This window comes from Aminobacter niigataensis (assembly GCF_014200015.1).
Lineage (GTDB): Bacteria > Pseudomonadota > Alphaproteobacteria > Rhizobiales > Rhizobiaceae > Aminobacter > Aminobacter niigataensis.
The window spans coordinates 1,113,909-1,168,120 of the sequence record NZ_JACHOT010000001.1; the positions used below are offsets into that span (position 1 = coordinate 1,113,909).

At 62.0% G+C, this 54,212-nt stretch carries 61 protein-coding genes and 4 tRNA genes (2 of these 65 cut by a window edge); 8 read left to right on the forward strand and 57 right to left on the reverse strand.

All coding sequences use genetic code 11. The features are described 5' to 3' along the window. The 33 genes from GGQ99_RS05525 to rpsL form a co-directional block, all read right to left on the reverse strand. Positions 1–1,227 carry the 5' portion of a replication-associated recombination protein A gene (locus tag GGQ99_RS05525; RefSeq protein ID WP_183261247.1) on the reverse strand. The gene continues 75 nt to the left of window position 1, outside the view, so only the first 1,227 of its 1,302 coding nucleotides appear in the window; its start codon is at positions 1,225–1,227; the stop codon falls past the left edge of the window. Positions 1,228–1,260: 33 nt separating this feature from the next. Then, positions 1,261–2,742 (reverse strand): DegQ family serine endoprotease, encoded by a 1,482-nt coding sequence (locus GGQ99_RS05530; RefSeq protein WP_183261249.1) that lies wholly within the window; start codon positions 2,740–2,742, stop codon positions 1,261–1,263. A 245-nt stretch (positions 2,743–2,987) separates the two neighbouring features. Next, a complete protein-coding gene (gene rplQ, locus GGQ99_RS05535; protein ID WP_108608172.1) occupies positions 2,988–3,416 on the reverse strand; it encodes a 50S ribosomal protein L17 in 429 nt (142 codons plus the stop codon). 108 nt (positions 3,417–3,524) lie between these two features. Then, positions 3,525–4,535 carry a DNA-directed RNA polymerase subunit alpha gene (locus tag GGQ99_RS05540; protein WP_108608173.1) on the reverse strand — a complete coding sequence of 337 codons (1,011 nt, stop codon included), beginning with the start codon at positions 4,533–4,535 and terminating at the stop codon, positions 3,525–3,527. A 96-nt stretch (positions 4,536–4,631) separates the two neighbouring features. Next, a complete protein-coding gene (rpsK, locus tag GGQ99_RS05545; RefSeq protein ID WP_108608174.1) occupies positions 4,632–5,021 on the reverse strand; it encodes a 30S ribosomal protein S11 in 390 nt (129 codons plus the stop codon). Between the two features lie 132 nt (positions 5,022–5,153). Continuing rightward, entirely contained in the window at positions 5,154–5,522 is a 369-nt protein-coding gene (gene rpsM, locus GGQ99_RS05550) for a 30S ribosomal protein S13 (protein ID WP_108608175.1), read from the reverse strand. Between the two features lie 188 nt (positions 5,523–5,710). Next, positions 5,711–6,301 carry an adenylate kinase gene (locus GGQ99_RS05555; protein ID WP_108608176.1) on the reverse strand — a complete coding sequence of 197 codons (591 nt, stop codon included), beginning with the start codon at positions 6,299–6,301 and terminating at the stop codon, positions 5,711–5,713. After that, positions 6,298–7,638 carry a preprotein translocase subunit SecY gene (secY, locus tag GGQ99_RS05560; protein ID WP_108608177.1) on the reverse strand — a complete coding sequence of 447 codons (1,341 nt, stop codon included), beginning with the start codon at positions 7,636–7,638 and terminating at the stop codon, positions 6,298–6,300. Before secY ends, GGQ99_RS05555 begins: the two co-directional genes overlap by 4 nt. 134 nt (positions 7,639–7,772) lie before the next feature. Next, positions 7,773–8,246 (reverse strand): 50S ribosomal protein L15, encoded by a 474-nt coding sequence (rplO, locus tag GGQ99_RS05565; protein WP_108608178.1) that lies wholly within the window; start codon positions 8,244–8,246, stop codon positions 7,773–7,775. 21 nt (positions 8,247–8,267) lie between these two features. After that, entirely contained in the window at positions 8,268–8,465 is a 198-nt protein-coding gene (gene rpmD, locus GGQ99_RS05570; RefSeq protein ID WP_067961904.1) for a 50S ribosomal protein L30, read from the reverse strand. Positions 8,466–8,493: 28 nt separating this feature from the next. Further along, positions 8,494–9,063: a 30S ribosomal protein S5 gene (rpsE, locus tag GGQ99_RS05575; RefSeq protein WP_108608179.1), complete on the reverse strand. Its 570-nt coding sequence runs from the start codon at positions 9,061–9,063 to the stop codon at positions 8,494–8,496. Between the two features lie 128 nt (positions 9,064–9,191). Then, entirely contained in the window at positions 9,192–9,551 is a 360-nt protein-coding gene (rplR, locus tag GGQ99_RS05580; RefSeq protein WP_183261251.1) for a 50S ribosomal protein L18, read from the reverse strand. Positions 9,552–9,638: 87 nt separating this feature from the next. Beyond that, complete coding sequence (gene rplF / locus GGQ99_RS05585) at positions 9,639–10,172, reverse strand: 50S ribosomal protein L6 (protein ID WP_108608181.1); 534 nt, start codon at positions 10,170–10,172, stop codon at positions 9,639–9,641. Between the two features lie 38 nt (positions 10,173–10,210). Further along, positions 10,211–10,609: a 30S ribosomal protein S8 gene (gene rpsH / locus GGQ99_RS05590; protein ID WP_055976439.1), complete on the reverse strand. Its 399-nt coding sequence runs from the start codon at positions 10,607–10,609 to the stop codon at positions 10,211–10,213. 12 nt (positions 10,610–10,621) lie between these two features. Next, complete coding sequence (gene rpsN / locus GGQ99_RS05595; protein ID WP_055976436.1) at positions 10,622–10,927, reverse strand: 30S ribosomal protein S14; 306 nt, start codon at positions 10,925–10,927, stop codon at positions 10,622–10,624. 27 nt (positions 10,928–10,954) lie between these two features. Next, on the reverse strand, positions 10,955–11,512 hold the full coding sequence (gene rplE, locus GGQ99_RS05600; RefSeq protein WP_108608182.1) for a 50S ribosomal protein L5: 558 nt from the start codon (positions 11,510–11,512) through the stop codon (positions 10,955–10,957). After that, positions 11,505–11,819 (reverse strand): 50S ribosomal protein L24, encoded by a 315-nt coding sequence (rplX, locus tag GGQ99_RS05605; RefSeq protein ID WP_108608183.1) that lies wholly within the window; start codon positions 11,817–11,819, stop codon positions 11,505–11,507. Before rplX ends, rplE begins: the two co-directional genes overlap by 8 nt. Before the next feature lie 12 nt (positions 11,820–11,831). Next, positions 11,832–12,200: a 50S ribosomal protein L14 gene (rplN, locus tag GGQ99_RS05610; RefSeq protein WP_006205457.1), complete on the reverse strand. Its 369-nt coding sequence runs from the start codon at positions 12,198–12,200 to the stop codon at positions 11,832–11,834. Positions 12,201–12,268: 68 nt separating this feature from the next. Further along, on the reverse strand, positions 12,269–12,508 hold the full coding sequence (rpsQ, locus tag GGQ99_RS05615; protein ID WP_108608184.1) for a 30S ribosomal protein S17: 240 nt from the start codon (positions 12,506–12,508) through the stop codon (positions 12,269–12,271). A gap of 11 nt (positions 12,509–12,519) precedes the next feature. Then, complete coding sequence (gene rpmC / locus GGQ99_RS05620; RefSeq protein WP_108608185.1) at positions 12,520–12,720, reverse strand: 50S ribosomal protein L29; 201 nt, start codon at positions 12,718–12,720, stop codon at positions 12,520–12,522. Between the two features lie 14 nt (positions 12,721–12,734). Continuing rightward, entirely contained in the window at positions 12,735–13,148 is a 414-nt protein-coding gene (gene rplP / locus GGQ99_RS05625) for a 50S ribosomal protein L16 (RefSeq protein WP_055976423.1), read from the reverse strand. Between the two features lie 27 nt (positions 13,149–13,175). Then, a complete protein-coding gene (rpsC, locus tag GGQ99_RS05630) occupies positions 13,176–13,895 on the reverse strand; it encodes a 30S ribosomal protein S3 (protein WP_108608186.1) in 720 nt (239 codons plus the stop codon). Next, positions 13,895–14,284 carry a 50S ribosomal protein L22 gene (gene rplV, locus GGQ99_RS05635; protein ID WP_055976417.1) on the reverse strand — a complete coding sequence of 130 codons (390 nt, stop codon included), beginning with the start codon at positions 14,282–14,284 and terminating at the stop codon, positions 13,895–13,897. The genes rpsC and rplV overlap by 1 nt, the downstream gene beginning before the upstream one ends. A gap of 1 nt (position 14,285) precedes the next feature. After that, entirely contained in the window at positions 14,286–14,564 is a 279-nt protein-coding gene (gene rpsS / locus GGQ99_RS05640) for a 30S ribosomal protein S19 (protein ID WP_055976414.1), read from the reverse strand. A gap of 15 nt (positions 14,565–14,579) precedes the next feature. Further along, positions 14,580–15,413 carry a 50S ribosomal protein L2 gene (gene rplB / locus GGQ99_RS05645; protein ID WP_108608187.1) on the reverse strand — a complete coding sequence of 278 codons (834 nt, stop codon included), beginning with the start codon at positions 15,411–15,413 and terminating at the stop codon, positions 14,580–14,582. A 22-nt stretch (positions 15,414–15,435) separates the two neighbouring features. Beyond that, positions 15,436–15,729 carry a 50S ribosomal protein L23 gene (locus GGQ99_RS05650; RefSeq protein ID WP_108608188.1) on the reverse strand — a complete coding sequence of 98 codons (294 nt, stop codon included), beginning with the start codon at positions 15,727–15,729 and terminating at the stop codon, positions 15,436–15,438. After that, positions 15,726–16,346, reverse strand: a complete 621-nt coding sequence (rplD, locus tag GGQ99_RS05655) for a 50S ribosomal protein L4 (protein WP_108608189.1) — start codon at positions 16,344–16,346, stop codon at positions 15,726–15,728. Before rplD ends, GGQ99_RS05650 begins: the two co-directional genes overlap by 4 nt. Beyond that, positions 16,346–17,056 (reverse strand): 50S ribosomal protein L3, encoded by a 711-nt coding sequence (rplC, locus tag GGQ99_RS05660; protein ID WP_108608190.1) that lies wholly within the window; start codon positions 17,054–17,056, stop codon positions 16,346–16,348. The genes rplD and rplC overlap by 1 nt, the downstream gene beginning before the upstream one ends. Positions 17,057–17,114: 58 nt before the next feature. After that, complete coding sequence (gene rpsJ / locus GGQ99_RS05665) at positions 17,115–17,423, reverse strand: 30S ribosomal protein S10 (protein WP_006205468.1); 309 nt, start codon at positions 17,421–17,423, stop codon at positions 17,115–17,117. A 63-nt stretch (positions 17,424–17,486) separates the two neighbouring features. After that, the gene (gene tuf / locus GGQ99_RS05670) at positions 17,487–18,662 is read right to left on the reverse strand and encodes an elongation factor Tu (protein WP_108608191.1); all 1,176 of its coding nucleotides are present in this window, start codon (positions 18,660–18,662) and stop codon (positions 17,487–17,489) included. 67 nt (positions 18,663–18,729) lie between these two features. Beyond that, entirely contained in the window at positions 18,730–20,820 is a 2,091-nt protein-coding gene (fusA, locus tag GGQ99_RS05675) for an elongation factor G (protein WP_183261253.1), read from the reverse strand. Positions 20,821–20,852: 32 nt separating this feature from the next. Beyond that, positions 20,853–21,323 (reverse strand): 30S ribosomal protein S7, encoded by a 471-nt coding sequence (gene rpsG / locus GGQ99_RS05680; RefSeq protein WP_055973800.1) that lies wholly within the window; start codon positions 21,321–21,323, stop codon positions 20,853–20,855. A gap of 62 nt (positions 21,324–21,385) precedes the next feature. Continuing rightward, on the reverse strand, positions 21,386–21,757 hold the full coding sequence (gene rpsL / locus GGQ99_RS05685) for a 30S ribosomal protein S12 (protein ID WP_008837709.1): 372 nt from the start codon (positions 21,755–21,757) through the stop codon (positions 21,386–21,388). A 474-nt stretch (positions 21,758–22,231) separates the two neighbouring features. Between rpsL and GGQ99_RS05690 the strand changes: the two genes are divergently transcribed. Continuing rightward, complete coding sequence (locus GGQ99_RS05690) at positions 22,232–22,513, forward strand: transcriptional regulator (protein WP_108608193.1); 282 nt, start codon at positions 22,232–22,234, stop codon at positions 22,511–22,513. 30 nt (positions 22,514–22,543) lie between these two features. On the opposite strand, the gene GGQ99_RS05695 is transcribed toward GGQ99_RS05690, so the two are convergent. The 15 genes from GGQ99_RS05695 to GGQ99_RS05765 all read right to left on the reverse strand — a co-directional run bounded on the left by GGQ99_RS05695 (position 22,544) and on the right by GGQ99_RS05765 (position 40,830). Further along, positions 22,544–23,965 carry an APC family permease gene (locus GGQ99_RS05695; protein WP_183261255.1) on the reverse strand — a complete coding sequence of 474 codons (1,422 nt, stop codon included), beginning with the start codon at positions 23,963–23,965 and terminating at the stop codon, positions 22,544–22,546. Between the two features lie 203 nt (positions 23,966–24,168). Further along, on the reverse strand, positions 24,169–28,365 hold the full coding sequence (rpoC, locus tag GGQ99_RS05700; RefSeq protein WP_108608195.1) for a DNA-directed RNA polymerase subunit beta': 4,197 nt from the start codon (positions 28,363–28,365) through the stop codon (positions 24,169–24,171). 194 nt (positions 28,366–28,559) lie between these two features. Beyond that, the gene (rpoB, locus tag GGQ99_RS05705; RefSeq protein ID WP_183261256.1) at positions 28,560–32,696 is read right to left on the reverse strand and encodes a DNA-directed RNA polymerase subunit beta; all 4,137 of its coding nucleotides are present in this window, start codon (positions 32,694–32,696) and stop codon (positions 28,560–28,562) included. Positions 32,697–32,896: 200 nt separating this feature from the next. Next, positions 32,897–33,268, reverse strand: coding sequence for a 50S ribosomal protein L7/L12 (rplL, locus tag GGQ99_RS05710; RefSeq protein WP_055973815.1), 372 nt, complete (start codon positions 33,266–33,268; stop codon positions 32,897–32,899). A 54-nt stretch (positions 33,269–33,322) separates the two neighbouring features. Then, on the reverse strand, positions 33,323–33,841 hold the full coding sequence (gene rplJ, locus GGQ99_RS05715) for a 50S ribosomal protein L10 (protein ID WP_055973817.1): 519 nt from the start codon (positions 33,839–33,841) through the stop codon (positions 33,323–33,325). 389 nt (positions 33,842–34,230) lie between these two features. After that, positions 34,231–34,929: a 50S ribosomal protein L1 gene (gene rplA, locus GGQ99_RS05720; RefSeq protein WP_108608197.1), complete on the reverse strand. Its 699-nt coding sequence runs from the start codon at positions 34,927–34,929 to the stop codon at positions 34,231–34,233. A 4-nt stretch (positions 34,930–34,933) separates the two neighbouring features. After that, positions 34,934–35,362, reverse strand: a complete 429-nt coding sequence (gene rplK, locus GGQ99_RS05725) for a 50S ribosomal protein L11 (RefSeq protein ID WP_055973823.1) — start codon at positions 35,360–35,362, stop codon at positions 34,934–34,936. A 155-nt stretch (positions 35,363–35,517) separates the two neighbouring features. After that, entirely contained in the window at positions 35,518–36,045 is a 528-nt protein-coding gene (nusG, locus tag GGQ99_RS05730) for a transcription termination/antitermination protein NusG (protein ID WP_108608198.1), read from the reverse strand. Between the two features lie 27 nt (positions 36,046–36,072). Beyond that, the gene (gene secE / locus GGQ99_RS05735) at positions 36,073–36,273 is read right to left on the reverse strand and encodes a preprotein translocase subunit SecE (RefSeq protein ID WP_055973830.1); all 201 of its coding nucleotides are present in this window, start codon (positions 36,271–36,273) and stop codon (positions 36,073–36,075) included. Positions 36,274–36,577: 304 nt separating this feature from the next. Beyond that, positions 36,578–36,653 (reverse strand) — tRNA-Trp (locus tag GGQ99_RS05740). Positions 36,654–36,816: 163 nt separating this feature from the next. Then, the gene (locus GGQ99_RS05745) at positions 36,817–37,296 is read right to left on the reverse strand and encodes a group II truncated hemoglobin (RefSeq protein ID WP_183261258.1); all 480 of its coding nucleotides are present in this window, start codon (positions 37,294–37,296) and stop codon (positions 36,817–36,819) included. Between the two features lie 128 nt (positions 37,297–37,424). Next, the gene (locus GGQ99_RS05750) at positions 37,425–39,044 is read right to left on the reverse strand and encodes a hypothetical protein (protein ID WP_183261260.1); all 1,620 of its coding nucleotides are present in this window, start codon (positions 39,042–39,044) and stop codon (positions 37,425–37,427) included. 129 nt (positions 39,045–39,173) lie between these two features. Further along, positions 39,174–40,349 carry an elongation factor Tu gene (gene tuf, locus GGQ99_RS05755; RefSeq protein WP_108608191.1) on the reverse strand — a complete coding sequence of 392 codons (1,176 nt, stop codon included), beginning with the start codon at positions 40,347–40,349 and terminating at the stop codon, positions 39,174–39,176. 196 nt (positions 40,350–40,545) lie between these two features. After that, positions 40,546–40,619, reverse strand: a tRNA-Gly gene (locus tag GGQ99_RS05760). Positions 40,620–40,745: 126 nt separating this feature from the next. Further along, positions 40,746–40,830, reverse strand: a tRNA-Tyr gene (locus tag GGQ99_RS05765). 197 nt (positions 40,831–41,027) lie between these two features. On the opposite strand from GGQ99_RS05765, the gene rlmB reads away from it, so the two are divergent. Beyond that, positions 41,028–41,873: a 23S rRNA (guanosine(2251)-2'-O)-methyltransferase RlmB gene (gene rlmB, locus GGQ99_RS05770; RefSeq protein ID WP_108608200.1), complete on the forward strand. Its 846-nt coding sequence runs from the start codon at positions 41,028–41,030 to the stop codon at positions 41,871–41,873. A gap of 116 nt (positions 41,874–41,989) precedes the next feature. Continuing rightward, complete coding sequence (locus GGQ99_RS05775; RefSeq protein ID WP_183261262.1) at positions 41,990–42,856, forward strand: WD40/YVTN/BNR-like repeat-containing protein; 867 nt, start codon at positions 41,990–41,992, stop codon at positions 42,854–42,856. Positions 42,857–42,972: 116 nt separating this feature from the next. Here the strand turns inward: GGQ99_RS05775 and GGQ99_RS05780 are convergent, their stop codons facing one another. From GGQ99_RS05780 to gcl, 3 genes are read right to left on the reverse strand one after another with little or no spacing between them, the layout of a single operon-like run. After that, entirely contained in the window at positions 42,973–43,890 is a 918-nt protein-coding gene (locus GGQ99_RS05780; RefSeq protein WP_183261264.1) for a 2-hydroxy-3-oxopropionate reductase, read from the reverse strand. Between the two features lie 36 nt (positions 43,891–43,926). Next, positions 43,927–44,724 carry a 2-oxo-tetronate isomerase gene (otnI, locus tag GGQ99_RS05785; RefSeq protein ID WP_108608202.1) on the reverse strand — a complete coding sequence of 266 codons (798 nt, stop codon included), beginning with the start codon at positions 44,722–44,724 and terminating at the stop codon, positions 43,927–43,929. Positions 44,725–44,742: 18 nt separating this feature from the next. Then, complete coding sequence (gene gcl / locus GGQ99_RS05790) at positions 44,743–46,524, reverse strand: glyoxylate carboligase (RefSeq protein WP_183261266.1); 1,782 nt, start codon at positions 46,522–46,524, stop codon at positions 44,743–44,745. A 198-nt stretch (positions 46,525–46,722) separates the two neighbouring features. Here gcl and bhcR point away from each other — a divergent pair, with 198 nt between their 5' ends. Continuing rightward, positions 46,723–47,559, forward strand: coding sequence for an HTH-type transcriptional regulator BhcR (bhcR, locus tag GGQ99_RS05795; protein WP_183261267.1), 837 nt, complete (start codon positions 46,723–46,725; stop codon positions 47,557–47,559). 53 nt (positions 47,560–47,612) lie between these two features. Here bhcR and GGQ99_RS05800 read toward each other — a convergent pair whose 3' ends face one another. Next, entirely contained in the window at positions 47,613–47,936 is a 324-nt protein-coding gene (locus tag GGQ99_RS05800; RefSeq protein ID WP_183261269.1) for a BA14K family protein, read from the reverse strand. A gap of 212 nt (positions 47,937–48,148) precedes the next feature. Between GGQ99_RS05800 and GGQ99_RS05805 the strand changes: the two genes are divergently transcribed. Next, positions 48,149–48,643: a YbaK/EbsC family protein gene (locus GGQ99_RS05805; protein ID WP_183261271.1), complete on the forward strand. Its 495-nt coding sequence runs from the start codon at positions 48,149–48,151 to the stop codon at positions 48,641–48,643. Positions 48,644–48,648: 5 nt separating this feature from the next. On the opposite strand, the gene GGQ99_RS05810 is transcribed toward GGQ99_RS05805, so the two are convergent. Further along, positions 48,649–48,724 (reverse strand) — tRNA-Thr (locus GGQ99_RS05810). Between the two features lie 157 nt (positions 48,725–48,881). Between GGQ99_RS05810 and GGQ99_RS05815 the strand changes: the two genes are divergently transcribed. From GGQ99_RS05815 to GGQ99_RS05825, 3 genes are all read left to right on the forward strand, one after another. After that, complete coding sequence (locus tag GGQ99_RS05815; protein WP_183261272.1) at positions 48,882–49,049, forward strand: hypothetical protein; 168 nt, start codon at positions 48,882–48,884, stop codon at positions 49,047–49,049. Between the two features lie 101 nt (positions 49,050–49,150). Beyond that, positions 49,151–49,924: an NAD kinase gene (locus tag GGQ99_RS05820; protein ID WP_108608207.1), complete on the forward strand. Its 774-nt coding sequence runs from the start codon at positions 49,151–49,153 to the stop codon at positions 49,922–49,924. A 167-nt stretch (positions 49,925–50,091) separates the two neighbouring features. Beyond that, entirely contained in the window at positions 50,092–51,630 is a 1,539-nt protein-coding gene (locus tag GGQ99_RS05825; protein ID WP_183261274.1) for a DEAD/DEAH box helicase, read from the forward strand. 168 nt (positions 51,631–51,798) lie between these two features. Here the strand turns inward: GGQ99_RS05825 and GGQ99_RS05830 are convergent, their stop codons facing one another. The 4 genes from GGQ99_RS05830 to prfB all read right to left on the reverse strand — a co-directional run. After that, positions 51,799–52,446 (reverse strand): YiaD family glycine zipper/OmpA-like lipoprotein, encoded by a 648-nt coding sequence (locus GGQ99_RS05830; RefSeq protein WP_108608209.1) that lies wholly within the window; start codon positions 52,444–52,446, stop codon positions 51,799–51,801. A gap of 134 nt (positions 52,447–52,580) precedes the next feature. After that, positions 52,581–52,949: a GFA family protein gene (locus GGQ99_RS05835; RefSeq protein ID WP_108609907.1), complete on the reverse strand. Its 369-nt coding sequence runs from the start codon at positions 52,947–52,949 to the stop codon at positions 52,581–52,583. A 99-nt stretch (positions 52,950–53,048) separates the two neighbouring features. Then, entirely contained in the window at positions 53,049–53,381 is a 333-nt protein-coding gene (locus tag GGQ99_RS05840) for a cupin domain-containing protein (protein ID WP_108609908.1), read from the reverse strand. Positions 53,382–53,513: 132 nt separating this feature from the next. After that, positions 53,514–54,212 (reverse strand): peptide chain release factor 2 gene (prfB, locus tag GGQ99_RS05845; protein WP_108608210.1); it runs 433 nt beyond the window's last position. Within the gene, positions 53,514–54,212 belong to an annotated coding region that runs on past the window's edge; the region does not span the whole gene.

Consider the following 54,212-nt stretch of genomic DNA (forward strand, 5'->3'; position numbering starts at 1 on the left):
GTTGGGCACGTAGAATTCGGGCCGGTTCGGGCCGGCCAGTTCGTCGGGCATGAATTCCTGCCCGGAAAAGGCGTCGGGATAGTCGTGGTCGTAGCGGTAGCCTTCGTGGTAGCCGAGTTCCTTCATCAGCTTGGTCGGCGCATTCAGGATGTGCTTCGGCGGCGCCAGCGACCCGGTCTGCTGGGCGAGTGCAATCGCCTGGTTGAAGCCCATGTAGGAAGCGTTCGACTTGGGCGCGGTCGCCACATAGGTGATCGCCTGCGCCATGAACAGCCGCCCTTCCGGCCAGCCGACGCGCTCGAAAGCGCTCCAGGCCGCCACCACCTGCGGCATCGCCTGCGGATCCGCCATGCCGACATCTTCGGACGCAGCGCATGCCAGACGGCGAAAGATGGTACCGGGGTCCTCGCCGCCGATGACCATGCGGGCTGCCCAATAGAGCGCTGCCTGCACATCGCTGCCGCGCAGGCTCTTATGGAAACAACTGAGCAGATTGTAGTGCTCTTCCTGGCCCTTGTCGTAGACAGGCGCCCGCTTCTGGACGGCTTCGGCAAGGGCTGCCACATCCAGCATCGTGCCATCGGGCAGCGCCAGCAATTCCTCGCAGAGGCCGATCAGGTAGCGCCCGTCGCCATCCGCCATGGTCAGCAGCGTGTCGCGTGCGGCCGGTTCGAGGGGGAGTTTCCTGCCCGTGTGCGCTTCCGCACGCTCGGCCAGAATGGCGAGGTCTTCCTTTTCGAAGCGCCTGAGCGTGTAGACCTTGGCGCGCGACAGCAGAGCCGCCACCAGGCTGAAACTCGGGTTCTCGGTCGTAGCCCCGATCAGCACGATCGTGCCGTCTTCGACATGCGGCAGCAGGGCATCCTGTGTGGTGCGGTTGAACCGGTGCAACTCGTCGACGAACACCACCGTCTGCCGCCCTGCCCCGCTGCGCAGCTGCTTGGCGGCGTCGATGACCTTGCGCAGGTCGGCGACACCCGAAAGGACCGCCGACAGCTGCACGAAATCGAGGCCGACTTCCTTGGCGACCAGCCGCGCGATGGTCGTCTTGCCGACGCCGGGCGGGCCCCAGAGGATGAACGAGGATACCTTTCGCGCCTTGATCATGCGGCCGATGGGGCCGTCGGGACCAAGCAGATGATCCTGTCCGATGACCTCACCGATGCGTTGCGGACGCAGCGTCTCGGCCAGTGGTCGGGGTACGGCCTCGTCGAAAAGGGAACTCAAGACGTCAGCCTCCCGGCGGTCCGGCTGCCACGCCTAATAGCGCAGCATCTGCCGCATGATGCGGCCGTCGCGCTCGACGGTGAAGCGCCACCAACGGGTGTCTTCCTCGGCAAGCTGCTTCAGCTTGGCAGCGGTGTCGACGGTCTCGCCATTGACCTCGCGGACGATGTCGCCCAGTTGGAAGCCGAAACCTGCCGCCGGCGAGCCACCGTCGATGCCGACGATCGCCACGCCCTTGGTGTCGGTCGCGACACGCAGGCGCTGGGCCAGCCGCGGCGACAATTCGGCAACCTTGGCGCCGGCAAACGGGCTGCGGCCGCGCAGTAGCACCTCGTTCGAACTGGTGCCCTCAGGTGCACGCTCAAGCGCAACTTCGATCGACTTCTCCTCGCCCTTGGTCAGCACCGAAAGGGTCGCCTTGCCGCCGACCGGCTGCGTGGCCAGGCGGTAGTCAAGCGCTTCCATGTGTTCGATGGCAGCGCCATTGAATGCCAACACCACATCTCCAGGCTTCAGCCCGGCGCGCGCTGCGGGGCCGTTCTCGTCGACCGACGAGATCAGCGCGCCGGAAGGATGATCCATGCCAAGGGATTCTGCGATCTGCGGCGTCACCGGTTCGAACGAAGCGCCGATGAACGGCCGCTCGAAGAACTCGGCGCCGCCCTTGGCCGCTTCGGTGAAGGCACGCACCATGTTCGACGGGATGGCAAAACCAATGCCGATCGAGCCGCCGGTGCGGCTGAAGATCGCCGTGTTGATGCCGATGAGTTGGCCGCCCATGTTGATCAGCGCACCGCCCGAATTGCCCGGGTTGATCGCCGCATCGGTCTGGATGAAGAAGCCGGAGTCCGACACGCCGATATGCGTGCGGGCAAGGGCCGAGACGATGCCGCTTGTCGTGGTCTGGCCAACGCCGAACGGATTGCCGATGGCCAGCACCAGATCGCCAACCTGCAGCGCGTCGGAATCGCCAATGGCGACGGTCGGGAACGGCTTGTCAGAATCGATCTTGAGCACGGCAAGGTCAAGGGTCTCGTCCTTGAGCAGCACCTTGCTGGTGAATTCACGGCCGTCAGAGAGCGCGACCTTCACCTGGTCGGCATCCTGGACGACATGGTTGTTGGTGACGACGATGCCGCTTGGGTCGACCAGAACGCCCGAACCGAGCGACGAACGGTTGCGCGGACCCGACCGACCGAAGAACTGTTCGAAGAACGGATCGCCCTCGAATGGCGACCGCACCTTCACCTGCTTGGAGGCGTAGACATTGACAACCGCTGCCGCCGTGTCCTTGACCAGCGGCGCAAACGACAGCTGCATCTCTTCCCGTCCGAATGGCACACGCCGATCGGGACCGGGCGTTGCGGCCCCGCCGCCCTTGCCGCCATTCAGCAGATCCGTCAGCACATCCGACAGGCCCGGATCCCCGGTGGTCGGCGCCTCCTGGGCCGTCGCACCGCTGGCAAGCGTCATCCAGGTGCACAGCGCAAGCGACAGATATCGTTTCGCACGCATGGCGAATCCTCCAATGCATAGTTGGCGCCATTGTCGCGACGATTGTGCAAATTGAAAGGCTAGAGGGGCCCGAAAAGCGGTTATTTCCGCTTGGTTGGCCCCGGTTACGGAAGGACCGCTGAAACCTCTACGCGCCGTGCGCCCGCATCGCCCGGCAAACCACGTCACAGCGATCTGACCGACACACCACCCAAAACAAAAGGGGCCACAAGGGCCCCTTCGGTTCATAACACGATGCGGAAAGCTTATGCAGCTTCAGCTTCGTTGACAGCTTCGGCTTCGAGACGAACGCGGTCGCCTGCGCCCTTGGCCGAGGTGTCGCGATCGACGAACTCGATGACGGCCATCGCGGCGTTGTCACCGCGGCGGAAGCCAGCCTTCATGATGCGCAGGTAGCCGCCGTTGCGGGTGGCGTAACGCGGCGCGACGACGTCGAACAGACGCTTCACGACGTTCTCGTTGCCGATCTGGGCGATCACCTGGCGGCGGGCATGCAGGTCGCCGCGCTTGCCGAGCGTCACCAGCTTCTCGACGATCGGACGCAGGTCCTTCGCCTTTTCGAGCGTGGTCACGATCTGCTCGTGCTCGATCAGCGAGACCGAGAGGTTGGCGAACATGGACTTGCGGTGGCTTACGCTGCGGGCGAAGCGACGGCCTTTAAAACCGTGACGCATGGCTCTTTTCCTTCTTCAGTTGTTCAAGAGGCCACGGCCTCTGATGGTTTTCCGCAAGGCCGTCGGACCGGATATCCGGGCCTCGGAACCATGCTCGACTAGGTCTTCTTAGTACTGGTCTTCGTATCGCTTGGCGAGGTCTTCGATGTTTTCCGGCGGCCAGTCCTGCACTTCCATACCGAGGTGCAGGCCCATTGCGGCCAGAACTTCCTTGATCTCGTTGAGCGACTTGCGGCCGAAGTTCGGCGTACGCAGCATCTCGGCTTCCGTCTTCTGGATCAGGTCGCCGATGTAAACGATGTTGTCGTTCTTGAGGCAGTTGGCCGAACGGACCGAAAGCTCCAGTTCGTCGACCTTCTTGAGCAGCGCCGGGTTGAAGGCGAGCTCGGTAACGGCCTCGGCTGCAACTTCCTTCTGCGGCTCGTCGAAGTTGACGAACAGTGCAAGCTGGTCCTGCAGGATGCGAGCAGCGAAAGCCACTGCGTCCTCGCCGGTGATCGAACCGTCTGTCTCGATGGTCATGGTCAGCTTGTCGTAGTCCAGAACCTGGCCCTCGCGGGTGTTCTCGACCTTGTACGAAACCTTCTTGACCGGCGAGTAGAGGCTGTCGACCGGGATGAGACCGATCGGAGCGTCTTCAGCGCGGTTGCGTTCGGCCGGCACATAACCCTTGCCGGTGTCGACGGTAAACTCCATGCGGATCTCGGCGCCCTCGTCGAGGGTGCAGATAACGTGGTCCGGGTTCAGGATCTCGACGTCGCCGACCGTCTGGATATCGCCGGCGAGCACGGCACCAGGGCCCTGCTTGCGAACGACCATGCGCTTCGGGCCGTCGCCTTCCATGCGGATGGCGATTTCCTTGATGTTGAGCACGATGTCGGTGACGTCTTCACGAACGCCGCCGATGGAAGAGAACTCATGCAGCACGCCGTCGATCTGCACCGCAGTGACGGCAGCGCCACGAAGCGACGACAAAAGCACGCGACGGAGCGCATTGCCGAGCGTCAGGCCGAAGCCACGCTCAAGCGGCTCGGCGACGAGCGTGGTCTGCGTCTTCTTCTTGGACGAGAACTCGATCTTGTTCGGCTTGATCAGTTCCTGCCAGTTTTTCTGGATCATATTCGCTTCCTTCCGTTAGCCCGACACCATCCAATCGTGACGGGCGACCTGGAAACCGCAAACGAGCGCACAAGGCGCTCGCGCGGGGGTGAAATATTAGACGCGACGCTTCTTGCGCGGGCGGCAACCATTGTGCGGAATCGGCGTCACGTCGCGGATCGACGTGATGGTGAAACCCGCTGCCTGGAGCGCGCGCAGAGCCGACTCACGACCCGAACCCGGACCGCAGACTTCCACTTCCAGCATGCGCATGCCGTGTTCCTGTGCCTTCTTGGCAACGTCTTCAGCAGCCATCTGGGCCGCGAACGGGGTCGACTTGCGCGAACCCTTGAAGCCCTGCGCACCAGCCGAGGACCAGGCAATCGTGTTGCCCTGTGCATCGGAGATGGTGATCATGGTGTTGTTGAAGGTCGAATTGACGTGGGCGACGCCCGACGAGATGTTCTTGCGTTCGCGACGGCGAACGCGTGCGGCTTCCTTAGCCATAGCAGTCCTTTCAGTTGATCTCTTCACCGCCGTAATACCAGCGGCTACACCAGCCTGCGTTTAAGGTGTCAGGCCGAACACCCGCCCAAATAAGGCGAAACCGGCGAGCCGAAACCCGCCGGAGATACGAAATTACTTCTTCTTGCCGGCAATTGCCTTCGCCGGGCCCTTGCGGGTGCGCGCATTGGTATGCGTGCGCTGGCCACGGACCGGAAGCGAACGACGGTGACGCAGGCCGCGGTAGCAGCCGAGGTCCATCAGACGCTTGATGTTGATCGAAACTTCGCGGCGCAGATCGCCTTCGACCTGATAGTCGCGGTCAATCGTCTCGCGGATCGCCAGGACTTCGGCATCGGTCAGCTGGTTGACGCGACGCTCAGCCGGGATACCGACCTTCTCGACGATCTCCTGGGCGAACTTCTTGCCAATCCCGTGAATGTACTGAAGCGAGATCACAACGCGCTTGTTGGTCGGAATATTAACGCCGGCTATACGAGCCATCTTTTCACTCCATTTGGGCCGGACCATGCCGGCGCTTCAAGTTGCCCCGCGTCCGGTGGAGGCCGGCCCTTGCGGGTTTTCCGTTTCAATATGACTTTGCGCCCTTACGGGCAAACAGCATCATGCCTGAATGGAAGACGGGCCGCCATACTCCGGATCGGCCCGTCCGTCAAGTCTGTGTGCGACGATTAGCTGGCGACAGTCGCCAGAACCGCTTCGATCTGTGCCGTCACTTCGTCCATCGGGGCCATGCCGTCGACCTGCTTGAGCAGGTCATTGGCGTAGTAATAGCCGATCAGCGGAGCGGTCTTCTTGTAGTACTCGCGCAGCCGTTCGTCGAAGACCTCGGCATTGTCGTCCTTGCGCACCGGCTGGCCGGCCGCCTTGGCCTCCTCGGCGCGCTTCAGGATACGGCCGACAAGCGCCTTGTCGTCGACAACGAGTTCTACGACCACGTCGAGGAACATGCCGCGTTCGGCCAGCATGTCGGCAACGGCGTCGGCCTGTGCCAGCGTGCGCGGATAACCGTCGAGGATGAAGCCCTGGGCGCAGTCGTCCTGGTCGATCCGTTCGGCGACAATCGCATTGACGATTTCGTCCGAGACCAGTTCGCCGGCGTCCATCACCGCCTTGGCGCGCTTGCCGACTTCCGTTTCCGCCTTGACCGCTGCGCGCAGCATGTCGCCGGTGGAAAGTTGAGGAATGCCGTGCTTGTCGACCAACCTCTGAGCTTGCGTCCCCTTGCCCGCTCCCGGCGGTCCAAGCAATATCAGCCTCATCTTCCCCTCTTACCTCCACGGAGCTTCGACTTCTTGATCAGCCCCTCATACTGATGGGCGATCAGGTGACCCTGAATCTGCGCCACCGTATCAAGGGTTACATTGACCACGATCAGAAGCGAAGTACCACCAAGGTAGAAGGGAACGCCGGTCGCCGAGATCAGGAACTCCGGCAGCAAGCAGATGATGACGAGATAGGCGGCGCCGACCACCGTGACGCGGGTCAGCACGTAGTCGATGTATTCCGCGGTGCGCTCGCCAGGACGATAGCCGGGAATGAAGCCCGAATGCTTCTTCAGCTGATCGGCCGTGTCCTTCGGATTGAAGACGATAGCCGTGTAGAAGAAGGCGAAGAAGATGATCATCGCCGCGTAGAGCGCCATGTAGAGCGGCTGGCCGTGGCCGAGCGCGGCCATGATCGTGCTCACCCAGCCAGGCAGCGTGGCAGTGTTCGAGAAGCCCGCGACGGTCGCCGGCAGCAGCAGAAGCGACGAAGCGAAGATCGGAGGAATGACGCCGGCGGTGTTGAGCTTCAGCGGCAGGTGCGACGTATCGCCTTGGAACATGCGGTTGCCGACCTGGCGCTTCGGATACTGGATCAGAAGGCGGCGCTGGGCACGCTCGAAAAACACGATCACGGCGATGACGACGATCGCCAGGACGATGATCGCGAGAATCAGGCCGGTCGACAGCGCACCTGTGCGGCCGAGTTCCAGAGTGCCACTGATAGCGCTCGGAAGCCCGGCGACGATGCCGGCGAAGATGATCAGCGAGATACCGTTGCCGATGCCGCGGGCGGTGATCTGCTCGCCGAGCCACATCAGGAACATCGTGCCGCCGACGAGCGTGATGACCGTCGAAGCACGGAAGAACATGCCCGGATCCGAGACGATTCCGTTACCGCTCTCAAGCCCGACCGAAATGCCGTAAGCCTGAACAAGCGCCAGAAGCACGGTGCCATAGCGGGTGTACTGATTGATGACCTTGCGGCCCTGCTCACCTTCCTTCTTCAGCGCTTCGAGCGACGGGACGACCGACGTCATGAGCTGCATGATGATGGAAGCGGAGATGTAGGGCATGATGCCGAGTGCAAACAGCGCCATGCGCTCGACTGCACCACCGGCAAACATGTTGAAAATGCCGAGAACGCCGCGGCTCTGCTGGGTGAAAGCCTGCGCGAATGCATCGGGGTTGATGCCGGGGAGCGGAATATAGGTGCCGAGGCGGTAGACCAGCAGCGCGCCGAGGGTGAACCAGATACGTTTCTTGAGATCTTCGGCCTTGGCGAAGGCTGCGAAATTCAGATTGGATGCCAGTTGTTCAGCAGCCGATGCCATTCAGGGTACTCCGCTTGGTCACGCCGCAATGCCGCAGATGGGCGCGGCGCGTATCACCGAAGCCACGAGATAGGCTCCGGACGGCAAACATGCAAGCGGCGGTATCTCTACCGCCGCTTACTTTGCAAAGCCTTTTATTCGGCCGCTGCCACTTCAGGCAGCTTCACCGATCCTCCAGCCTTTTCGATCTTCTCGATCGCAGGCTTGGAAGCGCCGGCGACGTCGAAGGCCACCTTGGTCTTGAGTTCGCCGTCGCTGAGGATGCGGACGCCGTCCTTGACGCGGCGAATCACGCCGGCCTTGACGAGGGCTTCCGCCGTCACGGTCTCTTTCGCATCGAGCTTCTTGGCATCGATCGCGACCTGGATACGGGCCAGCGAAACGGTGTTGTAGCTCTTGGCGAAGATGTTGGTGAAGCCGCGCTTCGGCAGGCGACGATAGAGCGGCATCTGGCCACCCTCGAAGCCGTTGATCGCGACGCCCGAACGGGCCTTCTGACCCTTGACGCCGCGGCCGCCGGTCTTGCCGGAGCCGGAGCCGATGCCGCGGCCAAGGCGCTTCTTGGAGTGCGTCGCGCCGGTGTTGTCACGCAGATCGTTGAGTTTCATGTTCTATCTCCTGCGATCGGCCTACGCCTCGTCCACAACGCGGACGAGGTGCTGGACAGCTGCGATCATGCCGCGCACGGAAGGAGTATCCTCCAGGGTGCGCTTGCGATGCATCTTGTTGAGGCCGAGGCCGACCAGCGTGGCACGCTGCTCCTTCGGCCGGCGGATCGGGCTACCGATCTGCTCGACGGTGATGGTCTTGGTTGCTTTCTTGGCCATGGTCATTGTCCCTGGTCAGCTCGAGCGACTATTCTTCAGCCGCAACGGCGGTGCCGCGGCGGGCCTGAAGGGTCGAGTACTTGATGCCGCGCTGAGCAGCCACATCCTTCGGATGCAACTGGTTCTTCAGCGCATCGAAGGTCGCACGAACCATGTTGTAGGGGTTCGACGAACCCATCGACTTGGCGACGACGTCGTGCATGCCGAGCGTCTCGAAGACAGCGCGCATCGGGCCGCCTGCGATGATGCCGGTACCCTGCTTGGCAGAGCGCAGCAGAACACGGCCAGCGCCCCAACGACCTTCAACGTCGTGGTGCAGCGTACGGCCCGAACGGAGCGGCACAAAGATCATGTCGCGCTTGGCCGATTCGGTTGCCTTGCGGATCGCTTCCGGCACTTCGCGCGCCTTGCCGTGACCAAAGCCAACGCGGCCCTTCTGGTCGCCGACGACGACGAGTGCTGCAAAACCGAAACGCCGGCCGCCCTTGACGACCTTGGCAACGCGGTTGATGTGTACGAGCTTATCGACGAATTCGCTGTCGCGCTCTTCACGGTCACGGCTACGCTCGCGACCGCCTTCCCTACGTTCTTGTGCCATATTCCTATCCTTATTTTTTTCCGGAAGCACGGGGGTTAAAAACCAAATCCGGCGTCTATAGCGTCGCCGGATTTATTGCAACTGGTCAGTGATGCGGCGCAGCGCCACGCGCTACGCCGGTTCCTGCATCAGAAGTTCAGGCCACCTTCGCGGGCAGCTTCGGCAAGCGCCTTGATGCGGCCGTGATAGATATAGGCGCCACGGTCGAAAACGACCTCCTTGACGCCGGCCTTCGAAGCGCGCTCGGCGATCAGCTTGCCAACCGCAGTCGCGGCAGCCGTGTCGGCACCGGTCTTCAGCGTGCCCTTGAGGTCCTTCTCGAGGGTGGAAGCGGCAGCGAGCGTACGGCCATTGGCATCGTCGATGACCTGGACGTAGATGTTCTTCGACGTGCGGTGAACCGACAGGCGCGGACGGCCGTTGGCGACCTTCTTGAGCTGGCGGCGGATGCGCGACGAGCGACGCAGAGTGGTTTCTTTCGAAGCCATAGTAGTGGTTCCTTGCCTTCTGAAACGGGCGCGGCCATCTGCGGTAAGCTGAAACGCTTCCCGCGACCGCGCACCGCGGCGTTGCTATTACTTCTTCTTGCCTTCTTTGCGGACGATCTTCTCGCCTGCATAGCGGACGCCCTTGCCCTTGTAGGGCTCCGGACCACGATATTCGCGGATCTCGGCGGCGACCTGGCCTACCTGCTGCTTGTCGATACCCGTGACGACGATTTCAGTAGGCTTCGGCACCGTGATGGTGATGCCTTCCGGCGTCTGATAAACGACGTCATGGCTGAAGCCAAGGGCCAGCTGCAGGTTCTTGCCCTGGAGTGCGGCACGATAGCCGACGCCGGTGATCTCGAGCTTCTTTTCGAAGCCGTCCTTAACACCGGTCAGGATGTTGACGATCTGGGTCCGCGACATGCCCCACTTGGAGCGGGCGTCCTTCGACTGGTCGCGCGGCTGAACGGCGATCTCGCCTTCTTCCATCTTGACCAGAACTTCGTCGTTGACCACGAACTTCAGCTCACCCTTGGGGCCCTTCGCCGTCACGGTCTGGCCGGTGACGGTCGCGGATACGCCCTGCGGAAGCTGAACGGGTTTCTTGCCAATACGAGACATTGTCTTGTCCTCGCCTTTCTTGTTTCAGCCTACGCAGATCAGAAGATCTGGCAGAGGATTTCCCCGCCGACGTTCTGTTCGCGCGCTTCGTGGTCGGCCATCACGCCCTTCGGGGTCGAAAGGATCGAGATGCCCAGGCCGTTGGCGACCGGCGGAATCGACTTGGACGAGACGTAGACACGGCGGCCCGGCTTGGAGACACGCGCAATTTCGCGGATCACCGGCTGGCCGTCGAAGTACTTCAGCTCGATTTCGATCTCGGACTTGCCGTTTTCGAAGTCGGTCTGGCTGTAGTCGCGGATGTAGCCTTCCGACTTCAGCACGTCGAGAACACGGGCGCGCAGCCTGGACGCAGGCGTCGACACCGTCGACTTCTTGCGGCCATAGGCATTGCGGATACGGGTCAGCATATCGCCGAGAGGATCACTCAAAGACATATCAAATGCTCCTTACCAGCTCGACTTGACCAGGCCCGGGATTGCTCCCGTCGAGCCCAGATCACGAAGCGCGATACGCGACATCTTAAGCTTGCGATAGTAGGCACGCGGACGACCGGTGACTTCGCAGCGATTACGGATACGGATCTTGGCCGAGTTGCGCGGCAGCGCGGCGAGCTTGAGCTGCGCGCGGAAGCGTTCCTCGATCGGCTTGGACTGATCCATGATGACGTCCTTGAGGGCCTTACGCTTGGCAGCGTACTGGTCCACAAGCTTGCGGCGCCGGTTGTTCTTCTCGACTGAGCTGGTCTTTGCCATTTCAGATTTTTCCTTTGCTCGCTGCCGTTACTGCCGGAAGGGGAAGTTGAAAGCCTTGAGCAGAGCCCGGGCTTCGTCGTCCGTCTTGGCGGTCGTGCAAACGATGATGTCCATACCCCACATCTGATCAACCTTGTCGTAGTTGATCTCGGGGAACACGATATGCTCCTTGAGGCCCATAGCGTAATTTCCGCGGCCGTCAAAGCTTTTCGGGTTCAGGCCGCGAAAGTCGCGAACGCGCGGGAGGGCGATGTTCACGAGACGGTCCAAAAACTCGTACATGCGCTCCTGGCGAAGCGTCACCTTGGCACCGATCGGCATCTGCTCACGCACCTTGAAGCCGGCAATCGACTTACGGGCGCGAGTGATGACCGGCTTCTGGCCGGCGATCATCGCCAGGTCCTCGGCGGCAACCGTGGGCTTCTTCGAATCCGCGGTGGCTTCGCCGACACCCATGTTGAGCACGATCTTGTCAATGCGCGGGATCTGCATGACGTTGGCGTACTTGAACTGTTCCTGCATCGCCGTGCGGATGGTCTCCTTGTAGACCGTCTTCAGGCGTGGCTCGATGGTTGCATTAGCCATTGATGACTTCTCCCGAGCGCTTGGCGACACGCACCTTCGTGCCGTCCTTCTGGATCTGGAAACCGACGCGGGTCGGCTTGCCATCCTTGGGGTCGACGAGCGCGAGGTTCGACAGGTGGATCGGCGCTTCCTTGGTGATGATCCCGCCCTCTTGGGTCTGGGACTGCTTCTGGTGGCGGCGGATCATGTTCACGCCGCGGACAAGTGCCTTGTCTTCCTTCGGCTGAACAGACAGCACCTCGCCGGTGCGGCCCTTGTCCTTGCCGGCCAGAACGACAACCTTGTCGCCTTTACGGATCTTCTGCATTGTTCCGGCTCCTTACAGCACTTCGGGCGCGAGCGAGATGATCTTCATGTGGTTCTTGGCGCGGAGTTCGCGCGGAACCGGCCCGAAGATACGCGTGCCGATCGGTTCTTTCTTGTTATCGACAAGAACGGCCGCGTTCTTGTCGAAACGGATCACGCTGCCGTCCGGACGACGGATGTCCTTGGCCGTGCGAACCACGACCGCCTTCATCACGTCACCCTTCTTTACGCGGCCGCGCGGAATGGCTTCCTTGATCGACACCACGATGATGTCGCCAACGGAGGCATACTTCCGCTTCGAGCCGCCCAGCACCTTGATGCACATGACACGACGAGCGCCGGAATTATCCGCGACGTCGAGGTTTGTTTGCATCTGAATCATGACTGGCCGCCTTCTTCTTTTCTAACGGGACGGGCTACCGCCCTCCCCGGCTTGTCCAAAATTCGTTGTTACGCCTGGTCCGAAGTCACGACGACCCAGCGCTTGTCCTTGGAAATCGGCTTCGATTCCTGGATAAGCACAATGTCGCCGACCTTGTGGGCGTTGTTTTCGTCGTGCGCCTTGTAGTTCTTCGACATACGCACGGTCTTCTTCATCACCGGGTGCGTGAAGCGACGCTCGACCTTGACGACGACCGTCTTCTCGTTCTTGTCGCTGACGACGGTACCCTGCAGGATGCGCTTTGGCATGGTTCTCGTCCTTACGCCTTCTTACCGGCCGATTTTTCGGCCGCGATGGTCTTGATGCGCGCAATGTCCTTACGGACCTGCTTCACGCGCGCCGTCTTTTCCAGCTGTCCCGTCGCCTTCTGGAAGCGCAGGTTGAACTGCTCCTTCTTGAGGCTGCCGAGCTCGTCAGTGAGCTGGTCCTGGGTCTTCGTCCTGATGTCCGAGGCTTTCATGATTCAGCCCTTCCTTATTCTGCGATGCGCTGAACGAAACGCGTCCTGACCGAGAGCTTGGCGGCGCCGAGACGGAGCGCTTCACGCGCCACTTCCTCGGAAACACCATCGATCTCGAACATCACGCGGCCCGGCTTGATGCGGCATGCCCAGTAGTCGACGGCGCCCTTGCCCTTACCCATGCGGACTTCGGTCGGCTTCGACGTGACGGGAACGTCCGGAAAAATACGGATCCAGACGCGGCCCTGACGTTTCATTTCGCGGGTGATCGCGCGGCGAGCCGCCTCGATCTCACGCGCGGTGACGCGGTTTGGCTCAAGCGCCTTCAGTCCGAAGCCGCCGAAATCCAGGTTGGTGCCACCCTTCGCGGTACCGTGGATGCGGCCCTTGAACTGCTTACGGAACTTTGTGCGCTTTGGCTGCAGCATCGTTCTAACTCCAAATTCCTATGCGTGTCAGGCGTTTTCGCGACGGCGGCGCTCGGGGCGCTCGCCAGCATGCGAATGATCGCCTTCGGTTGCGCGACGCTCGGAAGCCATCGGATCGTGCTCGAGGATCTCGCCCTTGAACACCCACACCTTGACGCCGCAGATGCCATAGGCGGTCTGTGCCTCGGCCGTGCCGTAGTCGACGTCAGCGCGCAGGGTGTGCAGCGGAACGCGACCTTCGCGGTACCACTCCATACGAGCGATTTCAGCGCCGCCGAGGCGGCCCGAGCAATTGATGCGGATGCCCTCTGCGCCGAGACGCATGGCCGACTGCACCGCGCGCTTCATGGCGCGACGGAAGGCAATGCGGCGCTCGAGCTGCTGCGCGATCGACTGAGCGACCAGCGTAGCGTCGGTCTCGGGCTTGCGAACCTCAACGATGTTGAGGTGCGTCTCGGACTTCGTCATCTCCATCAGCTTCTTGCGAAGCTTTTCGATGTCGGCGCCCTTCTTGCCGATGATCAGGCCCGGACGTGCGGCGTGAATGGTCACGCGGCACTTCTTGTGCGGACGCTCGATCACCACCTTGGAAATCGCGGCCTGCTTCAGCTCGGACTCAAGATACTTGCGGATCTTGATGTCTTCGTGGAGCAGTTGGCCGTACTCGCCGGTGTTTGCGTACCAGCGCGAGTCCCAGGTGCGGTTGATGCCGAGGCGGAGACCAATAGGATTGATTTTCTGGCCCATTATGCGGCCTCCCCTTTCTCTTCGACTTCACGAACGACGATCGTGAGGTGCGAAAACGGCTTCTCGATGCGGCTGGCGCGACCACGGCCACGAGCGTGGAAACGCTTCATGACGATCGACTTGCCAACAAAGGCTTCCGCCACCACCAGCGCGTCGACATCGAGGTCGTGATTGTTTTCCGCGTTAGCGATAGCCGATTCGAGGGTCTTCTTGACCGTACCGGCGATGCGCTTGCGCGAAAATTCCAGATCGGAAAGCGCGGTCGCTACCTTCTTGCCGCGGATCAGCGCGGCAACGAGGTTGAGCTTCTGCGGGCTGACCCGGATCGTGCGGAGGACCGCACGTGCCTCATTGTCAGCAAGCCTGCGCGGAGCTTTGGCCTTGCCCATGTTACTTCCTCTTTGCCTTCTTGTCCGCGCCGTGACCGTAGTAGGTCCTGGTGGGAGCAAACTCACCGAACTTGTGGCCGACCATGTCCTCGTTCACCGAGACCGGGACGTGCTTCTGGCCGTTGTAGACACCGAAGGTGAGGCCGACGAACTGCGGCAAGACAGTGGAGCGACGGCTCCACATCTTGATCACCTCATTGCGACCGCCTTCACGAACCTTCTCTGCCTTCTTGAGCAGATAGCCGTCAATGAACGGGCCTTTCCAGACTGAACGAGTCACTGGCGTTACCTCTTCTTAGCTCTTGCGCTGATGGCGCGAGCGCAGGATGAACTTGTCGGTCGCCTTGTTGGACCGCGTCTTCTTGCCCTTGGTGGGCTTGCCCCACGGCGACACCGGATGGCGTCCGCCCGAGGTGCGGCCTTCACCACCGCCGTGCGGATGGTCGACCGGGTTCATGGTCACGCCGCGGTTGTGCGGACGCTTGCCACGCCAGACCGTGCGGCCTGCCTTGCCGTCGTTGATGTTGCCATGGTCCGGGTTGGACACGGCACCGACGGTGGCGATGCACAGACCGCTGACGACGCGCTGTTCACCCGAGTTGAGGCGAAGGATCGCCATGCCCTGGTCACGACCGACGAGCTGGGCGTAAGCGCCAGCCGAACGAGCGACCTGGCCGCCCTTGCCGGGCTTCAGCTCGATGTTGTGCACGATCGTGCCGACAGGCATCGAAGCAAGCGGCATTGCGTTGCCCGGCTTCACGTCGACCTGCTCACCAGCGATGATCTTGTCGCCGGCCTGCAGACGCTGCGGGGCAATGATGTAGCTCAGCTCGCCGTCGTCATACTTGATCAGCGCGATGAACGCAGTGCGGTTCGGATCGTACTCGAGACGCTCGACCGTGCCGACGACGTCGAACTTGCGACGCTTGAAGTCGATGATGCGGTACGTACGCTTGTGACCGCCGCCGATGAAGCGAGCCGTGATGCGACCGTAGTTGTTGCGGCCGCCCGACTTCGTCAGGCCCTCGGTCAGACCCTTGACGGGCTTGCCCTTGTGGAGGCCCGAGCGGTCGACGATGACCAGCTGGCGGGTGCTCGGCGTTACTGGCTTGAATTTCTTAAGTGCCATTGTCCTGTCCTCGCGGTCTAGCTCAGAGGCCCGTCGCGACGTCGATCGACTGGCCGTCGGCCAGCGTCACTACCGCCTTCTTGACGTCGCTCTGGCGGCCGATCGTGCCGCGGAAGCGCTTCACCTTGCCCTTGCGGACCAGGGTGTTCACAGCAGTCACCTTCACGCCGAACAGCGCTTCGACGGCAGCCTTGATCTCAGGCTTGCTCGCCTTCTTGGCGACGTTGAAGACGACCTGGTTGTATTCAGAAGCCATGGTCGACTTTTCGGTGATCGCCGGGCTGACGATCACGTCATAGTGGCGGAGATCCGTCATTTGAAGCGCTCCTCGAGAGCCTCGACGGCGGCCTTCGAAAGGACCAGCGTGCCGCGGCGCAGAATGTCGTAAACGTTGATGCCCTGGATCGGCAGGACATCGATGTTCGGGATGTTGGTCGCTGCGCGCTTGAAGTTGAGGTCAAGCTCGGCGCCGCCGATCACCAGGGCATTGGTCAGGCCCAGCGACGCGAAATTCGCGATCAGTGCCTTGGTCTTGCCCTCGGCGAGCGTCAGCTCGTCGACGATGATCAGGTTCGATGCCTTGGCCTTGGCCGACAGGGCGTGCTTCAGACCGAGAGCGCGGACCTTCTTGGGAAGGTCGTGCTCGTGGCTGCGGACGACCGGGCCGTGGGCCTTGCCGCCGCCGCGGAACTGCGGAGCGCGTGCCGAATGGTGACGAGCGCGGCCCGTACCCTTCTGCTTGTACATCTTGGCGCCGGTGCGCGCGATTTCCGCGCGACCCTTGGCCTTGTGCGTGCCCTGCTGCTTCTTGGCGAGCTGCCAACGCACGACGCGCTGGAGCACGTCTTCGCGCGGGTCGAGGCCGAAGATCTCTTCCGAGAGCTCAACCTTGCCGGCATCCTTGCCTGCGAGGGTTGTAATCTTGAGGTCCATTATTCCGCTCCCTCGTTGGCCGGAGCCTGTTTGCTGACGGCGCGGATCGCGGCCGGCTTCGGCGCATTCTCGGGCAGCGCGATCTTGGCCGCATCGCGAACCAGGATCCATGCACCCTTCGAGCCCGGAACCGCACCGCGGATCAGGATCAGACCACGGTCGGCGTCGGTCGAGACGACCTCGACGTTCTGGGTGGTGACGCGAACGTCGCCCATGTGGCCGGCCATTTTCTTGCCCTTGAACACCTTGCCCGGGTCCTGGCGCTGGCCAGTCGAACCATGGGTACGGTGCGACACCGAGTTACCGTGGGTAGCGCGGCCGCCACCGAAGTTGTGCCGCTTGATGACGCCCTGGAAACCCTTACCGATCGAGGTGCCCGTCACATCGACCTTCTGGCCGGGGACGAAATGCTCGACGGTGATCTCGGAGCCGACATCGAGCATGTTGTCGGCGGAGACGCGGAATTCGGCGACCTTCGACTTCGGCTCGACGGAGGCGGCAGCGAAATGACCGCGCATCGCCTTCGACGTATTCTTCACCTTGGCGAGGCCGACGCCGAGCTGAACGGCGGTGTAGCCATTCTTCTCCTGCGTGCGCTGCGCCACGACCTGGCAGTTCTCCATGCGGAGAACGGTGACGGGAACGTGCTCGCCAGCGTCATTATAGACGCGGGTCATTCCCACCTTCTGTGCAATTACACCTGAACGCATCGGTTCGTTTTCCTTCAGAGGAGCCGTTTGGATCTGCTCGCGCGGCTCATGTTAGCTCTTAGAGCTTGATTTCGACGTCGACACCTGCGGCGAGGTCGAGCTTCATCAGAGCATCGACGGTCTGCGGGGTCGGATCGACGATGTCCAGCAGACGCTTGTGCGTGCGCATCTCGAACTGCTCGCGGCTCTTCTTGTCGACGTGCGGCGAGCGGTTCACCGTGAACTTCTCGATCCGCGTCGGCAGCGGGATCGGGCCGCGAACGTTGGCGCCGGTGCGCTTTGCGGTCGACACGATCTCGCGGGTCGAAGCGTCGAGAACCCGGTGGTCAAACGCCTTGAGGCGGATGCGGATATTCTGTCCGTTCATGGTCACTTCCTTGTTCTGGCGCGGCGCGGGCGTATTCCCGCCCGCGACAGATCGTTATTCGGATTATTCTTTGATCGAAGCGACGATGCCGGCGCCGACGGTGCGGCCGCCTTCACGGATAGCGAAGCGGAGCTTCTCTTCCATGGCGATCGGCACGATCAGCTCGACGTCAACGGTGATGTTGTCGCCGGGCATGACCATCTCGGTGCCTTCCGGCAGCGACACGATGCCGGTCACGTCGGTCGTGCGGAAATAGAACTGCGGACGGTAGTTGGTGAAGAACGGCGTGTGACGGCCACCCTCTTCCTTGGTCAGGATGTAGGCTTCAGCCACGAACTTCTTGTGCGGCTTGACCGAACCCGGCTTGCACAGCACCTGGCCGCGCTCGACGTCTTCACGGCCAACGCCGCGGATCAGCGCGCCGATGTTGTCGCCGGCCTGGCCCTGGTCGAGCAGCTTGCGGAACATCTCGACGCCGGTAACCGTCGTCTTCGAGGTCGCCTTGATGCCGACGATCTCGACTTCTTCGCCAACCTTGACGATGCCGCGCTCGACGCGACCGGTGACAACCGTGCCGCGGCCCGAGATCGAGAACACGTCTTCGATCGGCATCAGGAACGGACGGTCGATCGGACGCTCAGGCGTCGGGATGTAGGCGTCGACCGCAGCCATCAGCTCGCGGATCGCGTCTTCGCCGATCTTCTTGTCCGAATCGTTGAGGGCAGCAACAGCCGAACCCTTGATCATCGGAATGTCGTCGCCGGGGAACTCGTACTTCGACAGCAGCTCGCGCACTTCGAGCTCGACCAGCTCGAGCAGCTCGGCGTCGTCGACCAGGTCGACCTTGTTGAGGAACACCACCAGGGCCGGAACGCCGACCTGACGGGCGAGCAGGATGTGCTCGCGGGTCTGCGGCATCGGGCCGTCGGCAGCCGAGACGACCAGGATCGCGCCGTCCATCTGGGCAGCACCGGTGATCATGTTCTTGACATAGTCGGCGTGGCCGGGGCAGTCGACGTGAGCGTAGTGGCGGGCCGGCGTCTCGTATTCGACGTGTGCCGTCGAAATGGTGATGCCGCGGGCCTTCTCTTCAGGCGCTGCGTCGATCTGGTCGTAGGCCTTGAACTCGCCGAAATACTTCGTGATCGCCGCCGTCAGCGACGTCTTGCCGTGGTCGACGTGACCAATCGTGCCAATGTTCACATGAGGCTTATTACGCTCGAATTTACCTTTTGCCATGTGAGGTCTCCATTCCTGCTAGCCCGATAAGGGCGTTGAATTAATAAAACGCTGCAATTCCTTGGAATTACGCGTATTTCTTCTGAACTTCCTGAGCGACCGCGGTCGGAACCGGCTCGTAGTGGTCGAACTGCATCGTGTACTGGGCACGGCCCTGCGACATCGAGCGCAAGCTGTCCACGTACTTGAACATGTTGGCCAGCGGAACCATCGCGTTGACGACGACGGCAACACCGCGGCTTTCCTGGCCCTGAATCTGGCCACGACGGCTGTTCAGGTCGCCGATGACGTTGCCGACATAGTCTTCCGGCGTCACGACTTCGACCTTCATGATCGGCTCGAGCAGCTGGACGCCCAGCTTGGGAGCTGCTTCGCGAAGGCAGGCGCGACCGGCGATCTCGAAGGCCAGCACCGAGGAGTCGACGTCGTGGTAGGCACCGTCGATAAGCGTCGCCTTGACGCCGATCATCGGGAAGCCCGCGAACGGACCCGAAGACAGGACGCTGCGGAGACCCTTGTCGACGCCCGGGATGTATTCCTTCGGAACTGCACCGCCGACGATCTTCGATTCGAAGACGAAATCCTCGCCTTCGGGGTTCGGTTCGAACACGATCTTGACGCGAGCGAACTGGCCCGTACCACCCGACTGCTTCTTGTGGGTGTAGTCCTGTTCGTGCGTGCGGCTGATCGTCTCGCGATAGGCAACCTGCGGTGCACCGACGTTGGCCTCGACCTTGAACTCGCGACGCATGCGGTCGACGATGATGTCGAGGTGGAGTTCGCCCATGCCGGCGATGATGGTCTGGCCGGATTCTTCGTCCGACTTGACGCGGAAAGAAGGATCTTCGGCAGCCAGGCGGTTGAGCGCGAGGCCCATCTTTTCCTGGTCGCCCTTGGTCTTCGGCTCGATCGCGATCTGAATGACCGGCTCGGGGAATTCCATGCGCTCGAGAATGACCGGGTGCAGCGGATCGCAGAGCGTGTCGCCGGTGGTCGTTTCCTTGAGGCCGGCCAGAGCGACGATGTCGCCGGCGAAAGCCTCTTCGATGTCAGAGCGCGAGTTCGAGTGCATCTGCAGCATACGGCCGAGACGCTCTTTCTTGCCCTTGACGGTGTTTTCGAGCGAAGCGCCCTTGGTCACCTTGCCCGAATAGATGCGGCAAAAGGTGAGCGAGCCGACGAACGGATCATTCATGATCTTGAAGGCCAGCATCGAGAGCGGCTCTTCGTCCGACGAATGACGCTCCATCTCGCCTTCCGTCTTCGGGTCGATACCCTTGATGGCAGGCACGTCGAGGGGCGACGGGAGGAAGTCACCGACGCCGTCGAGCAGCGGCTGAACGCCCTTGTTCTTGAAGGCCGAGCCGCAGAACATCGGGAAGAACTTGACCGCGATGGTGCCCTTGCGGATCAGCGCGCGCAGTTCGTCGTTCGACGGCATCTTGCCTTCGAGGTAGTTCTCGAGAGCCGTCTCGTCCATTTCGACGGCGGTCTCGATCATCTTGTCACGGAACTCTTCGGCCTTGGCCTGGAGGTCGGCAGGGATCTCGACGATGTCCCAGGCAGCGCCCAGGCTTTCGTCGCGCCAGACCAGCGCCTTCATCTCGATCAGATCGACGACGCCCTTGAAATCGGCTTCAGCGCCGATCGGAAGCTGGACGGCGACGGCCGTCGCACCGAGGCGCGACTTGATCATCTCGTAGGAGCGGTAGAAGTCCGCGCCGATCTTGTCCATCTTGTTGCAGAAGATCATACGCGGGACGTTGTACTTGTCCGCCTGGCGCCACACGGTCTCGGTCTGCGGTTCGACACCGGCGTTGGCATCGAGCAGCGCAATGGCGCCGTCGAGAACGCGCAGCGAACGCTCGACTTCAATGGTGAAGTCGACGTGGCCGGGGGTGTCGATGATGTTGAAGCGACGCTGCTTGCCGTCGCGACCCTTCCAGAAGGTCGTGGTGGCAGCGGACGTGATCGTGATGCCGCGTTCCTGCTCCTGCTCCATCCAATCCATGGTGGCAGCGCCGTCATGGACTTCGCCGATCTTGTGCGACTTGCCCGTGTAGTAAAGGATGCGCTCGGTCGTCGTGGTCTTGCCGGCGTCGATATGCGCCATGATACCGAAATTGCGGTAGTCTTCGATCTTGTATTCGCGGGCCATGGGAGGTGCCTCTCAGTCGTTCGTTCGCGCCGTTACCAGCGGTAGTGCGCGAAGGCGCGGTTGGCTTCCGCCATTTTGTGGGTGTCTTCACGCTTCTTCACGGCGGTGCCGCGGTTATTGGCCGCGTCCATCAGTTCGCCGGAGAGACGATCGACCATGGTGGTCTCGTTGCGGTTGCGGGCGGCAGTGATCAGCCAACGAATGGCGAGTGCCTGGCGACGCTCGGGACGCACATCGACCGGAACCTGGTAGGTGGCACCGCCGACGCGGCGCGAACGCACTTCCACATGCGGCGCGACATTGTCGAGCGCCTGATGGAAGACCGTTACCGGCTCCTGCTTGGTCTTGGCCTGAACCTGGTCGAGCGCACCGTAAACGATCGTTTCAGCGATCGACTTCTTGCCATCATACATGACGGCATTCATGAACTTGGTGACGACCAGATCGCCGAACTTGGGATCCGGGTTGACTTCGCGCTTATCTGCACTGTGACGACGGGACATAGCTCTTGTCTCTCAATCTCGTGGCCACGACGCAAAAGGAAAGGCGTCGAAGCCGGAAAACCTTACTTCGGACGCTTCGCACCGTACTTCGAACGGCGCTGCTTGCGGTTCTTCACGCCCTGCGTGTCGAGCACGCCGCGGATGATGTGATAGCGCACGCCCGGAAGATCCTTCACGCGGCCGCCGCGGATCATGACCACGGAGTGCTCCTGAAGGTTGTGGCCTTCGCCGGGGATGTAGCCGATCACTTCAAAACCATTGGTCAGGCGGATCTTTGCGACCTTACGCAGAGCCGAGTTCGGCTTCTTCGGCGTCGTCGTATAGACGCGCGTGCAAACGCCCCGCTTCTGCGGGTTGGCCTGCATGGCCGGAACCTTGTTGCGCTTCACCGGCGCAATGCGCGGCTTGCGGATCAGCTGGTTGACGGTAGGCATTAAACCCTCTTGTCTCTCAATTCCGTGTCTCAAGCCCGTTCAGGGCGGCTTCAAGCGCAAAATCCATACGCGAATTCGGGCCACAAACCGCGACTTACGGTCTTGCCCGAACAAAGGCAGAGGAAGCGAAACCGCTTCATGCACGCCGGAAATGTCTTCTCGCTCGTAAAAACGAACCCTGTTTGAGGTGAACTCCAGGGCATGTCGCCCCGGAAAAGCCAACCTCACATCGGCTCAGACGACGCGGTATCTACTCGCATGACCGCTGACCGTCAAGCCCGTCCCACCAAAAACCTTAACGAAACCGGGGCTTCGGGGGGCTCAGCGGGCCCAGAGCAACTTTATTGCGCTGCAACATGGGCTATTTGCCGGTTTGTAACGGGCTTTGGCCTGTCGTGCATCAGTTCTTCGTGCGAAAATCGCCAAAACTGGGGCGAATCCCCAACTTGCGAATCTAAAACTAGGGAATCACCGATGAACGACAACGACGAAAAGCCGGTGACCATCATCACGGGCCGAGTCTGGCGCAAAAAGGGCGCGAAGCCCGAAGGCGTGCATATCATGCTGGTCGCGCCCGACGACGATTCCGCCGTGCGCTCCGCACTAGAGGCGTTGGCGAAGGAAGGTTACGCCGAAGCCGAGCTCGACCAGATCGGCGACATGCAGGGCGAGCCCGACGACGAACCGCATATCTCCGCATATCAGGGCGCGCTCGAAGGCGAGGTCTCGATCGTCACCTTCAACGAACCGCTTTGATCGCAGCGCATCCTTCCGGATGCGCCCGGGTCAGTTGACCGGCCCTGCCCCGCCGATATCTGCCATTTCCGGCTCGGCGGGTCTCTGCCCAGTGGCACGGTTGACTAGGACCGTCACGAACCAGAGAACCACCCCGATACCGATCAGGATGCCCGCGATCTTGTATTGAACCAGATCACGCCCGGTCCACGGTCCGGCGAAGAACGCGCAAGCCACCGCGCCCAGGATCGGCAGCGGTGTCGGCGTCCGGAAATGATCGTGCCCGACCCTGTCCTTGCGCAGCACCAGCACGGCAATGTTGACGACGGTGAAGACGCACAGCAGCAGCAATGCCGTGGTTCCACCGAGAGCCGGAACTTCCCCGACAAAGGTAATGAGCGCGAAGGCCAGCAAGGTGGTGAAGCCAATGGCTATGTAAGGCGTGCGGCGCGTCGCATGGACCTTGCCGAGCACCTGCGGCAGGACGTGTTCGCGGCTCATGCCATAGACGAGGCGGCTCGCCATCAGCATGTTGATCAAGGCGCTGTTGGCGACCGCAAACATGGTGATGAAGCCGAATACCTCGACGGGAAAGTTAGGCGCACCGGCCTGAACCACCTTGAGCAGCGGCGTCTCGCCCTCGCCGAGTTGTTCCGGCGGTACCAGGGTGATCGCCGAGATGGAGACCAGCACATAGATCACCCCGGTGATCAGCAGGCCGGTCAGCAGGACCTTTGGGAAGATCCGGGTCGGATCCTTGCATTCCTCGGCCATGTTGACCGAGTCCTCGAAGCCGACCATGGCAAAGAAGGCAAGCGTGGTCGCGGCGATCACCGACCAGAAGGCGCTGCGGTCGGGCGCGGAGTGGAACTGGGTGATGCGGGAGACGTCGCCTTCACCTGCTCCGATCGCCCAGAGGCCGATGACGATGATGATCAACAGGCCGGTGAACTCGACGCATGTCAGCACGACATTGGCTTTGACGCTCTCGCCGACGCCGCGGAAGTTCACGGCGGCGACGATCGCCATGAATGCCAGGCCGATGAGCGTGATGCCGTAGGTACCGGTGAGGCCAAGATCAAAGGCGCCCGACAGGTTGGCGGCAAAGGCGCGCGAGGCCGTCGAGGCTGAGGTGATGCCCGAGCACATCACCGCGAAAGCGACGATGAAGGTGATGAAATGGATGCCGAACGCCTTGTGGGCGTAAAGAGCGGCTCCTGCCGCCTTGGGGTATTTGGTCACCAGTTCGAGATAGCTGAAGGCCGTGATGAGGGCGACGACAAAGGCAACCAGGAACGGCAGCCAGACCACGCCGCCGACCTGCTTGGCCACTTGTCCGGTCAGGGCGTAAATGCCAGTGCCCAGGATATCGCCGACAATGAAGAGAAGAAGCAGCCAAGGGCCCATGACCCGATGGAGACTTGGCTCGACCGATACCGCCTGTCCTGTCGCGTTGCCTTGGACGTCGGTCATCGGGCACTCCTCTCAGGGCTGATGGCACTGTGAGGACGAGGCTATTTTCGTGGGCTCGGGATGTCAAACGCCCTGAATATATGAGCTTAACGTCGCGGAGCACACCTGCCCCGGGCGCAGGCTCCGTGGGGCCGGCGTCGAAGCGCCGCGGCAATGAAAAAGGGGGCCGAAGCCCCCTTTCCTATTCATATCGGACGGCGCTCTTACTGAGCGGCGTTGACCATGTCGGTCAGGATCGGCTCGGCGACTTCCACGCCCGAAAGCTTGCGGCGTTCGTCGAGGATCAGTTCGTCGCGCGAGGTGGCGATGCGCCGGATCTGGCTCATCATGCCGCCCGTGCCGGCCGGGATGAGACGGCCGACGATGACGTTTTCCTTGAGACCCTGCAGCATGTCGGTCTTGCCGGCGACCGCAGCTTCCGTCAGCACCCTGGTCGTCTCCTGGAAGGAGGCGGCCGAGATGAAGGACGGCGTCTGCAGCGATGCCTTGGTGATACCGAGCAGAACCGGCTGACCTTCGGCAGGCTTCTTGCCCTCCTCGATCAGACGATCGTTGACCTCGTCGAACTCGATGACGTCGACATGATCGCCCGGGATGTAGATCGAGTCGCCCTGTACGGTGATCTCGACCTTCTGCAGCATCTGACGGACGATGACCTCGATGTGCTTGTCGTTGATCGACACGCCCTGCAACCGGTAGACTTCCTGGATTTCATTGACGAGGTAGGAAGCAAGCGCTTCCACGCCCTTGATCGCCAGGATGTCGTGCGGCGCCGGATTGCCGTCGAGGATGTAGTCGCCCTTCTCGATGGCGTCGCCGTCCTGGAGATGGAACGGCTTGCCCTTCGGGATCAGGTATTCGACCGGCTCAAGCGTCGAGTCATGCGGCTCAATGATGATGCGGCGCTTGTTCTTGTAGTCGCGGCCGAAGCGGACCGTACCATCGATCTCGGCGATGATGGCGTGATCCTTCGGACGGCGGGCTTCGAAGAGTTCGGCAACACGCGGCAGACCGCCGGTGATGTCCTTGGTCTTCGCGCTTTCCATCGGGATACGCGCCAGCACGTCGCCAGGGCGAACCTGCGCACCCGGCTCGACCGAAAGAATGGCCTCGACCGAGAGCAGGAAGCGGGCGTCGCCGCCCTTCGACAGCTTGCCGACCTTGCCCTTGGAGTCCTGAACGACCATCGCGGGCTTCAGATCGTTGCCACGCGGGGTCGAACGCCAATCGATGACCTCACGCTTGGTGATGCCGGTCGACTCGTCGGCCGTTTCCTGAACGGAAATGCCGTCGACCAGATCTTCGAAGGCCACGCGGCCTTCGATTTCGGTGAGGATCGGACGGGTGTAGGGATCCCACTCTGCAACACGCTGGCCGCGCTTCACCTTGTCGCCATCGTCCACGAAGATACGCGAACCATAGGTGACGCGGTGCGTCGCACGCTCCTTGCCGGCCTCATCGAGGATCAGGATCGCCATGTTGCGGCCCATCACGACGAGGTTGCCGTCAGAGTTGCGGACGACGTTGCGGTTGCGGATCTCGACCTTGCCTTCATACGAAGCTTCGAGGAACGAGCTGTCGACCACCTGCGCGGTACCGCCCATGTGGAAGGTACGCATGGTGAGCTGCGTGCCAGGCTCGCCGATCGACTGTGCGGCGATGACACCGACAGCTTCACCCTGGTTGACAGGAGTACCGCGTGCCAGGTCGCGACCGTAGCAGACCGCGCAGACGCCGACCTTGACTTCGCAGGTCAGTGCCGAACGGATGCGGACCGACTGCACGCCAGCCTTCTCGATCACCTCGATGTCGCGTTCGTCCATCAGCGTTCCGCCCTTGACCAGCAGATCGCCGGTGACCGGGTGGTTGATGTCGTCGAGCGAAGTACGGCCGAGGATACGCAGACCGAGCGAAGCGACCACCTGACCGGCATCGACGATCGGCTGCATGGTGAGGCCCTTGTCGGTGCCGCAATCAACCGAGTTGACGATGCAGTCCTGCGCCACGTCAACGAGACGACGGGTCAGGTAGCCGGAGTTAGCCGTCTTCAGAGCGGTATCCGCGAGACCCTTGCGGGCGCCGTGGGTCGAGTTGAAGTATTCAAGAACGGTCAGGCCTTCCTTGAAGTTCGAGATGATCGGCGTCTCGATGATTTCACCCGACGGCTTGGCCATCAGGCCGCGCATGCCGGCCAGCTGACGCATCTGGGTGGGCGAACCACGCGCACCGGAGTGCGACATCATGTAGATGGAGTTCATCGGCTTCTGACGGCCGTTGTCCTCGAACTCCACCGCCTTGATGCGGGCCATCATTTCGTCGGCGACCTTTTCCGAGCACTTGGCCCAGGCGTCGACGACCTTGTTGTACTTCTCGCCCTGGGTGATCAGGCCGTCGTTGTACTGCTGCTCATATTCCTTGGCGAGCGCTTCGGTCTGTTCGACTAGGCCGTGCTTCGTGTCAGGGATGAGCATGTCGTCCTTGCCGAACGAGATGCCGGCGCGGCAGGCGTGAGCGAAGCCGAGAGCCATGATGCGATCGCAGAAGATGACCGTCTCTTTCTGACCGCAGTGGCGGTAGACGGTATCGATCATCTTGGAGATGTTCTTCTTGGTCATCTCCTGGTTTGCGGTCTCGTACGGCACGTTGACGTTCTTCGGCAGAAGTTCGCCAATGATCATGCGCCCCGGGGTCGTGTCGTGGATCTTGGACACGACATTGCCTTCGGCGTCGACAGTGCGGAAGCGACCCTTGATCTTGGCGTGCAGGGTGACTGCCTTGGTCTCAAGCGCGTGCTGGAGTTCGCCCATGTCGGCAAACGCCATGCCCTCGCCCGGCTCGTTCTGGTTGACGATCGAAAGATAGTAGAGACCGAGAACCATGTCCTGCGACGGCACGATGATCGGCGCGCCGGAAGCCGGGTGCAGGATGTTGTTGGTCGACATCATCAGCACGCGTGCTTCGAGCTGAGCCTCGAGCGACAGCGGAACGTGGACAGCCATCTGGTCGCCGTCGAAGTCGGCGTTGAAGGCCGTGCAGACGAGCGGATGCAGCTGGATGGCCTTGCCTTCGATCAGAGTGGGTTCGAAGGCCTGGATGCCCAAGCGGTGCAGCGTCGGCGCGCGGTTGAGCAGAACCGGATGCTCGCGGATGACCTCGTCGAGGATATCCCAGACTTCCGGCTTTTCCTTCTCGACCAGCTTCTTGGCCTGCTTGACGGTCGAGGAATAACCCTTGGCGTCGAGGCGGGCGTAGATGAACGGCTTGAACAGTTCGAGCGCCATCTTCTTCGGCAGGCCGCACTGGTGCAGCTTCAGTTCCGGACCGGTCACGATGACCGAACGGCCGGAATAGTCGACGCGCTTGCCGAGCAGGTTCTGGCGGAAGCGACCCTGCTTGCCCTTGAGCATGTCGGACAGCGACTTCAGCGGGCGCTTGTTGGCACCGGTGATGACGCGACCGCGGCGGCCGTTGTCGAACAGTGCGTCGACAGCCTCCTGCAGCATGCGCTTTTCATTGCGGATGATGATGCCAGGCGCACGCAGTTCGATCAGCCGCTTCAAGCGGTTGTTGCGGTTGATCACGCGGCGATAGAGATCGTTCAGGTCGGAAGTCGCAAAGCGGCCGCCATCCAGCGGGACCAGCGGGCGCAGGTCCGGCGGGATCACCGGCACGACCTTCATGATCATCCACTCGGGACGGTTGCCCGATTCCATGAAGTTCTCAACGACCTTGAGGCGCTTGAGGTACTTCTTCTGCTTGAGTTCCGACGTCGTCGTGGCGAGTTCGGAACGCAGATCGCCCGCGATCTTCTCCAGGTCCATGCTGGCGAGCAGGTCGTGGATGGCCTCGGCGCCGATCATGGCGGTGAAGCTGTCCTCGCCATACTCGTCAACCGCAAGCATGTACTCTTCCTCGCTCAGGAGCTGGTGCTCCTTGAGCGCGGTCAGGCCAGGCTCGGTAACGATGTAGTTCTCGAAATACAGGACGCGCTCGATATCCTTGAGCGTCATGTCGAGCAGCGTGCCGATGCGGCTCGGCAGCGACTTCAGGAACCAGATGTGGGCGACGGGCGCTGCGAGCTCGATGTGGCCCATGCGCTCGCGACGAACGCGCGACAGCGTGACTTCCACGCCGCACTTTTCGCAGATGACGCCCTTGTACTTCATGCGCTTGTACTTGCCGCACAAGCATTCGTAGTCCTTGATCGGGCCGAAGATGCGCGCGCAGAACAGGCCGTCGCGCTCCGGCTTGAAGGTACGATAGTTGATCGTCTCCGGCTTCTTGATCTCGCCGAACGACCAGGACAGAATCTTCTCAGGGCTGGCGAGCGAAATCCGGATGGAATCGAACACCTGCGCAGGCGCCTGAGGGTTGAAGAGATTCATGACCTCTTGGTTCATGCCGTTCTCCTTTTCGGGGCCCTCGAAAGCCCCTTGTCATCGTGTGCGGACCAGAGCGCCCGCCAGCTGTGTCGGCCCATAGCCGAAGAATTCTCAACAAATGAGCATGATCTTGACCGAAACCGGCACCCAAATTTGGGGATCATGCTCTGCGGCGACGCCGCGGGAAAAATCCCGCGGCGCGCCTTTGATGCTTACTCTGCCGCGTCGGGCAGGCGATGCGCGGTCTCGTCGATCTTGGTGTTCTCCAATTCGACATTGAGGCCCAGCGAACGCATTTCCTTGACGAGAACGTTGAAGCTCTCGGGGATGCCCGCTTCGAACGTGTCGTCGCCGCGCACGATCGCCTCGTAGACCTTGGTACGGCCGGCCACGTCGTCCGACTTCACCGTCAGCATTTCCTGCAGCGTATAGGCGGCACCATAGGCTTCGAGTGCCCAGACCTCCATTTCGCCGAAGCGCTGACCGCCGAACTGCGCCTTGCCGCCCAGCGGCTGCTGGGTAACGAGCGAGTAAGGTCCGATCGAACGAGCGTGGATCTTGTCGTCGACCAGGTGGTGAAGCTTGAGCATGTAGATGTAGCCCATCGTCACCTTGCGGTCGAACGGCTCGCCCGTACGTCCGTCATAGAGCTGCGACTGACCCGATGTGTGCAGGCCCGCCTGCTCCAGCATCTCGTTGATGTCAGCCTCGTGCGCACCGTCGAACACCGGGGTCGCAATCGAGACGCCGCGACGCATCTGCTCGCCGAGGCGAACGACACTCTCGTCGTCGTAATTGCGAACCGGCTCGTTCCGGTCGTTGGCCGGAATGATGCTCTCGATGGTGTCGCGCAGCGGTTTGATGTCGCCGGCAGCCTTATACGCATCGATCATCTCGCCGATCTTCCTGCCCATGCCGGCGCAAGCCCAGCCGAGATGGGTTTCGAGGATCTGGCCGACGTTCATGCGCGAAGGCACGCCGAGGGGGTTCAGCACGATGTCGGCATGCGTACCATCTTCGAGGAACGGCATGTCCTCGACCGGAACGATGCGCGACACGACACCCTTGTTGCCGTGACGGCCGGCCATCTTGTCGCCGGGCTGCATCTTGCGCTTCACCGCGACGAAGACCTTGACCATCTTCATGACGCCGGGCGGCATCTCGTCGCCGCGCTGCACCTTCTCGACCTTGTCCATGAAGCGCTGCTCGAGCTGCTTCTTGGAGTCGTCGTACTGGCCGCGCAGAGCCTCAAGCTCACCCTGCATCTTCTCGTCTTCGACGGCGAACTGCCACCACTGCGAACGCGGATAGTCGTCCAGGGTCTCCTTGGCGAGCGTAGAGCCCTTCTTGAAGCCCTTCGGCCCGGCAATCGCGTCCTTGCCGATGAGCATGTCGCTCAGGCGGCTGTAGACGTTGCGGTCGAGGATCGCCTGCTCGTCGTCACGGTCCTTGGCGAGACGCTCGATTTCCTCGCGCTCGATTGCCATGGCGCGTTCGTCCTTCTCCACCCCGTGGCGGTTGAAGACGCGAACTTCGACGATGGTGCCGTAGGTTCCGGGCGGCATGCGCATGGAGGTGTCCCGGACGTCGGACGCCTTTTCACCGAAGATGGCACGCAGAAGCTTCTCTTCCGGCGTCATCGGGCTTTCACCCTTCGGCGTGATCTTGCCGACCAGGATGTCGCCCGGCTGCACTTCCGCACCGATGTAGACGATACCGGCTTCGTCGAGGTTCTTCAGCGCTTCTTCCGAGACGTTCGGAATGTCGCGGGTGATTTCCTCAGGCCCGAGCTTCGTATCACGGGCCATGACCTCGAACTCCTCGATGTGGATCGAGGTGAAGACGTCGTCGGCCACGATACGCTCGGAGAGCAGGATCGAGTCCTCGTAGTTGTAGCCGTTCCACGGCATGAACGCGACGAGCACGTTGCGGCCGAGCGCCAGATCGCCGAGCTCGGTCGACGGACCGTCGGCAATGATGTCGCCCTTGTTGACCCGGTCGCCCATGCGAACCAGCGGACGCTGGTTGATGCAGGTGTTCTGGTTCGAACGCTGGAACTTCATCAGGCGGTAGATGTCGACGCCGGACTTGCCCGGATCGAGATCTTCCGTCGCACGGACAACGATACGGGTCGCGTCAACCTGGTCGACGATGCCGCCGCGGCGGGCGCCGATGGCGGCGCCTGAGTCACGGGCAACGATCGGCTCCATGCCGGTGCCGACGAACGGAGCCTCGGCGCGCACCAGCGGCACGGCCTGACGCTGCATGTTCGAGCCCATCAGAGCGCGGTTGGCGTCGTCGTTTTCCAGGAATGGGATCAGCGCAGCTGCGACCGAAACCATCTGCTTCGGCGAAACGTCCATAAGGTCGACGTTTTCGCGTGGCGCCATCATCACTTCGCCGGCGTTACGGCAAATGACGAACTCGTCGACGAAGTGGCCGTTCTTGTCGAGCTCGGCGTTGGCCTGAGCAACGAAGTGCTTGGCCTCTTCCATAGCCGAGAGATAGACGACCTCGTTGGTCAGCTTGCCATCGACGATCTTGCGATACGGGCTCTCGATGAAGCCGTACTTGTTGACGCGGGCAAAGGTGGCCAGCGAGTTGATCAGACCGATGTTCGGGCCTTCCGGCGTTTCAATCGGGCAGATACGGCCATAGTGGGTCGGATGCACGTCGCGGACTTCGAAGCCGGCGCGCTCGCGGGTCAGACCGCCAGGTCCAAGCGCCGAAAGACGACGCTTGTGGGTGATCTCCGACAGCGGGTTGGTCTGGTCCATGAACTGCGACAGCTGCGAGGAACCGAAGAACTCGCGCACGGCAGCTGCGGCCGGCTTGGCGTTGATCAGGTCCTGCGGCATGACGGTGTCGATCTCGATCGACGACATGCGCTCCTTGATCGCGCGCTCCATACGCAGCAGACCGACGCGGTACTGGTTCTCCATCAGCTCGCCGACCGAACGGACGCGGCGGTTGCCGAGGTTGTCGATGTCGTCGATCTCGCCCTTGCCGTCGCGCAGTTCGACAAGCGTCCTGACCACGGCAAGGATGTCTTCCTTGCGCAGGACACGGACGGTGTCTTCAGCGTCGAGCTCGAGACGCATGTTCATCTTGACGCGGCCGACGGCCGAAAGGTCGTAGCGCTCGCTATCGAAGAACAGCGAGTTGAACATCGCTTCGGCAGTGTCGATGGTGGGCGGCTCGCCCGGGCGCATGACACGATAGATGTCGAACAGCGCGTCCTGGCGGCTTTCGTTCTTGTCGACCGTCAGCGTGTTGCGGATGTATCCGCCCACGTTGATGTGGTCGATGTCGAGGATCTTGATCTCTTCCTCGCCGGCCGAAAGCAGAACCTTGAGGGTCTTCTCGTCGATCTCGTCGCCGGCTTCGAGGAAGATCTCGCCAGTCGCGTAGTTGACGATATCCTCGGCAAGATAGCTGCCGAAGAGGTCGTCTTCGGTCGCCTTGATGGCCTTGAGGCCCTTCTCGGCAAGCTGCTTGGCCTGGCGCGCGGTGATCTTCTTGCCGCCTTCGACGACGATCTCGCCGGTATCGGCGTCAACCAGGTCGCCGACAGCCTTCAAGCCCTTGAAGCGATCGACCGAGAACGGGATGCGCCAATGGTCGCCCGACTTCTTGTAGGTGATCTTGTTGTAGAAGGTCGACAGGATCTCCTCGCCGTCCATGCCGAGCGCCATCAGCAGCGACGACACCGGGATCTTGCGGCGGCGGTCGATACGGGCGTGGACGATGTCCTTGGAGTCGAACTCGATGTCGAGCCAGGAACCGCGATAAGGGATGACGCGGGCAGCGAACAACAGCTTGCCCGATGAGTGCGACTTGCCCTTGTCGTGATCGAAGAAGACGCCCGGCGAACGGTGCATCTGCGAAACGATGACGCGCTCGGTGCCGTTGACGATGAAGGTGCCGTTGGACGTCATGAGCGGCATGTCGCCCATGTAGACGTCCTGCTCCTTGATGTCCTTGATCGACTTCGCGCCGGTATCCTCGTCGATATCGAACACGATGAGGCGCAGCGTCACCTTGAGCGGCGCGGCAAACGTCAGGTCGCGCTGACGGCACTCATCGACGTCGAACTTCGGTGCTTCGAACTCGTACTTGACAAACTCCAGCATCGAAGCGCCGGAGAAGTCTGAGATCGGGAAGACCGACTTGAAAACGGCCTGCAGTCCTTCGTCGGGACGACCGCCCTTGGGCTCGTCCACCATCAGGAACTGGTCATAGGATGCCTTCTGAACCTCGATCAGGTTCGGCATCTCCGCAACTTCAGGGATCTTTCCGAAGAACTTGCGTACGCGTCTGCGGCCATTGAAAGTCTGGGTCTGGGCCATCGTCGCTCCTTGCTGCCTTTCTTGGGGTGAGAGTCGCTAAGGCTCACCTTGCATTCTCGCCGCCTCGGCGGCGGCCTGTCCAAAACGGGCGAAAACCCGTTTCCTGAAAGCCGCTTGCGGCCCTCAGGAAATAGGTTCCCCACAATCCCCCGGGTCACGGGAGCCGGTGGGCGGCACTGAGCCGCCCACCGAAACCGTGCTTACTTAAGCTCGACCTTGGCGCCAGCTGCTTCCAGCTGAGCCTTGAGCTTCTCGGCGTCAGCCTTCGAGACGCCTTCCTTGATCGGCTTCGGAGCGCCTTCGACGAGGTCCTTGGCTTCCTTGAGGCCCAGGCCGGTGATGGCGCGGACTTCCTTGATGACTTCGATCTTCTTGTCGCCGGCAGCTGCCAGGATGACATCGAACTCGGTCTTCTCTTCAGCCGGAGCAGCAGCAGCGCCGCCAGCAGCAGCGACTGCAACCGGAGCAGCAGCCGAAACGCCCCACTTCTCTTCGAGGAGCTTCGACAGCTCAGCCGCCTCGAGGACGGTCAGGGCCGACAGGTCGTCAACGATCTTTGCGAGATCAGCCATTTATCTATTCCTTCAATCAGTTCGAACGTGTGTTGATGATAGCGAGGAACGGCCTCATGCCGCCTCGTCCTTCCGGGCATATGCGCCAATGACGCGCGCGACCGAAGCCGCCGGCGCATTGACGATCTGGGCGATCCGGGTAGCCGGGGTGGCGATCATGCCAACCAGCTTTGCACGCAGCTCGTCGAGCGACGGGAGCGCGGCCAAAGCCTTGACTCCGTCGGCGTTGAGCGAGGTCGTGCCCATCGAACCACCAAGGATGACAAGCTTGTCATTGGTCTTGGCGAAGTCGGACGCGACCTTCGGCGCTGCAATCGGATCCTCCGAATAGGCAACCAGCGTCTGTCCCTTGAACAGATCGATGATGCTTTCGGATTCCGTGCCCTGAAGAGCGATTTTGGCGAGACGGTTCTTCGCGACTTTGACGGTGCCGCCGGCCTGACGCATCTTCACGCGAAGATCGTTCATTTGCGCGACGGTGATACCGGCATAGTGGGCCACGACGACTGAACCTGCGTTCGAGAACGCGTCATTCAGGCCCGTGACGAGTTCGCGTTTTTCCGCTCTGTCCACTGCCTATCTCCAGTTGACCGCCTCCCATTTGCGGGGTGAGCGGTCGGGTTGCCTTTTGCCGGGCGGCCAATCCAGAAATTCCAGATCACCCGAACGGCGCTCGAGGATCCTGCCCCCTTTCGCCACACCTGACGGGCTTGCGGCCCGGCGCGATGCGCAGACAAAAGGCAAACACGGTTCGAACCTTTCATTGGAGCCAAAGCTCCTTTGTCTGGTCTTCACCCGTCTCATGCAGGCCCATTCGAATTAAGGACCAAGGGTCGCCTGGACCGCCTGCAATCTCGGACAGGATTTTCGAAAGCTGTTTCCAACTTCCGAAAATCCGGGCTCGGAAGCCCGGAATTCTTATTCGGGATCAGGCCTTTAGTGGCCGATCCAAATTCAACTTATCAGGACGCTGCGAGCGTGCCGAGATCGAGCTTCAGGCCCGGGCCCATCGTCGAGGTGACGGACACCTTCTTGACGTAGACGCCCTTGGCACCGGCCGGCTTGGCCTTGTTGACCGCATCCGCGAAGGCGCGGACGTTTTCTTCCAGCGCCTTGACGTCGAACGAAACCTTGCCGACGCCGGCGTGGATGATACCGGCCTTCTCGACACGGAACTCAACGGCGCCGCCCTTCGAAGCCTTGACGGCTGCTGCGACGTCGGTGGTCACGGTGCCGACCTTCGGGTTCGGCATCATGCCGCGCGGGCCGAGCACCTTACCGAGACGGCCGACCAGCGGCATCATGTCGGGGGTGGCGATGCAGCGGTCGAAGTCGATCTGGCCCTTCTGGACGATGTCGACGAGATCTTCCGCACCAACGATGTCGGCGCCGGCTGCGCGGGCTTCGTCAGCCTTCGCATCGCGTGCGAACACCGCAACGCGGACCGTACGGCCCGTGCCGTTCGGCAGGTTGACCACGCCGCGGACCATCTGGTCAGCATGGCGCGGGTCGACGCCGAGGTTCATGGCGACTTCGATGGTCTCGTCGAACTTGACCGACGAGCGAGCCTTCAAAAGCTCGAGTGCTTCACCAAGGCCGTAAGCCTTGTTTGCATCGATGCCTTCGCGGGACTTGGAAACGCGCTTTGCAATCTTAGCCATGATCTCAGCCCACCACTTCCAGGCCCATCGAACGAGCCGAGCCTTCGACCATCTTGATGGCGGCTTCGATGTCGTTCGCGTTGAGGTCCTTCATCTTGACTTCGGCGATCTCGCGCACCTTGGCGCTGCTGATCTCGCCAGCCTTGATCTTGCCCGGCTCCTTCGAGCCAGACTTGAGGTTGGCCGCCTTCTTCAGGAAATAGGCCACCGGAGGCGTCTTCATGACGAAGGTGAACGACTTGTCCTGGTAATAGGTGATCACGACCGGGATCGGCGACCCCTTCTCGAGCTCCTGGGTCTGCGCGTTGAACGCCTTGCAGAACTCCATGATGTTGATGCCACGCTGACCAAGCGCCGGTCCGATCGGGGGCGACGGCGTCGCCGAACCCGCGGAAACCTGAAGCTTGAGCTGGCCCGCAACTTTCTTAGCCATCTCTTTTCTGCCTTTGTTTCATGCCGGCTGGGCCGGCGGTTGCAGTTCGGTGGTGCGAAGAAGACGACCGGCTAAGCCGCCTCATCTCCCACCATGCTTGCGCCAGGCATGCGCCTGACACTGCCCACCACCGAAACCGGTGACGGGCGCTTCGATCAGCCCTTTTCGACCTGACCGAATTCGAGATCGACAGGCACGGCGCGCCCGAAGATCGAAACTTCCACCTTGAGGCGCGCACGCTCCTCGTCCACTTCCTGGACGAAACCGTTGAACGAGGCGAACGGACCATCGGAAACGCGCACCGCCTCGCCGATCTCGAAGGTGACCGAAGGCTTCGGACGCTCGACGCCTTCCTGAACCTGGTTCAGGATGCGCTGGGCCTCGGCTTCCGTAATCGGCACCGGCTTCGAATCGCCAAGGAAACCAGTAACCTTCGGGGTGTTCTTGACGAGACTGAACACGGCATCCGTGAGGTTGGCCTTGAGCAGGACATAGCCCGGGAAGAACTTGCGCTCGGCATCGACCTTGCGGCCGCGGCGAATCTCGACAACCTTTTCGGTCGGAACGACGATCTGCTCGATCTGGTCGCTCAGGCCCTTCTGCTTGGCCTTGTGCTCAATGTCCTCGGCGACCTTCTTTTCGAAGTTCGAATAGGCGTGGACGATGTACCAGCGCGCGGTCATTTCAGGGAATTCTCCGTATTCGCAGCCTTAGCGGCCAATGCCCAGGATCTGCTCGACAGCGAATGCCATCAGCTGGTCAGCGGCAAAAAAGAAAATCATCGCGATGACGGCAAATCCGAGCACCATGACGGTGGAGATCATCGTCTCGCGCCGTGAGGGCCACGTAACCTTCGCCGTTTCCGACCGCACCTGCTGCAGAAAGGTGAAGGGGTTCGTGGTTTTCGCCATGTGCCGCTCTGCTTTCAACGTCCGTTGACCGGACTTCTGGATGATCCCGTGACCGGGAGATGCCGCTGCATGGCAGGCAATCCGCGCGAATCAGCGCAAACATTCCGCCCATGCAATTCGGACGCGTAAAGCCGGATCCCCAGCTCCACGCGCCGCGTGTCTGTTTCGCCTACATAGAGCCGATTCTCTTTCCACGCAAGTGGCAGGAACCCGTACTACGTTTGAGCGCCGCATCGGGACCATCCAGTCGTCCCGTTCCGGCTATAGAAGTCTTTATGCCCGAATTAGCGAATTCTGGCAAGACTGGCACGGGCAGCAGGGCTCGAACCTACGACCTGCGGTTTTGGAGACCGCCGCTCTACCAACTGAGCTATGCCCGTACTTGTCGCCGCGCATCATCTGCGCAGCACGGGCTTCCTAAGGATTTCCGAGGCGTCTGTAAAGAGTGGAGTGCGCGATGCTTCCAACATTCACAGGCGGAATTGCACGAGGCGCTGCACAAGCGCCCTCGCCCGCCCGGCTTGGGCAGGTCCAGGCTTCCGATCACGATTTGGCGGGCGGTACGTAAGGTCCGCCTGGTACGCCCCAGCCCCAGCGTGGCATCGGTTCGTGGAGTGCGGGCGCGGCACCGTCCTGTGAGTTCAGCTTGGCCAGCCGCGTGCCCCATTCGAGATAGGCGACGAACGCCGAACGGAACTCCGGATCGTCGGGCAGCTCCACCTCGTCGGCAGCATCGAGCAACAGCGCAATCCATTGACGGCGCTGCGCCTCGGTCAGGTGCCTGTTGAGGTGATGGCTGATCATGGCGGAATGGCCACCATGGCTCTCGCTGTAGTCCTTCGGCCCTCCAAACACCTCGCCGATAAAGGCAGCGACATGCGCGGGATGGTCACCGGACATGTTGCGGAACACCGGTTCGAGCAGCGGATCACTGCGCACCTTGTCATAGAATACGCTCGTCAGCCGGTTGAGCGCTGCGGCTCCACCAACCCACTCGAACAATGTCGGCACGTCTTTTTGCATCGCCTTCATCCTATAGCGTTGAAGGCATATGGGGAGCGCGATCGCGGGTGGGAAGCCTGCAGCTGTCAGTGCGTGGATGTCTTACCGCTTATGACTGGCAGTGAGGCTAACGTTGGGTGCGGGACGCCTTACTGTTTCCGCGCAAACTCACCTTGACTGGCAAGCCTGCAATTGGCGGGGATAGGGATCAGCCGGCAAACACTGCCATCGATCAGCAGATCCACTGAGCCATTCCGGGTCAGGAGCCCCGCCGCCTTGAGCCTCGTCTGGTCAGTATAGACGACCTTGATGGGCGCAACGTCGTCGAACGATTGAGCCCGCACCCCCATTTCGTCAAGATACGACGCAAGCACGGATGTGGACGGCTTAGCTCTCAGATACCATCCTAGTCGAGCACCATAGCCAACCAGCCTCGTCTTACCCGCGGCCAGCAGGAGGGTGCAATCGCTTAGGCACAGCCCTTCGTATGAAACCGCATTGCTAAAGAACGGCGACTTGGCTGGTACCTTGCAGCCCTCATCGCGCGGCCGGCAGCCGCCAAATATCGTGCCCCCAACCGCAACGTCCAAGCCGTGCTTGCGGATCATCTTGCCCATTGCCATCGACGTATCCACGTCGCCACCTCTGGATGACACCACCAAAGGAAGCTTCCGCCCGCCCAGCGCCTTGAGCGTCGCCTCGAGCCGCGGCAACGCCTTGGCATCGATGTCGCCTTCAGCAGAAATCCATTCGGGGCAAGTCGGTTCGCAACCAGCCTCGCCGGAGCGAACAACCACAAACCACATACCACCGTCTTCCGGCACAACGGGATTGGGGTATGTGCCGGGTTGTGGTTTGACACCAGGCGCGAGGGTGCAATTTCCGGCGGGAACAGCGCGCTTGCAGATCTCGATGCTCACCAGCGCGTCGGTGGCATCCATGCTCGTGACAAGGTTCATGTCGAGCATCTCCACCAGGGCAAGCTGGCGCATGTCGGCGGCGGGTGTGCTTTGCCCCGCATCGAACATGGCCTGCTTGACCCCCATCTCCTTGAAATAGGCCAACATCTTGGACTTGAACGCCTTGCCCATCTTGGTCGTGGTGTAGCTGCCCACTGTCTTGCGGCCAACGACCTTGCGCTTGATGCCCTTCTTCTTGCCGTTCACGATCCGGTAGGTCTCGCGATAGGTGATCTTCTGCTGCGTCACATAAGACGTCACTTGATGGACGCCCATGTAGGCCCACTGCCCCACATGCCTGCGCACGCCGCCCGCGAACATCATCGAGCAAGCGGAGGCGCAGTAAGCGCCGGCCGCGTACAAGGCGCCTGAGTAGATACCCTTCCTGGCCGGATCGAGCTTGCAGCCCTTCTGACCAGGCGCACATTCGACAAACCTGGTAAGCCCAACGCCAATGTCGAGCTTGCGCGCCCGCAGCATCCGGCCCAGCTCCCATGCCGCCTCGACGTGGCCGCCGGGCGAAGTCACGATGACTGGCAGTCGCTTGTCGCCCAGCTTCTTGAGCAGCTTCTTGAACTCGGCAGGCGTCGAACGCGTGATCGTGCCCTCGGCCGAAATCCATTCAGGGCAAAGCGGCTCGCAACCCGGCGAGGCGCTGCGCACGACGGCGAAACGCATGGGCGGCCCGTCATTGTCCGGAGGCTTGTGCTTGGCGGCCTCCGCCGAGGCCGGAAACGACAGTGCGACTACGATAGCCAAGGCAAAAGACAGGACAAGCTCCTGCCAGACTGCGCGCGAGCCCTTGCCCATGGCGGATTCCCCCAAACCAGCCGCTACCCAAAGCGATAGTAATTCCGGAACCGGGACTTGCAATGTATCGGCCAAACAAAAAGGGCGGCCCGGAGGCCGCCCTTCATGCTTTCGACAGTGAACCGTCGATTATTCTTTGATCGAAGCGACGATGCCGGCGCCGACGGTGCGGCCGCCTTCACGGATAGCGAAGCGGAGCTTCTCTTCCATGGCGATCGGCACGATCAGCTCGACGTCAACGGTGATGTTGTCGCCGGGCATGACCATCTCGGTGCCTTCCGGCAGCGACACGATGCCGGTCACGTCGGTCGTGCGGAAATAGAACTGCGGACGGTAGTTGGTGAAGAACGGCGTGTGACGGCCACCCTCTTCCTTGGTCAGGATGTAGGCTTCAGCCACGAACTTCTTGTGCGGCTTGACCGAACCCGGCTTGCACAGCACCTGGCCGCGCTCGACGTCTTCACGGCCAACGCCGCGGATCAGCGCGCCGATGTTGTCGCCGGCCTGGCCCTGGTCGAGCAGCTTGCGGAACATCTCGACGCCGGTAACCGTCGTCTTCGAGGTCGCCTTGATGCCGACGATCTCGACTTCTTCGCCAACCTTGACGATGCCGCGCTCGACGCGACCGGTGACAACCGTGCCGCGGCCCGAGATCGAGAACACGTCTTCGATCGGCATCAGGAACGGACGGTCGATCGGACGCTCAGGCGTCGGGATGTAGGCGTCGACCGCAGCCATCAGCTCGCGGATCGCGTCTTCGCCGATCTTCTTGTCCGAATCGTTGAGGGCAGCAACAGCCGAACCCTTGATCATCGGAATGTCGTCGCCGGGGAACTCGTACTTCGACAGCAGCTCGCGCACTTCGAGCTCGACCAGCTCGAGCAGCTCGGCGTCGTCGACCAGGTCGACCTTGTTGAGGAACACCACCAGGGCCGGAACGCCGACCTGACGGGCGAGCAGGATGTGCTCGCGGGTCTGCGGCATCGGGCCGTCGGCAGCCGAGACGACCAGGATCGCGCCGTCCATCTGGGCAGCACCGGTGATCATGTTCTTGACATAGTCGGCGTGGCCGGGGCAGTCGACGTGAGCGTAGTGGCGGGCCGGCGTCTCGTATTCGACGTGTGCCGTCGAAATGGTGATGCCGCGGGCCTTCTCTTCAGGCGCTGCGTCGATCTGGTCGTAGGCCTTGAACTCGCCGAAATACTTCGTGATCGCCGCCGTCAGCGACGTCTTGCCGTGGTCGACGTGACCAATCGTGCCAATGTTCACATGAGGCTTATTACGCTCGAATTTACCTTTTGCCATTGTCTCTTTCCTTGGGCATCGGGACCTTGGTTCCGGTCGGATGCGGGGCGATTACCGATAAAGGCCGAAAAAGACAAGCGCCTTTTGCCCAAACGCCAAGGTCAGGCCCAAAAGCAGCGCTACTCTTTCAGTGCTGGACGCACATATGGGAGCAAGCGGATAAAAATAAAAGGCTTCTCGCTTCGGCGAAATGCGCTGGAGCGGGTAGCGGGAATCGAACCCGCGTATTCAGCTTGGAAGGCTGCTGCTCTACCATTGAGCTATACCCGCGCCCTGAGCGCCGCGCGCCTGTTCAGGAGCGAAGGACGCTCTTGGCATATACCTTGGCGCATGTTCCTTGCCGAAAGATGAACTCACCTTTCGAGGCCATGCGCTTTATGGCTTCCGGGCCGGCAGTGGTGGAGGAGGTTGGATTCGAACCAACGTAAGCTGAGCTAACGGATTTACAGTCCGTCCCCTTTAACCACTCGGGCACTCCTCCAACTGCTTTGCCGGAGCCATGCTACGAGGCTTTTCGATCACGGTGCCGAGCGAAGCGCCCTGCCCCGAAATCTGCGTGGGCTTATGGCGACAAGGATTTGGCCTGTCAACCGGACAGCGCGCCTTTTCATGCGGAATATTCGAAGCGCCGACTAACGGGCCGTATCCAAAGCCTGGAGCTGCCGCTATAGCAGGCGCATGAACGATACAAAAAAGCCCGGAACCCCCAAGGACAGCCACTACGCAAAGCTGCGCCGCACCTTTCGCGACCAGAAAAGCGGCGCGCCTGAATTTCGGCCCAAGCGCCATGTGCCACCGGGCGAGAACGCTGCCGACGGCCTGGTGCGGCTTTACGGCCTGCACACCGTGCGCGCAGCGCTCGACAATCCGCGCCGCAAGATCAGGCGCATGCTGATCACCCGCAATGCCGCCGAAAGGCTGGAGATTGCCGACCTTGGTGCCCTGCCCTTCGCCACCGAGCTGGTCGAGCCGAAGGAGATCGACAAGGTCACGGGCACGGACGCCGTTCACCAGGGCGTGCTGATCGAGGCTGAACCGCTGAAATCCAAGGCGCTGTCGGCGCTGGGCGATTCGCCGCTGATTCTGGTGCTCGACCAGGTTACCGACCCGCACAATGTCGGCGCCATCATGCGTTCGGCAGTGGCTTTCGGCGCAGGTGCGCTGATCACCACGCAGCGCCACAGCCCGCACGAAAGCGGCGTGCTCGCCAAATCGGCGTCTGGCGCGCTCGAACACATCGACCTGATCGAAGTGCGCAACCTGTCCGAAGCACTCGGCGAACTGCATGAGGCCGGCTTCCAGACCATCGGGCTCGATTCGGAAGGCCCGGCGGAGCTCGAAAAGAGTTTTTCCGGAGACAAGCTGGCGCTGGTACTCGGCGCCGAAGGCAAGGGACTGCGCCAGAAGACACGTGAGACGGTCACGGCACTGGCGCGTCTCGACATGCCGGGTGCAATCCATTCGCTCAATGTGTCGAATGCCGCGGCCGTGTCGCTCTACGCGGCGCGGAAATTCCTCGGCTGACACCTCTGGCTGGCCTGCAAGCCAGCCAGTGCGGCAGCGCAGCGAATTCAACGCCGACGCCCCTTGACCTTCCACCTGGCGGAGGCCGTAGCCTCTGGGCACAACGGAGTCTTGTCATGCGTCGCCTCGGATTTTTCACCCTCTTGTCAGCCGGTATCGCGCTCGGCGCTGTCTCCCCTGCAATCGCCCAGGGAATCACTGTGGCCGAACTCGCCGGCAAGACGCATATCCACGGACTGGCCTTCGACCGTGCCGATCCTTCCACCGTGCTGGTCGCCACCCACCACGGGCTGATGAAGACTGCACCGAACGGCACGGTGACGCCGGTTTCGGACAGCCGCGACGACTTCATGGGTTTTGTGCCGCACCCGACCGATGCCACCATCATGTTCGCCAGCGGCCACCCGCAAGGCGGTGGCAATCTCGGTTTCATCAAGTCGACGGATTCAGGAAAGAGCTGGCAGCAGATCGCACCCGGCGTCGACGGTCCGGTCGACTTCCACCAGCTTGCGGCGAGCCCCGGCAATCCCGACGTGCTCTATGGCTCGTATGGGTCAATCCAGACCAGCCGCGACGGCGGCAAGACCTGGGCGATTGCAGGCGACGCACCAGCCAAGCTGATCGACCTGGCGGTCTCGTCGGCAAGCCCCGATACGGTCTATGCCGCGACCGAAGAAGGACTAAAGGTGAGCCGCGACGCCGCCCGAAGCTGGCAGACCATTCTCTCCGGCGTTCCGGTGACCACGGTGGAATTGACCGCCGACGGCTCGATCTACGCCTTCGTGCCCGGGCGCGGGCTGATGCGGGCCACCGAGACGGCGCCGGACTTCGCGGTGCTGGGCGAAGGGCCAGATCCGGCAGGCTACATACTGCACCTGGCGGTCGACCCGCAGACGCCTGCGCGCATGGTCGCCGTGACCGGTACAAGCGCCATCGTCGTTTCCAGCGATGCCGGTGCGAAGTGGGCCGTGCTCGGCAATTGAGTCCCACCGAGGCCAGAAAAACGCTGAACGGGCCCGCTGCGATGCCGCAGGGACCCGTCCATCGACAGTGATGAGAAAGCTGCGGCGTTGGGAACTTCCGCCGCGCCCTTCCCTGCCTATGCCGCCTTGCCCTTTGCATCGGCCACGTCGGCGCCGATCTCGAAATTGGCCATGCGCTCCAGTGCGCGCACCAGCGCCGAGTGATCCTCCTTCGCCCCGCCATTGGCAGCGCAGGAGTTGAACAGTTCCTGCGTCATCGAGGTGTTGGGCAAAGACACGCCAAGCGCCTTGGCGCCCTGCAGCGCGAGATTGAGGTCCTTCTGGTGCAGCTCGATGCGGAAGCCAGGCGCGAAGGTGCGCTTGTACATCCGCTCGCCATGCACCTCGAGGATGCGCGAAGCCGCAAGGCCACCCATCAGCGCCTGACGGACCTTGGCTGGGTCGGCGCCGGCCTTGGAGGCGAACAGCAATGCCTCGGCGACCGCCTCGATGGTCAGCGCAACGACGATCTGGTTAGCAACCTTGGTCGTCTGGCCGACGCCGTTGGTTCCGACGAGGGTGATGTTCTTGCCCATCTTCTCGAACACCGGGCGAGCACGCTCGAAGGGTTTCTCCTCGCCGCCGACCATGATGGTCAGCGACGCGGCCTTGGCGCCGACCTCGCCGCCGGAAACCGGCGCATCGAGATAGTCGCAGCCGAGTTCATTGATCTTCCTGGCAAACTCCTTGGTCTCGATCGGCGAGATCGAGCTCATGTCAATCACGAGCTTTCCCTTGGAAAGTCCTGATGCAACACTATTTTCTCCAAACAGCACATCGGCGACCTGTGGCGTATCGGGCACCATCAGGATGATGACATCGGCAGCCTTGGCCAGGGCCTGATACCCGGAGACCGACTTCAGCCCCTTGCCAACCAGTTCGGCTGGCAGGGCGCCTCGATGGTCGCTGGCAACCACCTCAAAACCCGCGTCCAGCAGGTGACCCGCCATCGGCGCGCCCATGATGCCCAGCCCAACAAATCCGATCTTTTCCATTTCCATATTCCTTCAATTCCGGTGGCAGGCGCGCTGTCAGGCTGCGGCGCTGCCCTTGTTGGCAAAGCCCTCGAACCAGCCCAGGCCTTCGACCGTTCCGGCCTTCGGCTTGTATTCGGCCCCGACCCAGCCGGCGTAGCCGATGCGGTCGAGGTGTTCGTAGAGGAACGGGTAGTTGATCTCGCCCGTTCCCGGCTCGTGACGTCCGGGATTGTCGGCGAGTTGCACGTGCGCGATGCGGCCGAGATTGGCCTCGATGGTGCGGGCGAGATCGCCCTCCATGATCTGCATGTGGTAGATGTCATACTGCAGATAGAGGTTGTCGGAACCGACCCGGTCGATGATACCAAGCGCCTGACTGGTGTTGGTCAGGAAGAAGCCCGGGATGTCCCTGGTGTTGATCGGCTCGATCAGCAGCCGGATACCCGCCGCCTTCAGTTTCTCCGCCGCAAAGGCGAGATTCTCGACGAAGACATTTTCCAGCACGTCACGGGCGTTTCCAGCAGGCGCGATGCCGGCCAGGCAATTCACCTGTTCGCAGCCGAGCGCATGGGCATAGGTGATCGCCTTGGCCACACCCTGGCGGAATTCGTGGATGCGGTCGGGCAACACGGCGATGCCGCGCTCGCCGGCCGCCCAGTCACCCGGCGGCAGGTTGAACAGCGCCTGGGTGAGGCCGTTCTTCTTGAGGCGCGCCGCCACGACGTCGGGAGCGTGATCGTAGGGCGCGATATATTCCACGGCCTGGAAGCCGGCACGTGCCGCGGCATCGAAACGATCGAGAAAGTCATGCTCGCCAAAGAGCATCGAAAGGTTGGCTGAAAACTTAGGCATTGGTCTTCCCTCGGATGATCAGTCGAGCAGCATGATCGCGGTCGGCGCGTCTTCGTTGCTCTCGGCAAGCTCTTCGAACTCGACGATGTTGTCGATCTCGACGCCCATGGAGATGTTGGTGACGCGTTCGAGAATGAACTCGAGGACGACGGGCACCTGGTGTTCCTTCATCAACTGCCTGGCCTGCTTGAAGGCCGAGGCAAATTCTTCCGGCTTGCGAACCCGGACAGCCTTGCAGCCCATGGCTTCGGCAACTGCGACGTGATCGACACCATAACCTGCTTCGGGATCGCCTGAACGGTTGATGTTTTCGAACGCCAGGCTGACTTCGAAATCCATCGTGAAGCCGCGCTGCGCCTGGCGGATGAGGCCGAGATAGGCGTTGTTCACGACGACATGGATGTAGGGCAGCTTGTGCTGGGCGCCGACCGCCAGTTCCTCGATCATGAACTGGAAGTCATAGTCGCCCGAAAGTGCCACGATATCACGATCCGGATCGGCGGCGCGAACGCCGAGGGCTGCCGGCAATGTCCAGCCGAGCGGCCCGGCCTGGCCGCAGTTGATCCAGTTGCGCGGCTTGTAGACGTGCAGGAACTGTGCGCCGGCAATCTGCGACAGGCCGATGGTGGTGACATAGGTGGTGTCGCGGCCGAACGCCTTGTTCATTTCCTCGTAGACGCGCTGCGGCTTGAGCGGCACCTGCTCGAAATGGGTCTTGCGCTTCATCGTCTTCTTGCGGTCCTGGCACTCCCTGGCCCAGCCGGACCAGTCACGCAGCTTGCCCGCCGTCTTCCATTCGGTGGCGACATCGAGAAGCATCTTCAGGGCAGCGCCGGCATCCGAGGTGACGCCCAGGTCGGGCGCAAAGACACGGCCGATCTGGGTCGGCTCGATGTCGATATGAATGAACTTGCGGCCGGCCGTGTACTTGTCGACCGAACCGGTATGGCGGTTGGCCCAGCGGTTGCCGATGCCGAGAATGAAATCGGATGCGAGCATCGTCGCGTTGCCGTAGCGGTGCGAGGTCTGCAGGCCGCACATACCGGCCATCAGGCGGTGGTCGTCGGGGATCGCGCCCCAGCCCATCAGAGTGGGCACGACGGGAATACCCGATATCTCGGCGAACTCGATCAGCAGGTCCGATGCGTCGGCGTTGATGATGCCGCCGCCGGCGACGATCAGCGGCTTCTCCGCCTCGTTGAGCATCGATAGCGCCTTCTCGGCCTGAGCGCGCGTCATCGCCGGCTTGTGGACCGCGAGCGGCTCGTAGGCGTCGATGTCGAATTCGATTTCGGCCAGCTGAACGTCGACCGGCAGATCGACAAGGACCGGCCCGGGCCGACCGCTGCGCATCAGGTGGAATGCCTTCTGCAGCGTCATCGGAACCAGATACGGCTCCATGACGGTGACGGCCCACTTGGTGACCGGGCCCGCGATCGCGGCGATATCGACGGCCTGGAAATCCTCCTTGGTGAGGCGGGCGCGCGGCGCCTGGCCGGTGATGCAGAGGATCGGGATCGAGTCGGCGGATGCCGAATAGAGACCGGTGATCATGTCGGTGCCGGCCGGCCCCGAAGTGCCGATGCAGAGGCCGATATTGCCGGCCTTGGTGCGGGTGTAGCCCTCCGCCATGTGCGAAGCGCCTTCGACGTGTCGGGCAAGCACGTGGCGGATCGAACCGCGCGCCTTCAGGGCCGAATAGAGCGGATTGATGGCGGCACCCGGCACGCCGAAGGCACAAGAGATGCCTTCCTTCTCGAGAACGAGGACCGCTGCATCGACAGCGCGCATCCTGGCCATGGTCTTACCTCCAACGATCGAAACTGATTGTTGGCTGATCGTGTCACCGCAGTTCGTATTTTGCAATTTTTTCAAAATATTTTTTCATTTCTAGTTGACGGTGCTTACTATCTGATTTTGCGTTGGTTTTCATTTTTCGTTGCAATGCCCGCCATCTTGGATGAAAAAGTTTTTTAAAGACATCGCGGAGCAAACGTCATGGCAACGATGGAAAAACGGCAACGCGGACGGCCTCGGGCCTTCCAGCCCGCGCCAGACGCGGGTTCCGTGCAGTCGCTCGATCGGGCACTGCGCATCCTGGCGATCGTCGCGCACAGCGACGGGCTGTCGCTGAGCGAAATCTCCGCCGCATCCGAGCTTGCCGCGGCGACCGCCTACCGCATGCTGACGACGCTGCAGAACCACGGCATGGTCGAGTTCGACAGCGACGGCCAGCTGTGGTCAATCGGGGTCGAGACCTATCGCATGGGAGCTGCCTTCCTGCGCCGGCGCAAGCTCGTCGACCGTGCCCGCACCGTCATGCAGGAACTGATGGAGAAAACCGGCGAAACGGCCAACCTGGGTGTCGCCGAAGACGATTGTGTCGTCTTCGTCAGCCAGGTCGAGACGCACCAGGCGATCCGTGCCTTCTTCCGGCCAGGAACCCGCAGCCCGTTCCATGCATCGGGCATCGGCAAGGCGGTTCTTGCCCATCTCGACCGCGACCGCGTCAACGCCATCGTGCGCAAGGCCGGCCTCGACGCCTATACCGAAAGGACGCTCTCGGAGCCGGCATCGCTTGCCCGCGATCTCGAACAGATCCGCGCGCGCGGCTGGTCGGTTGACGATGAGGAGCGTTACCCCGGCATGCGCTGCATCGCAGCGGCTGTGTTCAACGAGTTCGGCGAACCCATTGGCGGCGTTTCGGTTTCGGGGCCGACTGTGCGCGTGACACCGGAACGGCTCGGCGAGATCGGCCCGATCGTCCGTGACGCGGCGGCAGAGCTGACCCGGATGATCGGGGGATCGCCCGACGGCACCGTGCCGGGCCTCTGAAAGCGCAATCGGGAGAAAGGTTGCCCCTTCTCCCGATTGCAGGGTCGTTCCGGCTACAGGCGGCAATAGCGCAGCCGGCCATCGTAGCCGACATAGGTGTCGGTACGCGGATCGTAGCTGCGATAGCGGGCCAGGCAGCGCTGGACATGGCTGCCATAAGGATCCACCGGATAATAGGCGTCATAATAAGGCGCCGGAGCCGGACGGTGGCCGCCGGCGATGATGGCGCCGGCAATGAAGCCGCCTGCGCCGGCGAGTGCAGCGGCCTCGGCCCGGGTCAAACCGCCCGCGGAAGACTGCTGGACGGTGCCGGCGAGGCCGGTTGCGACGACGGCAGCAGCGATAAGACCCGAAATCATCTTGCTCTTGAACGACATGGTGCTCTCCTTCGGTTGATCTGGGAGGCGTTCCATCCGCCTCATGCCAGTCAGTGGCGGCGGGCGGGCAAAAGGTTCACGCAGCTGAGAGATTTTTTCTGCAGGGGTTCCGCGCGGATCGATGCGCGGTGGGCCAAGGTCATGTGCTTGACAGCCGGGCGGCGGCGGACGAAGTCAGAAGCTCAATGCAATGAACATTGCCGGGAAAGACCATGAGCCTGCACTCAGTCAAAGCCTTCTTCGCCGAGCGTGCCCCCGACATCGAGGTCATCGTGACGCCGACCAGTTCGGCGACGGTGACCTTGGCAGCCGAAGCGCACGGGGTCGAACCCGCGCAGATCGCCAAGACGATCTGCCTGCGCGTCGGCGATCGCGCGCTGCTGGTCGTCGCCCGGGGTGACGCGCGCATCGACAATCGCAAGTCCCGCGATGCATTCGGCGGCAAGCCGCGCATGCTCGATGCCGAACAGGTGGCCGAACTCACCGGTCACCCGGTGGGCGGCGTGTGCCCGTTCGGCCTGGCAACGCCCCTGCCCGTCTACTGCGACGTCTCGCTGCGCGCCTATGACGAAGTCGTGCCGGCCGCAGGGGCGACGAATGCGGCAGTGCGCATCGGCGTCGAACGCATGGCACAGCTTGTCGGCGCAGAATGGTGCGACATCTGCCAGGATGTCGTCGACAGGCAAGAAGCGGAAGCTGCTGAGTAGCTGGCTGGTGCCCCCGGCAGGAATCGAACCCGCGACCTTCGGTTTACAAAACCGCTGCTCTACCAGCTGAGCTACAAGGGCATTTCGCCCCGTTAGCATATTCTGTGCGCCAGTAAAGACAATTTCGGTCGAGCTGCGACGCTTCCCCAAGGCGCATCGCGGCTAGCGCCCTAAAACTCGCACTCGAGCTTCCCTACATCTTGACCAAGGGCATCGGCCCTCGCGTCGGAGATGATGGATGATCAGGTTTGTCATCGTGGCTGTGGCGATCGTGATCGCCTGGCTTTTGCTGCTCAGGATTTTCCGCCTGGCCAAGAAGGCGCAGGTCGACTGGACCGGCATCGCCGCGATCGTCGGCTTCATCGCCCTTGCCTTTTACCTCCGCCACGTCACTGGCATGGGCTGAACCGGGGCCGAACTGGCTCCCCTCCCTTTGCTTCGCCAAGCCTGCATGCTAACCCGTTGCCGGCGGCCGGCATCGGCGTTCGGACCGCCTGCAGGGAGCATATGGACGCCAAGTCGCTGACATTTTCGTTCGCATCATCGGGCACGCCCGAGGCGGACGCCGCCGCAAAGCGGCTTTCGCGGCGCTATGGCCAGATGCCTTTCGGTCAGGCCGACATCGTCGTGGCGCTGGGCGGCGACGGTTTCCTGCTGCAGACGCTGCGCGAGACGATGAGCACCGGCAAGCGCGTCTACGGCATGAACCGGGGCACAGTCGGGTTTCTGATGAACGAATACAGCGAGGACGCCCTGCCCGGGCGCCTTGCCGCGGCCGTTGCCGAAACCATCCGTCCGCTCGAGATGGAAACCATCGACGACACAGGCGCCGCGACGCAAGCGCTGGCCATCAACGAAGTGTCGCTGCTGCGGCAGTCCTACCAGGCCGCACGGCTGCGCATATCTGTCGACGGCAAGGTGCGGCTCGAGGACCTGATCTGCGACGGCGTGATGGTGGCGACACCCGCCGGTTCGACCGCCTACAATCTGTCGGCGCACGGCCCGATCCTGCCGCTCGACGCGCCGCTGCTGGCGCTCACGCCGGTCAGCCCGTTCCGGCCACGGCGCTGGCGCGGCGCGCTGTTGCCGAAGACCGCAGTCGTCCGCTTCGAAATACTGGAGGAACGGAAGCGCCCGGTAAACGCGGTTGCCGACCACACGGAAGTCAAATCCGTGGTCTCGGTCGAGGTCAAGGAATCGGCATCGCATACCGCGACCCTGCTGTTCGATGCCGGCCATTCCTGGAGCGAGCGCATCCTGGCCGAGCAGTTCAAATACTGAGCATTGGGCCACAGCCGGAAGTAAAGGGCTGCAAACGCGGGTTGCGTGCCAGTTTGAGTTGACAAATCGCACACTTACGCCTATCGCGTTGCGGCATATTGCAGGCGAGTTGCGCCTGTCGTGGCGAATGCGCCGCGCCCTTGAACGAGCAAAGACAGCCAACACACTTGTCCGAAGACACTCAGACCGCTCCAGAAGCGTTGACCTTCGCAGACCTCGGCCTCTCGCCGAAGGTCCTTTCCGCAGTCACCGACGCCGGCTACACGCAGCCCACGCCGATCCAGGCAGGCGCGATCCCGCACGCCTTGCAAGGCAAGGATGTGCTTGGCATCGCCCAGACGGGTACCGGCAAGACAGCATCCTTCGTGCTGCCGATGCTGACGCGCCTTGAAAAGGGGCGCGCCCGGGCACGCATGCCACGCACGCTGATCCTTGAACCGACGCGCGAGCTCGCCGCACAGGTCGAAGAGAACTTCGTCAAGTACGGCAAGAATCATCGCCTCAACATCGCCCTGCTGATCGGCGGTGTGTCGTTCGACGAGCAGGAAAAGAAGCTCGAGCGCGGCGCTGACGTATTGATCGCCACGCCCGGCCGCATGCTTGATCATTTCGAGCGCGGCAAGCTTTTGCTCACCGGCGTCGAAATCCTCGTCATCGATGAGGCAGATCGCATGCTCGACATGGGCTTCATTCCCGACATCGAGCGCATCTGCAAGCTGATCCCATTCACCAGGCAGACGCTGTTCTTCTCGGCGACGATGCCGCCAGAGATCACCAAGCTGACCGAGCAGTTCCTGCACGCGCCTGTTCGCGTCGAGGTCTCCAAGGCGGCATCGACCAGCACCAACATCACCCAGCGCCTCGTCAAGTCCGGCCCCAAGCCCTGGGACAAGCGCGAAACGCTGCGCAAGCTCATCAATGCCGAAGGCGATGAGATCAAGAACGCCATCATCTTCTGCAACCGCAAGGTCGACGTGTCGGAACTTTTCCGCTCGCTGGTGAAGCACGATTTCGACGCCGGCGCGCTGCATGGCGACATGGATCAGCGGGCCCGCATGGCGATGCTGGCCGGTTTCCGTGACGGCAAGTTGAAGCTGCTCGTCGCCTCCGACGTCGCCGCGCGTGGCCTCGACATTCCCGAGGTCAGCCACGTCTTCAACTACGACGTGCCTATCCACGCGGAAGACTATGTCCACCGCATTGGCCGTACCGGTCGTGCCGGACGTCTCGGCAAGGCCTTCACCATCGTCACCAAGTCCGACACCAAATATGTCGACGCCATCCACCGGCTGACTGGCCTGGAAGTGGAATGGCACGACGGCGACCTGTCGACGGTCGTTGCCAGCGAAGGCGACGACGAGGTGGCTCCGCGCCGCGGTCGTGGAGCGCCGCGCCGGGCCGGCAAGGATCGGCACGGCCGCGAACGCGACCACAAGCCCCGTGCCGAAGCACCCGTCGTCCAGGCAGCCGCCGCCCCTGAAGCTCCCGTCGACAATGTCGTGTCCGACATCGACGAGCGCCGCGAGCGCAAGGAAGCGATCAGGAATGGCAATGCCGAACGCAAGCCACGCGCCGAACACGACAAGCAGCGTCGCGACGACCGCGGCAACCGTCGCAGCAACCGCGAGCGCGAGGAAGACGACGACCGCACGGTTGGCTTCGGCGACGACATGCCGGCGTTCATGCTGATCGCGACCAACGTCTGAGCGCGCCTGCGCCTCAACGAAAAATGGCCCCTTTCGGGGCCATTTTCATTTGTGCCTGAGCGGAACCTGGCTTTCGCAGAGGGCGGCGGTTTCATAGCGGCGCATCACAGTCCAAATGAAAAACGGCCCGCAAGGGGCCGTTTTGTTGCTTGCTTGGCTGCTCGCCGCTCAGGTGAGCGGCGACAGCTGGATTTCCACGCGGCGGTTCTGAGCGCGGCCTTCGGACGTAGCATTGGACGCAATCGGTCGCGTCGCGCCGAAGCCGGTGACGGCAAAGCGGCGCGAATCGACTCCCTGGGCACCGAGGTAGTTGGCGACCGACAGCGCGCGACGCTGCGACAGGTCGAAATTGTGCTGGTCGCCACCGGTCGAGTCGGTGTGGCCGAACACGTCGACAGTGGTCTGGTTGAACTTCTTCAGCACCAGGGCAACCGAGTTGAGGGTGCCGTAGAAGCCTGCCTTCACGGCATCCTGGTCCGTGGCGAAGGTAATGTTCGACGGCATGTTCAGGATGATCTGGTCGCCGGCGCGGGTAACGCTGACGCCCGTGCCCTGAAGCTGGGCGCGGAGCTCCGATTCCTGCCTGTCCATGTAGCCACCGGCAAGACCGCCAGCGAGTGCGCCGACACCGGCGCCGATCAGCGCGTTGCGGCGATCATTGCCGCCAGCCAGCAGGCCGAGGCCGGCACCGGCCAACGCACCAAGGCCAGCACCCGCAGCCGCGTTGGAAACCTTCTGATCACCCGTATAGGGGTCGGTGGTGCAGGCGCCGACGAACATGCTGCCTGCCAGCACCAAAATCACTGTCTTTTTCATAAGGATGTCCCTCTCCGTACCGCGAAACCCAATGGCGTTTCGCGCAAAGCCCTTCACCGGCCTTGTAGCATGAAATACGGCGAAAAACGGATCAGCGGAGCAACCGAGGCGCAAAGTCACAGACTATCGCCAGATCACCAGAGGTTCTTTCCGTCGATGACCACTACCTCGAGCTTATCGAGATCGAAGTCGTCGAACAGGCGAGCATTGACGCTGACCTTGGGGTTGTCGAAATCAGGCTCGCCGGTCGACCAGTCAGGTGTCTTGGTGAAGGTGCCGCAGCCGCAGATGGCGCAGAAGCCGTGCTTCACCGTCTTTGATCCCCACTCATAGACCGATACGTTTTCCGGTGGGCTGGTGAGCGTGAATTGCGCCGGCGTGTAGTAGGCCCACAACGAGCCGCGCTTGGAACAGAACGAACAGGTACAGGCGGTGACAGTCTCCGGCGCCTCCGTCACTTCGAACGTTGTTGCCTTGCAATGGCAGCTTGCCTTGATGACCATGTCCATCTCCTCGCAGGTCAGCGTCGCGCCGCTTGGCGACGGCATACATTAGCCAGGTGCTCCTGACAGGCTAGCGTCAGGAGCAGGTGCGCTGGCGCCTCAATATGACCTCGACGGGACGAACAGGCATATGGTCCGGCTGTCATCGGCTCCGGCGACCGAACACCAATGGTATTGGCCATCCGGCGAATCGTGGATACGCGCATCCTGATAGGTGACAACCTCGCCGGTGCCTTCGATGACATAGCCTTGCGGGCGCTCGCTGATGGCCTTTTTCGGCACCTCGCGGCAGTCGTAGCCGGAGCAGCAGGCAAAAGGATAGGTCCAGCCTTTTGGAGCGTCATGCGATGAGGCTGGTGGCGTGCTGAGCGAGATCAGCGCCAGCGCCGAAACAGCAAGCGCGCGCGGGCGGGGCTTTCCTGGGCACAACATGGCGTCTTCCCCTGAGATCACCTCCCAAGCGAAATCCTGCGCCCGCATGCTTAACGAAATGTTAGCCGGAATGTTCCGGGCATCGGCGCCCGGCCGCACTGCGGCCGGGCTTGACGATGTCGGCTTTGCCGATCAGTCGAGGTCAGCGACAGCCTGCCCTGCCCCGCCTTCGATACGCTGCGACAGAGAGGCTTCCATGAAGTCATCGAGATCGCCATCCAGCACATCGGAAGGGCTGGTGCTTTCGACCCCGGTGCGCAGATCCTTCACCAGCTGATAGGGCTGGAGAACGTAGGAGCGGATCTGGTGACCCCAGCCGATGTCGGTCTTGGCGGACTCTGTCGCGTTGGCGACGGCTTCGCGCTTTTTCAGCTCTTCCTCGTAGAGGCGTGAGCGCAGCATCTCCCAGGCCTTGGCCTTGTTCTTGTGCTGCGAACGCTCGGCCTGGCAGGCAACCGCGATGCCTGTCGCGATGTGCGTGATGCGCACCGCAGAGTCGGTCGTGTTGACGTGCTGGCCGCCGGCGCCCGAGGACCGGTAAGTGTCGATGCGGACGTCGGATTCCGAGACGTCGATCTCGATCGAATCATCAACCACCGGATAGACCCAGACGCTGGAGAACGAGGTGTGCCGCCGGGCATTGCTGTCATAGGGCGAGATGCGGACCAGGCGATGGACACCCGATTCCGTCTTCAACCATCCGTAGGCATTGTGGCCCTTGATGAGCAGCGTGGCCGACTTGATGCCGGCTTCTTCGCCGTCATGGACTTCCAGGACCTCGACCTTGAAGCGGCGACGCTCGGCCCAGCGCGTATACATGCGCAGCAGCAT

What these genes read in the sequence shown, in the direction of transcription:
- GGQ99_RS05530 (WP_183261249.1), bottom strand. Translation starts at nt 2,742, where the DNA reads ATGCGTGCGAAACGATATCTGTCGCTTGCGCTGTGCACCTGGATGACG.
- rplQ (WP_108608172.1), bottom strand. Translation starts at nt 3,416, where the DNA reads ATGCGTCACGGTTTTAAAGGCCGTCGCTTCGCCCGCAGCGTAAGCCAC.
- GGQ99_RS05540 (WP_108608173.1), bottom strand. Translation starts at nt 4,535, where the DNA reads ATGATCCAGAAAAACTGGCAGGAACTGATCAAGCCGAACAAGATCGAG.
- rpsK (WP_108608174.1), bottom strand. Translation starts at nt 5,021, where the DNA reads ATGGCTAAGGAAGCCGCACGCGTTCGCCGTCGCGAACGCAAGAACATC.
- rpsM (WP_108608175.1), bottom strand. Translation starts at nt 5,522, where the DNA reads ATGGCTCGTATAGCCGGCGTTAATATTCCGACCAACAAGCGCGTTGTG.
- GGQ99_RS05555 (WP_108608176.1), bottom strand. Translation starts at nt 6,301, where the DNA reads ATGAGGCTGATATTGCTTGGACCGCCGGGAGCGGGCAAGGGGACGCAA.
- secY (WP_108608177.1), bottom strand. Translation starts at nt 7,638, where the DNA reads ATGGCATCGGCTGCTGAACAACTGGCATCCAATCTGAATTTCGCAGCC.
- rplO (WP_108608178.1), bottom strand. Translation starts at nt 8,246, where the DNA reads ATGAAACTCAACGATCTGCGTGACAACACCGGCGCGACGCACTCCAAG.
- rpmD (WP_067961904.1), bottom strand. Translation starts at nt 8,465, where the DNA reads ATGGCCAAGAAAGCAACCAAGACCATCACCGTCGAGCAGATCGGTAGC.
- rpsE (WP_108608179.1), bottom strand. Translation starts at nt 9,063, where the DNA reads ATGGCACAAGAACGTAGGGAAGGCGGTCGCGAGCGTAGCCGTGACCGT.
- rplR (WP_183261251.1), bottom strand. Translation starts at nt 9,551, where the DNA reads ATGGCTTCGAAAGAAACCACTCTGCGTCGCTCGTCGCGCATCCGCCGC.
- rplF (WP_108608181.1), bottom strand. Translation starts at nt 10,172, where the DNA reads ATGTCTCGTATTGGCAAGAAACCCGTTCAGCTTCCGCAGGGCGTATCC.
- rpsH (WP_055976439.1), bottom strand. Translation starts at nt 10,609, where the DNA reads ATGTCTTTGAGTGATCCTCTCGGCGATATGCTGACCCGTATCCGCAAT.
- rpsN (WP_055976436.1), bottom strand. Translation starts at nt 10,927, where the DNA reads ATGGCAAAGACCAGCTCAGTCGAGAAGAACAACCGGCGCCGCAAGCTT.
- rplE (WP_108608182.1), bottom strand. Translation starts at nt 11,512, where the DNA reads ATGGCTAATGCAACCATCGAGCCACGCCTGAAGACGGTCTACAAGGAG.
- rplX (WP_108608183.1), bottom strand. Translation starts at nt 11,819, where the DNA reads ATGCAGAAGATCCGTAAAGGCGACAAGGTTGTCGTTCTGGCCGGCAAG.
- rplN (WP_006205457.1), bottom strand. Translation starts at nt 12,200, where the DNA reads ATGATTCAGATGCAAACAAACCTCGACGTCGCGGATAATTCCGGCGCT.
- rpsQ (WP_108608184.1), bottom strand. Translation starts at nt 12,508, where the DNA reads ATGCCAAAGCGCATCCTGCAGGGTACCGTCGTCAGCGACAAGAACGAG.
- rpmC (WP_108608185.1), bottom strand. Translation starts at nt 12,720, where the DNA reads ATGAAAGCCTCGGACATCAGGACGAAGACCCAGGACCAGCTCACTGAC.
- rplP (WP_055976423.1), bottom strand. Translation starts at nt 13,148, where the DNA reads ATGCTGCAGCCAAAGCGCACAAAGTTCCGTAAGCAGTTCAAGGGCCGC.
- rpsC (WP_108608186.1), bottom strand. Translation starts at nt 13,895, where the DNA reads ATGGGCCAGAAAATCAATCCTATTGGTCTCCGCCTCGGCATCAACCGC.
- rplV (WP_055976417.1), bottom strand. Translation starts at nt 14,284, where the DNA reads ATGGGCAAGGCCAAAGCTCCGCGCAGGCTTGCTGACAATGAGGCACGT.
- rplB (WP_108608187.1), bottom strand. Translation starts at nt 15,413, where the DNA reads ATGGCACTTAAGAAATTCAAGCCAGTAACGCCGAGCACCCGCCAGCTG.
- GGQ99_RS05650 (WP_108608188.1), bottom strand. Translation starts at nt 15,729, where the DNA reads ATGACGGATCTCCGCCACTATGACGTGATCGTCAGCCCGGCGATCACC.
- rplD (WP_108608189.1), bottom strand. Translation starts at nt 16,346, where the DNA reads ATGGACCTCAAGATTACAACCCTCGCAGGCAAGGATGCCGGCAAGGTT.
- rplC (WP_108608190.1), bottom strand. Translation starts at nt 17,056, where the DNA reads ATGCGTTCAGGTGTAATTGCACAGAAGGTGGGAATGACCCGCGTCTAT.
- rpsJ (WP_006205468.1), bottom strand. Translation starts at nt 17,423, where the DNA reads ATGAACGGACAGAATATCCGCATCCGCCTCAAGGCGTTTGACCACCGG.
- tuf (WP_108608191.1), bottom strand. Translation starts at nt 18,662, where the DNA reads ATGGCAAAAGGTAAATTCGAGCGTAATAAGCCTCATGTGAACATTGGC.
- fusA (WP_183261253.1), bottom strand. Translation starts at nt 20,820, where the DNA reads ATGGCCCGCGAATACAAGATCGAAGACTACCGCAATTTCGGTATCATG.
- rpsG (WP_055973800.1), bottom strand. Translation starts at nt 21,323, where the DNA reads ATGTCCCGTCGTCACAGTGCAGATAAGCGCGAAGTCAACCCGGATCCC.
- rpsL (WP_008837709.1), bottom strand. Translation starts at nt 21,757, where the DNA reads ATGCCTACCGTCAACCAGCTGATCCGCAAGCCGCGCATTGCGCCGGTG.
- GGQ99_RS05690 (WP_108608193.1), top strand. Translation starts at nt 22,232, where the DNA reads ATGAACGACAACGACGAAAAGCCGGTGACCATCATCACGGGCCGAGTC.
- GGQ99_RS05695 (WP_183261255.1), bottom strand. Translation starts at nt 23,965, where the DNA reads ATGACCGACGTCCAAGGCAACGCGACAGGACAGGCGGTATCGGTCGAG.
- rpoC (WP_108608195.1), bottom strand. Translation starts at nt 28,365, where the DNA reads ATGAACCAAGAGGTCATGAATCTCTTCAACCCTCAGGCGCCTGCGCAG.
- rpoB (WP_183261256.1), bottom strand. Translation starts at nt 32,696, where the DNA reads ATGGCCCAGACCCAGACTTTCAATGGCCGCAGACGCGTACGCAAGTTC.
- rplL (WP_055973815.1), bottom strand. Translation starts at nt 33,268, where the DNA reads ATGGCTGATCTCGCAAAGATCGTTGACGACCTGTCGGCCCTGACCGTC.
- rplA (WP_108608197.1), bottom strand. Translation starts at nt 34,929, where the DNA reads ATGGCTAAGATTGCAAAGCGCGTTTCCAAGTCCCGCGAAGGCATCGAT.
- rplK (WP_055973823.1), bottom strand. Translation starts at nt 35,362, where the DNA reads ATGGCTAAGAAAGTTGCGGGCCAGCTCAAGCTTCAGGTTTCCGCGGGT.
- nusG (WP_108608198.1), bottom strand. Translation starts at nt 36,045, where the DNA reads ATGACCGCGCGCTGGTACATCGTCCACGCCTATTCGAACTTCGAAAAG.
- secE (WP_055973830.1), bottom strand. Translation starts at nt 36,273, where the DNA reads ATGGCGAAAACCACGAACCCCTTCACCTTTCTGCAGCAGGTGCGGTCG.
- GGQ99_RS05745 (WP_183261258.1), bottom strand. Translation starts at nt 37,296, where the DNA reads ATGCAAAAAGACGTGCCGACATTGTTCGAGTGGGTTGGTGGAGCCGCA.
- GGQ99_RS05750 (WP_183261260.1), bottom strand. Translation starts at nt 39,044, where the DNA reads ATGGGCAAGGGCTCGCGCGCAGTCTGGCAGGAGCTTGTCCTGTCTTTT.
- tuf (WP_108608191.1), bottom strand. Translation starts at nt 40,349, where the DNA reads ATGGCAAAAGGTAAATTCGAGCGTAATAAGCCTCATGTGAACATTGGC.
- rlmB (WP_108608200.1), top strand. Translation starts at nt 41,028, where the DNA reads ATGAACGATACAAAAAAGCCCGGAACCCCCAAGGACAGCCACTACGCA.
- GGQ99_RS05775 (WP_183261262.1), top strand. Translation starts at nt 41,990, where the DNA reads ATGCGTCGCCTCGGATTTTTCACCCTCTTGTCAGCCGGTATCGCGCTC.
- GGQ99_RS05780 (WP_183261264.1), bottom strand. Translation starts at nt 43,890, where the DNA reads ATGGAAAAGATCGGATTTGTTGGGCTGGGCATCATGGGCGCGCCGATG.
- otnI (WP_108608202.1), bottom strand. Translation starts at nt 44,724, where the DNA reads ATGCCTAAGTTTTCAGCCAACCTTTCGATGCTCTTTGGCGAGCATGAC.
- gcl (WP_183261266.1), bottom strand. Translation starts at nt 46,524, where the DNA reads ATGGCCAGGATGCGCGCTGTCGATGCAGCGGTCCTCGTTCTCGAGAAG.
- bhcR (WP_183261267.1), top strand. Translation starts at nt 46,723, where the DNA reads ATGGCAACGATGGAAAAACGGCAACGCGGACGGCCTCGGGCCTTCCAG.
- GGQ99_RS05800 (WP_183261269.1), bottom strand. Translation starts at nt 47,936, where the DNA reads ATGTCGTTCAAGAGCAAGATGATTTCGGGTCTTATCGCTGCTGCCGTC.
- GGQ99_RS05805 (WP_183261271.1), top strand. Translation starts at nt 48,149, where the DNA reads ATGAGCCTGCACTCAGTCAAAGCCTTCTTCGCCGAGCGTGCCCCCGAC.
- GGQ99_RS05815 (WP_183261272.1), top strand. Translation starts at nt 48,882, where the DNA reads ATGATCAGGTTTGTCATCGTGGCTGTGGCGATCGTGATCGCCTGGCTT.
- GGQ99_RS05820 (WP_108608207.1), top strand. Translation starts at nt 49,151, where the DNA reads ATGGACGCCAAGTCGCTGACATTTTCGTTCGCATCATCGGGCACGCCC.
- GGQ99_RS05830 (WP_108608209.1), bottom strand. Translation starts at nt 52,446, where the DNA reads ATGAAAAAGACAGTGATTTTGGTGCTGGCAGGCAGCATGTTCGTCGGC.
- GGQ99_RS05835 (WP_108609907.1), bottom strand. Translation starts at nt 52,949, where the DNA reads ATGGTCATCAAGGCAAGCTGCCATTGCAAGGCAACAACGTTCGAAGTG.
- GGQ99_RS05840 (WP_108609908.1), bottom strand. Translation starts at nt 53,381, where the DNA reads ATGTTGTGCCCAGGAAAGCCCCGCCCGCGCGCGCTTGCTGTTTCGGCG.